At 64.3% G+C, this 57,671-nt stretch carries 50 protein-coding genes (2 of these 50 only partly in view); 26 read left to right on the plus strand and 24 right to left on the minus strand.

The features are described 5' to 3' along the window. The 3 genes from groES to XH90_RS30080 all read left to right on the plus strand — a co-directional run. Positions 1-263: the 3' portion of a co-chaperone GroES gene (gene groES / locus XH90_RS30070; RefSeq protein WP_014491914.1), read on the plus strand. The gene continues 34 nt to the left of window position 1, outside the view; 263 of the gene's 297 nt are visible here — the last part of the coding sequence; its start codon lies beyond the left edge, outside the window; its stop codon occupies positions 261-263. Positions 264-379: 116 nt separating this feature from the next. Then, positions 380-2,011, plus strand: coding sequence for a chaperonin GroEL (gene groL / locus XH90_RS30075; RefSeq protein WP_194477878.1), 1,632 nt, complete (start codon positions 380-382; stop codon positions 2,009-2,011). Between the two features lie 142 nt (positions 2,012-2,153). Then, positions 2,154-3,365 (plus strand): hypothetical protein, encoded by a 1,212-nt coding sequence (locus tag XH90_RS30080; protein ID WP_194477879.1) that lies wholly within the window; start codon positions 2,154-2,156, stop codon positions 3,363-3,365. 139 nt (positions 3,366-3,504) lie between these two features. Here the strand turns inward: XH90_RS30080 and XH90_RS30085 are convergent, their stop codons facing one another. Together XH90_RS30085 and XH90_RS30090 are read right to left on the minus strand one after the other, a co-directional pair. Continuing rightward, positions 3,505-3,903 (minus strand): META domain-containing protein, encoded by a 399-nt coding sequence (locus tag XH90_RS30085; RefSeq protein WP_194477880.1) that lies wholly within the window; start codon positions 3,901-3,903, stop codon positions 3,505-3,507. Between the two features lie 134 nt (positions 3,904-4,037). After that, positions 4,038-5,702: an L-lactate permease gene (locus XH90_RS30090; RefSeq protein ID WP_194477881.1), complete on the minus strand. Its 1,665-nt coding sequence runs from the start codon at positions 5,700-5,702 to the stop codon at positions 4,038-4,040. A gap of 314 nt (positions 5,703-6,016) precedes the next feature. On the opposite strand from XH90_RS30090, the gene XH90_RS30095 reads away from it, so the two are divergent. Continuing rightward, on the plus strand, positions 6,017-7,780 hold the full coding sequence (locus tag XH90_RS30095; RefSeq protein ID WP_194477882.1) for an ABC transporter ATP-binding protein/permease: 1,764 nt from the start codon (positions 6,017-6,019) through the stop codon (positions 7,778-7,780). 228 nt (positions 7,781-8,008) lie between these two features. On the opposite strand, the gene XH90_RS30100 is transcribed toward XH90_RS30095, so the two are convergent. The 5 genes from XH90_RS30100 to XH90_RS30120 all read right to left on the minus strand — a co-directional run bounded on the left by XH90_RS30100 (position 8,009) and on the right by XH90_RS30120 (position 14,025). Further along, positions 8,009-9,013: a TorF family putative porin gene (locus XH90_RS30100; RefSeq protein ID WP_194477883.1), complete on the minus strand. Its 1,005-nt coding sequence runs from the start codon at positions 9,011-9,013 to the stop codon at positions 8,009-8,011. 452 nt (positions 9,014-9,465) lie between these two features. Continuing rightward, a complete protein-coding gene (locus tag XH90_RS30105; protein ID WP_194477884.1) occupies positions 9,466-9,831 on the minus strand; it encodes a histone in 366 nt (121 codons plus the stop codon). Between the two features lie 70 nt (positions 9,832-9,901). After that, positions 9,902-11,224 carry a glycolate oxidase subunit GlcF gene (gene glcF / locus XH90_RS30110; protein WP_194477885.1) on the minus strand — a complete coding sequence of 441 codons (1,323 nt, stop codon included), beginning with the start codon at positions 11,222-11,224 and terminating at the stop codon, positions 9,902-9,904. Then, a complete protein-coding gene (locus tag XH90_RS30115; protein ID WP_194477886.1) occupies positions 11,221-12,459 on the minus strand; it encodes an FAD-binding protein in 1,239 nt (412 codons plus the stop codon). Before XH90_RS30115 ends, glcF begins: the two co-directional genes overlap by 4 nt. 72 nt (positions 12,460-12,531) lie before the next feature. Next, positions 12,532-14,025, minus strand: coding sequence for an FAD-linked oxidase C-terminal domain-containing protein (locus tag XH90_RS30120; RefSeq protein WP_194477887.1), 1,494 nt, complete (start codon positions 14,023-14,025; stop codon positions 12,532-12,534). Positions 14,026-14,251: 226 nt separating this feature from the next. Here XH90_RS30120 and cycA point away from each other — a divergent pair, with 226 nt between their 5' ends. Further along, the gene (gene cycA, locus XH90_RS30125) at positions 14,252-14,647 is read left to right on the plus strand and encodes a cytochrome c-550 CycA (protein ID WP_194477888.1); all 396 of its coding nucleotides are present in this window, start codon (positions 14,252-14,254) and stop codon (positions 14,645-14,647) included. Positions 14,648-14,665: 18 nt separating this feature from the next. Here cycA and XH90_RS30130 read toward each other — a convergent pair whose 3' ends face one another. After that, positions 14,666-15,622 (minus strand): alpha/beta fold hydrolase, encoded by a 957-nt coding sequence (locus tag XH90_RS30130; protein WP_194477889.1) that lies wholly within the window; start codon positions 15,620-15,622, stop codon positions 14,666-14,668. A gap of 330 nt (positions 15,623-15,952) precedes the next feature. Here XH90_RS30130 and XH90_RS30135 point away from each other — a divergent pair, with 330 nt between their 5' ends. Then, positions 15,953-16,135 (plus strand): hypothetical protein, encoded by a 183-nt coding sequence (locus tag XH90_RS30135; protein ID WP_194477890.1) that lies wholly within the window; start codon positions 15,953-15,955, stop codon positions 16,133-16,135. A 9-nt stretch (positions 16,136-16,144) separates the two neighbouring features. On the opposite strand, the gene XH90_RS30140 is transcribed toward XH90_RS30135, so the two are convergent. From XH90_RS30140 to ykgO, 3 genes are all read right to left on the minus strand, one after another. Further along, positions 16,145-16,405, minus strand: a complete 261-nt coding sequence (locus XH90_RS30140) for a hypothetical protein (RefSeq protein WP_194477891.1) — start codon at positions 16,403-16,405, stop codon at positions 16,145-16,147. A 125-nt stretch (positions 16,406-16,530) separates the two neighbouring features. Continuing rightward, a complete protein-coding gene (locus XH90_RS30145) occupies positions 16,531-17,169 on the minus strand; it encodes a tetratricopeptide repeat protein (protein ID WP_194477892.1) in 639 nt (212 codons plus the stop codon). A gap of 121 nt (positions 17,170-17,290) precedes the next feature. After that, entirely contained in the window at positions 17,291-17,416 is a 126-nt protein-coding gene (gene ykgO / locus XH90_RS30150) for a type B 50S ribosomal protein L36 (RefSeq protein WP_006611362.1), read from the minus strand. 310 nt (positions 17,417-17,726) lie between these two features. Here ykgO and XH90_RS30155 point away from each other — a divergent pair, with 310 nt between their 5' ends. After that, entirely contained in the window at positions 17,727-18,611 is an 885-nt protein-coding gene (locus XH90_RS30155; RefSeq protein ID WP_194477893.1) for an amidohydrolase family protein, read from the plus strand. 202 nt (positions 18,612-18,813) lie between these two features. Here the strand turns inward: XH90_RS30155 and XH90_RS30160 are convergent, their stop codons facing one another. From XH90_RS30160 to XH90_RS30170, 3 genes are all read right to left on the minus strand, one after another. Then, a complete protein-coding gene (locus tag XH90_RS30160; protein WP_246755622.1) occupies positions 18,814-20,490 on the minus strand; it encodes a glycosyltransferase family 39 protein in 1,677 nt (558 codons plus the stop codon). A 38-nt stretch (positions 20,491-20,528) separates the two neighbouring features. Beyond that, positions 20,529-21,722, minus strand: a complete 1,194-nt coding sequence (locus tag XH90_RS30165; RefSeq protein ID WP_246755624.1) for an OpgC domain-containing protein — start codon at positions 21,720-21,722, stop codon at positions 20,529-20,531. 241 nt (positions 21,723-21,963) lie between these two features. Then, a complete protein-coding gene (locus XH90_RS30170; protein WP_371748273.1) occupies positions 21,964-23,412 on the minus strand; it encodes a DUF2252 domain-containing protein in 1,449 nt (482 codons plus the stop codon). A gap of 125 nt (positions 23,413-23,537) precedes the next feature. Here XH90_RS30170 and XH90_RS30175 point away from each other — a divergent pair, with 125 nt between their 5' ends. From XH90_RS30175 to XH90_RS30195, 5 genes are all read left to right on the plus strand, one after another. Continuing rightward, entirely contained in the window at positions 23,538-25,235 is a 1,698-nt protein-coding gene (locus tag XH90_RS30175; RefSeq protein ID WP_194482858.1) for a SulP family inorganic anion transporter, read from the plus strand. Positions 25,236-25,259: 24 nt separating this feature from the next. Beyond that, positions 25,260-26,120 carry a carbonic anhydrase gene (locus XH90_RS30180; protein WP_194477896.1) on the plus strand — a complete coding sequence of 287 codons (861 nt, stop codon included), beginning with the start codon at positions 25,260-25,262 and terminating at the stop codon, positions 26,118-26,120. 577 nt (positions 26,121-26,697) lie between these two features. Further along, the gene (locus tag XH90_RS30185) at positions 26,698-27,435 is read left to right on the plus strand and encodes a haloacid dehalogenase type II (RefSeq protein ID WP_194477897.1); all 738 of its coding nucleotides are present in this window, start codon (positions 26,698-26,700) and stop codon (positions 27,433-27,435) included. Positions 27,436-27,481: 46 nt separating this feature from the next. Continuing rightward, entirely contained in the window at positions 27,482-27,949 is a 468-nt protein-coding gene (locus tag XH90_RS30190) for a YbaK/EbsC family protein (RefSeq protein WP_194477898.1), read from the plus strand. Between the two features lie 56 nt (positions 27,950-28,005). Beyond that, positions 28,006-28,839, plus strand: a complete 834-nt coding sequence (locus tag XH90_RS30195) for an adenylate/guanylate cyclase domain-containing protein (RefSeq protein WP_194482859.1) — start codon at positions 28,006-28,008, stop codon at positions 28,837-28,839. Positions 28,840-28,897: 58 nt separating this feature from the next. Here the strand turns inward: XH90_RS30195 and XH90_RS30200 are convergent, their stop codons facing one another. Both XH90_RS30200 and XH90_RS30205 read right to left on the minus strand, forming a co-directional pair. Further along, complete coding sequence (locus XH90_RS30200; protein WP_194477899.1) at positions 28,898-29,257, minus strand: hypothetical protein; 360 nt, start codon at positions 29,255-29,257, stop codon at positions 28,898-28,900. Between the two features lie 120 nt (positions 29,258-29,377). Beyond that, positions 29,378-30,310, minus strand: coding sequence for a LysR family transcriptional regulator (locus XH90_RS30205; RefSeq protein ID WP_194477900.1), 933 nt, complete (start codon positions 30,308-30,310; stop codon positions 29,378-29,380). Between the two features lie 117 nt (positions 30,311-30,427). Here XH90_RS30205 and XH90_RS30210 point away from each other — a divergent pair, with 117 nt between their 5' ends. The 3 genes from XH90_RS30210 to wrbA are packed head-to-tail and all read left to right on the plus strand — an operon-like array spanning position 30,428 to position 32,558. Then, complete coding sequence (locus XH90_RS30210; RefSeq protein WP_194477901.1) at positions 30,428-31,180, plus strand: SDR family NAD(P)-dependent oxidoreductase; 753 nt, start codon at positions 30,428-30,430, stop codon at positions 31,178-31,180. Between the two features lie 36 nt (positions 31,181-31,216). Further along, positions 31,217-31,915: a pirin family protein gene (locus tag XH90_RS30215; protein WP_194477902.1), complete on the plus strand. Its 699-nt coding sequence runs from the start codon at positions 31,217-31,219 to the stop codon at positions 31,913-31,915. A gap of 43 nt (positions 31,916-31,958) precedes the next feature. Beyond that, complete coding sequence (wrbA, locus tag XH90_RS30220) at positions 31,959-32,558, plus strand: NAD(P)H:quinone oxidoreductase (protein ID WP_194477903.1); 600 nt, start codon at positions 31,959-31,961, stop codon at positions 32,556-32,558. Between the two features lie 241 nt (positions 32,559-32,799). On the opposite strand, the gene XH90_RS30225 is transcribed toward wrbA, so the two are convergent. From XH90_RS30225 to XH90_RS30240, 4 genes are all read right to left on the minus strand, one after another. Further along, on the minus strand, positions 32,800-33,684 hold the full coding sequence (locus XH90_RS30225) for a protein-L-isoaspartate O-methyltransferase (RefSeq protein ID WP_194477904.1): 885 nt from the start codon (positions 33,682-33,684) through the stop codon (positions 32,800-32,802). Positions 33,685-33,766: 82 nt separating this feature from the next. Continuing rightward, positions 33,767-34,909, minus strand: a complete 1,143-nt coding sequence (locus XH90_RS30230; protein WP_194477905.1) for a GNAT family N-acetyltransferase — start codon at positions 34,907-34,909, stop codon at positions 33,767-33,769. 154 nt (positions 34,910-35,063) lie between these two features. Further along, positions 35,064-36,416: an O-antigen ligase gene (locus XH90_RS30235; protein ID WP_194477906.1), complete on the minus strand. Its 1,353-nt coding sequence runs from the start codon at positions 36,414-36,416 to the stop codon at positions 35,064-35,066. Between the two features lie 39 nt (positions 36,417-36,455). Further along, positions 36,456-37,523: a glycosyltransferase family 1 protein gene (locus XH90_RS30240; RefSeq protein ID WP_194477907.1), complete on the minus strand. Its 1,068-nt coding sequence runs from the start codon at positions 37,521-37,523 to the stop codon at positions 36,456-36,458. Positions 37,524-37,745: 222 nt separating this feature from the next. Between XH90_RS30240 and XH90_RS30245 the strand changes: the two genes are divergently transcribed. Next, positions 37,746-38,717: a glycosyltransferase gene (locus tag XH90_RS30245; protein ID WP_371748274.1), complete on the plus strand. Its 972-nt coding sequence runs from the start codon at positions 37,746-37,748 to the stop codon at positions 38,715-38,717. Positions 38,718-38,730: 13 nt separating this feature from the next. On the opposite strand, the gene XH90_RS30250 is transcribed toward XH90_RS30245, so the two are convergent. Continuing rightward, the gene (locus tag XH90_RS30250) at positions 38,731-39,759 is read right to left on the minus strand and encodes a glycosyltransferase family 2 protein (protein WP_194477909.1); all 1,029 of its coding nucleotides are present in this window, start codon (positions 39,757-39,759) and stop codon (positions 38,731-38,733) included. A gap of 385 nt (positions 39,760-40,144) precedes the next feature. On the opposite strand from XH90_RS30250, the gene XH90_RS30255 reads away from it, so the two are divergent. The 4 genes from XH90_RS30255 to galE all read left to right on the plus strand — a co-directional run bounded on the left by XH90_RS30255 (position 40,145) and on the right by galE (position 44,716). Beyond that, positions 40,145-40,318, plus strand: a complete 174-nt coding sequence (locus XH90_RS30255) for a hypothetical protein (protein ID WP_246755627.1) — start codon at positions 40,145-40,147, stop codon at positions 40,316-40,318. Positions 40,319-40,615: 297 nt separating this feature from the next. After that, the gene (locus XH90_RS30260; protein WP_194477910.1) at positions 40,616-42,907 is read left to right on the plus strand and encodes an exopolysaccharide transport family protein; all 2,292 of its coding nucleotides are present in this window, start codon (positions 40,616-40,618) and stop codon (positions 42,905-42,907) included. Continuing rightward, on the plus strand, positions 42,900-43,706 hold the full coding sequence (locus XH90_RS30265) for a WecB/TagA/CpsF family glycosyltransferase (RefSeq protein WP_194477911.1): 807 nt from the start codon (positions 42,900-42,902) through the stop codon (positions 43,704-43,706). The genes XH90_RS30260 and XH90_RS30265 overlap by 8 nt, the downstream gene beginning before the upstream one ends. Positions 43,707-43,723: 17 nt before the next feature. After that, positions 43,724-44,716 carry a UDP-glucose 4-epimerase GalE gene (galE, locus tag XH90_RS30270; protein ID WP_194477912.1) on the plus strand — a complete coding sequence of 331 codons (993 nt, stop codon included), beginning with the start codon at positions 43,724-43,726 and terminating at the stop codon, positions 44,714-44,716. Between the two features lie 13 nt (positions 44,717-44,729). Here the strand turns inward: galE and XH90_RS30275 are convergent, their stop codons facing one another. Continuing rightward, complete coding sequence (locus XH90_RS30275; protein WP_194477913.1) at positions 44,730-48,845, minus strand: GAF domain-containing protein; 4,116 nt, start codon at positions 48,843-48,845, stop codon at positions 44,730-44,732. A 296-nt stretch (positions 48,846-49,141) separates the two neighbouring features. Here XH90_RS30275 and XH90_RS30280 point away from each other — a divergent pair, with 296 nt between their 5' ends. From XH90_RS30280 to XH90_RS30290, 3 genes are read left to right on the plus strand one after another with little or no spacing between them, the layout of a single operon-like run. Continuing rightward, positions 49,142-50,194, plus strand: a complete 1,053-nt coding sequence (locus XH90_RS30280; RefSeq protein WP_194477914.1) for an Ldh family oxidoreductase — start codon at positions 49,142-49,144, stop codon at positions 50,192-50,194. A gap of 21 nt (positions 50,195-50,215) precedes the next feature. Beyond that, positions 50,216-51,583 carry an LLM class flavin-dependent oxidoreductase gene (locus XH90_RS30285; RefSeq protein WP_194477915.1) on the plus strand — a complete coding sequence of 456 codons (1,368 nt, stop codon included), beginning with the start codon at positions 50,216-50,218 and terminating at the stop codon, positions 51,581-51,583. 15 nt (positions 51,584-51,598) lie between these two features. Beyond that, on the plus strand, positions 51,599-52,384 hold the full coding sequence (locus XH90_RS30290; RefSeq protein WP_194477916.1) for a fumarylacetoacetate hydrolase family protein: 786 nt from the start codon (positions 51,599-51,601) through the stop codon (positions 52,382-52,384). A gap of 11 nt (positions 52,385-52,395) precedes the next feature. Here the strand turns inward: XH90_RS30290 and XH90_RS30295 are convergent, their stop codons facing one another. Further along, positions 52,396-53,313, minus strand: a complete 918-nt coding sequence (locus XH90_RS30295; RefSeq protein ID WP_194477917.1) for a LysR family transcriptional regulator — start codon at positions 53,311-53,313, stop codon at positions 52,396-52,398. A 143-nt stretch (positions 53,314-53,456) separates the two neighbouring features. On the opposite strand from XH90_RS30295, the gene XH90_RS30300 reads away from it, so the two are divergent. Together XH90_RS30300 and XH90_RS30305 are read left to right on the plus strand one after the other, a co-directional pair. Beyond that, positions 53,457-53,798: a hypothetical protein gene (locus XH90_RS30300; RefSeq protein WP_194477918.1), complete on the plus strand. Its 342-nt coding sequence runs from the start codon at positions 53,457-53,459 to the stop codon at positions 53,796-53,798. 53 nt (positions 53,799-53,851) lie between these two features. Next, a complete protein-coding gene (locus XH90_RS30305) occupies positions 53,852-54,355 on the plus strand; it encodes a hypothetical protein (RefSeq protein ID WP_194477919.1) in 504 nt (167 codons plus the stop codon). Positions 54,356-54,380: 25 nt separating this feature from the next. Here XH90_RS30305 and XH90_RS30310 read toward each other — a convergent pair whose 3' ends face one another. Beyond that, positions 54,381-54,836 (minus strand): Lrp/AsnC family transcriptional regulator, encoded by a 456-nt coding sequence (locus XH90_RS30310; protein ID WP_194477920.1) that lies wholly within the window; start codon positions 54,834-54,836, stop codon positions 54,381-54,383. A gap of 153 nt (positions 54,837-54,989) precedes the next feature. Between XH90_RS30310 and XH90_RS30315 the strand changes: the two genes are divergently transcribed. Next, positions 54,990-57,671, plus strand: partial view of an indolepyruvate ferredoxin oxidoreductase family protein gene (locus XH90_RS30315; RefSeq protein WP_194477921.1) — the 5' portion only. 768 nt of this gene lie beyond the right edge of the window; only the first 2,682 of its 3,450 coding nucleotides appear in the window; it begins with the start codon at positions 54,990-54,992; its stop codon lies off the right edge, out of view.

The following is a 57,671-nucleotide window of genomic DNA, read 5'->3' on the forward strand; positions in this document are numbered from 1 at the left end:
GTGTCGTGGTCAAACGTATCGACGCCGAGGAAAAGACCAAGGGCGGCATCATCATCCCCGACACCGCCAAGGAAAAGCCGTCCCAGGGCGAAGTCGTCGCCGTCGGCCCCGGCGGCCGCGACGAGGCTGGCAAGCTGATCCCGATCGACCTCAAGGTCGGCGACCGCGTGCTGTTCGGCAAGTGGTCGGGCACCGAGGTCAAGATCGACAACGAAGAGCTCCTCATCATGAAGGAGTCGGACATCATGGGCGTGATGGCCTAGGGCCATCAGCCTGAACGGCCGCTGAATGCCATGCCCGGATGACAGGTCCGGGCATCCATCATTCCGCCGCACACCACCAGACACGACACATCACGATACATCAGGGATTGCAGACAATGGCTGCCAAGGACGTCAAGTTTTCCGGAGACGCGCGCGATCGCATGCTGCGCGGCGTCGACATTCTCGCCAACGCCGTCAAGGTGACGCTCGGTCCGAAGGGCCGCAACGTCGTCATCGAGAAGAGCTTCGGCGCGCCCCGCATCACCAAGGACGGCGTCACCGTCGCCAAGGAGATCGAGCTCGAGGACAAGTTCGAGAACATGGGCGCGCAGATGGTGCGTGAGGTCGCCTCCAAGACCAACGACCTCGCCGGCGACGGCACCACCACCGCGACCGTGCTGGCCCAGGCCATCGTGCGCGAGGGCGCCAAGGCGGTTGCCGCCGGCATGAACCCGATGGACCTCAAGCGCGGCATCGACACCGCGGTCCAGGCCGTCATCAAGGACATCGAGAAGCGCGCCAAGCCGGTCGCCGCCTCTTCCGAGGTCGCCCAGGTCGGCACCATCTCGGCCAACGGCGATGCCGCCATCGGCAAGATGATCGCGCAGGCGATGCAGAAGGTCGGCAACGAGGGTGTCATCACCGTCGAGGAGAACAAGTCGCTCGACACCGAGGTCGACATCGTCGAGGGCATGAAGTTCGACCGCGGCTATCTCAGCCCCTACTTCGTCACCAACCCCGAGAAGATGACCGCCGAGCTCGAGGACGCCTACATCCTCCTGCACGAGAAGAAGCTCTCCGGCCTGCAGGCGATGCTGCCGGTGCTGGAAGCCGTGGTGCAGTCGGGCAAGCCGCTCGTCATCATCGCCGAGGACGTCGAGGGCGAGGCTCTCGCCACCCTGGTCGTCAACCGTCTGCGTGGCGGCCTCAAGGTTGCCGCCGTCAAGGCGCCGGGCTTCGGCGATCGCCGCAAGGCCATGTTGGAAGACCTCGCGATCCTGACCGGTGGCCAGCTGATCTCCGAAGACCTCGGCATGAAGCTCGAGAACGTCACGGTGAAGATGCTGGGTCGCGCTGGCAAAGTGGTGATCGACAAGGAGAACACCACGATCGTCAAGGGCGCCGGCAAGAAGCCCGACATCGAGGCCCGCGTCGGCCAGATCAAGGCCCAGATCGAGGAGACCACGTCGGACTACGACCGTGAGAAGCTCCAGGAGCGCCTGGCCAAGCTCGCCGGCGGCGTCGCGGTGATCCGCGTCGGCGGCGCGACCGAGATCGAGGTCAAGGAGAAGAAGGACCGCGTCGAGGACGCGCTCAACGCCACCCGCGCCGCGGTGCAGGAAGGTATCGTCCCCGGCGGCGGCGTCACGTTGCTGCGCGCCAAGAAAGCGGTCGGCCGTCTCACCAACGCCAATGCCGACGTCCAGGCCGGCATCAACATCGTGCTGAAAGCGCTGGAAGCTCCGATCCGCCAGATCTCGGAGAATGCCGGCGTCGAGGGCTCGATCGTGGTCGGCAAGATCCTGGAGAACAAGTCCGAGACCTTCGGCTTCGACGCCCAGACCGAGGACTATGTCGACATGATCGAGAAGGGCATCATCGATCCCGCCAAGGTGGTGCGCACCGCGCTCCAGGACGCCTCCTCCGTGGCCGGCCTGCTGGTGACCACCGAGGCGATGGTCGCCGAGATGCCGAAGAAGGAAGCTGCGGCCGCCATGCCGGCCGGCGGCGGCATGGGCGGCTTCTGAGCCCATCCTCACCCGACAGTGTCATGAAGGCCGCCTCCGGGCGGCCTTCTTTTTTGCCGATCATGCTTATCGCTTTCCGATTCAACCGGCGGCCAAAACCCACTACGGTGGCGCCCGATTCTTTCGTTCGAGGATTTCGTCAATGCGCGCGCTTCTGTTTTGCCCGACGGCTCTCTTGGCGGCCCTGTTCGTGATCTCGCCCGGGCTGGTATCTGCCCAGATGAAGCTGTCGCCGAAGGCCACGGCGCCCGGCGGCACCGAGACGCGCTATTTCACCTCGATCGACGGGCTGATGGACGGCAATGCCGACGTGATCCTGAAGGAGACGCGGCAGGGCAAGACCGTCACCGCGGCCGTGCTCGACGTCTGCTATCCCGTGTCGAAGAATTCCGACCGCAAGGACCGCTTCGTCGTCAATCTCCAGATCTCCGGCCAGACGATGAGCGGCACGACCACGAGCATCGGCGCCAAGGCGCCTGTCACGGTCAAGCTGACGCGCAAGCCGACCGGCGACACTTTCGAGTTCCGCGGCCAGATCGGCATCGGCCAGGCCGTGACCGAGGTGACCTCGCCCGACAATGGCGATCTCAGCGAGAAGGAATTCTTGGACAACCAGACCAGCGACGACGGCATTACGCCCCAGCCGAAGGACTTCACCGAGGTCTCGCCGGAGGCGATCGCGGTCAAGGTGAAGCTGGATAACGCGACCGACTTCCTGAAGAGCCTGAAGGGCCAGGACGTCGAGGTGACGCTGGCAAGTCTCTCGGTCGGCTGCGACGCGCTGCGCGCCGGTGAGCAGACCATCAACATGTCGGTCGACCCGGAGCGCGCGGCCGCGCTGCTGGCGAAATTCAAGGCGATGCCTGGCGTCACGGCCGCCGGCTGGACCGCAGGGATCGCGGAGATGGACCGCACCATCCGCATCGGAGCCGCCGACTGGCGCGACGGCGACAAGATCAACCGCGACAAGCTCGCCAGCGCGATCGCTGGCGTGCTGAGCAGGACACTCGCGGCCAAGCCGGTGTCGCAGGGCTTCAACCCCGCGACCGGCAAGCTCAAGCTCGTCTTCAAGCGACCGAACCAGGATTTCCCGGCGCTCGAACTCACCGACACGATCGAGGTCTATGGCCTCGTCTCCGCCGACAAGCCGGGGACATCGGACAAGCTGATGGTCTGGATCGGCAGCCCTTCGACCACGACCGCCGACGAGAGCAGCGGCGCCAAGCTCACCGTCTCCGATGATGCGACGGCCGATGAGGAAGGCGACCAGCCCGACGACAACGGCTCGATCGAGGCGCTCGCCAAGGAGCTGAAGGGCCAGCGCTGGGACGCCGACAAGTCGGTGTGGAAGTGACGTGACGCGAGTATCAACTCTCAGTCGTCGCCCGGCTTGACCGGGCGACCCAGTACTCCGAGACGAACGTTGTTGAATCGATAGGACGAGGCGCACCCCGGGTGCCCCGGTCAAGCCGGGGCACGACAGGGAGAGTTCCTCAATTCCCGTTCTCGCGGAAGCGCAGCGTCTTCGGGCCGATCAGCGTGAGCGCGTCGCCCTGACGCTTCCAGGTCTCGACCGCAGCGAGGGCCGCGACGAGATCGTCATCGGCCTGGGCCTTGGCCGGCGGACAGGAACGATCCTGGATTTGGCCGGGAACGAAGATCACCGTGCTGCCGGCCACCGAGAACTGGCCCTTGCCGCCCTTGCACCAGAGCTCGAGCACAACCTCGCCATTGTCGCCGATCTCGATGTTCGGGATTCGCTTCGAGCCGGGCTGCGGCGCGGCCTCCAGCGTCATCTCGGTGCCGAAGGGAAAGCCCTCTTGCGCGCGTGCAACGGCCGACATCACGAGCAACGCAGCTGCGGCACACACCATCTGCTTCAACGACACCATGAAACCTCTCGACCGACCCGGGTTTGCCGGGTCTTCTATAAGACGGCAAAGCCTTTGAGAAGGTTCGTCGGTTCGAGGCACAAAAATCCCCGCGGACGATCCCGCGGGGGTCTTTGCGTCGCAGCCGTGCCTCGCTACTTCAGCACGAGCTCCGTGAACGGATAGACATAGGCTTGCAGCGTCACGAACACACCGACGAGGCAGGCCAGCACGATCGAGTGCCGGAACACGAAGCGCAGGATGGTGCCTTCGTGGCCGTACCAATTGGTCGCGGTGGAGGCGACGACGATCGATTGCGCGTCGATCATCTTGCCCATCACGCCGCCGGACGAGTTCGCCGCCGCCATCAGGATCGGCGACAGGCCAAGCTGCTGCGAGGTGATCTTCTGGAGGTTGCCGAACAGGATGTTCGACGACGTGTCCGATCCGGTCAGCGCCACGCCCAACCAGCCGAGCAGCGTGCCGAAGAAGGGATAGAGCACGCCGGTTGCGGCGAAGGCGAGACCCAGCGTCGCATCGACGCCGGAGAGGCGTGTCAGCGTGCCGATCGCGAGCATCGCCGAGATCGTGATCAGCGAGATCGCGCAGAGCCGGATGGTGCGGCCGTATTCAACCATCAGCCGGCCCGGACCGACGCCCATCAGGACGCCGGAGATGATCGCCGCGATCAGCATGCCGGTGCCGGTGAAGGACAGATAGGTGAAGCCGAACACCGCCGCCTCCTTGGTCGGCGCCGGCGCCACCGGCGGCATCTTGTTGATCATCTGATGCAGCTCGGGAACGGCGTAGTTCCAGACGAAGATCCCGTTCGCCCAGGTCTTGAAGGCACCGTTGCCCCAGATCAGCATCACGACGCAGACGATGATCCACGGCAGCAGCGCGCTAAAGAGCTCACCCTGCGTCAGCGGCGTCTTGTCGAGCGGCTTGGCCGTGGCCATGGTCGCCGCCGATTCATCATGTCCGCGCAGCGCCGGCGACAGCCAGAGCTGCCTCGGCTGCCAGACCTTGAGAAACAGGATCAACGCGCCCATCGAGATCAGCGACGCACCGATGTCGACGATCCACGGATTGACGTAGTTCGAGATCACGAATTGCGGGACGGCGAACGACACGCCGGTGACGAGGATCGCCGGCCAGATGTCCTTCATGCCCTTCCAGCCCGCGAACGCCCACACCACCCAGAACGGCACGATCAGCGAGAACAGCGGCAGCTGCCGTCCGACCATCGCGCCGAGGATGTAGGGATCGAGCCCGGTGACCGAGGCGAGGCCCTGGATCGGCGTGCCCAGCGCGCCGTAGGCGACCGGCGCGGTGTTGGCGATCAGCGACAGGCCTGAGGCCGCAAGCGGCGAGAAGCCGAGGCCGATCAGCACGGCGCCGGTGATCGCCACCGGCGTGCCGAAGCCGGAGGCACCCTCGAAGAACGCGCCGAACGAAAACGCGATCAGCAGCAATTGCAGCCGCCGGTCCTCGGTGACGCCGCCGACCGCGCGCTTCAACAATTCGAACCGTCCGGTGGTCACCGTCACCTGGTAGAGAAAGATGACATTGAGGACGATCCAGCCGATCGGAAAGAAGCCGGTCACGATGCCGAGGATCGAGGCGCGGATCGACATGTTCGCCGGCATCGTGAACACGAAAATCGTGATCAGGTTGGTCACGATCACGGCGACGACGGCCGCGATGTGAGCCTGAACGCGCCCGCTCGCGATCAGGACCAGCAGCGTGACGACGGGGATCGCCGCCGCGATTGTCGACAGCACGGGACTGTGCAGCGGATCATAGATTTGGTTCCACATGGTCTTCCTCCCCCACGCGTCTCTATGGCAGGCCGGCCCGCGTGGACGGCGGACCTGCTTGACGTTGGAAGCGATAACCCCCGAGTTGGACGCGAATTCCTCGCGAAAGCCGCGGTTCCGATCTGCTCACAAGCTCGCGAAAATCCGGAGGCCCCCGCCCCACGCCGCTATGCCCATGCTAGGGTTGCAAGCCATGGCTAGCCAACGCAAATTGCAGAACTTGCGACTTTAGTCTAAGCGCGCCCTTTTTCTGCTATCGCCTCAGCCACTTGGCTTCGGGGCTGCTGTGAATATCCGTCAGGAGATCCCCCTCTGTGAACAACATCCGCGCCACGCTCGCGACCGTCTGGCGAATCGCCGGTCCCTATTTCCGATCGGAAGACAAATGGGCGGGCCGCGGCCTGCTCGCTGTCGTCGTGGCCATGGAGCTGACGCTGGTCGCGATCAACGTGCTGCTCAATCAGTGGCAGAACCGGTTCTACAGCGCACTCCAGGCCTACGACCTGAATGAGTTCGTCATGCAGGTCTGGATCTTCCTCGGCCTCGCCTTCACCTACGTCGCGCTGGCCGTTTACAAGCTTTACCTGAACCAGTGGCTCCAGATCCGCTGGCGGCGGTGGATGACGCAACACTATCTCGGCGAATGGCTCGACGGCGCCACGCATTATCGCATGCAGCTGAAGGGCGACGCCGCCGACAACCCGGACCAGCGTCTCACCGAGGACGTCACCAATTTCGTCGAGCAAACGCTCGTTCTCGGTCTCGGCCTGCTGTCGTCCGTCGTGACGCTGGCGTCGTTCATCGTCATCCTCTGGGGTCTGTCCAACAAGGCGCCTCTGCACATCTACGGCACCGACATCGTCATCCCGGGTTTCCTGGTCTGGTGTGCGCTGGCCTACGCGGTCCTGGGTACGGGACTGACCCACTGGATCGGCAGGCCGCTCATCAATCTCTATTTCGAGAAGCAACGCTACGAAGCCGACTTCCGCTTCAACCTGATCCGCGTGCGCGAGAATTCCGAGCAGATTGCGCTCTTGAAGGGAGAGAACGCCGAGCGAGGTCATCTGCTCCATCGCTTCGGCCACGTCATCGGCAACTGGTATGCGATCATGAGGCGGACCAAGCGGCTGACCGCCTTCACGGCCAGCTACGGCCAGGCCGCAACGATCTTTCCCTATGTGGTGGTCGCGCCCGCCTACTTCGCCAAGAGCATCCAGCTCGGTGACATGATGCAGACCGGTTCGGCCTTTGGCCAGGTGCAGGATGCCCTGTCCTTCTTCGTCACGGCCTATCGATCGATCGCGGAATGGCGCGCGATCGTCGCCCGTCTCGACGGCTTCGAGATGTCGGTCGCGACCGCGGCAAACCTGCCGGCGCATGAGGCCACGATCGAGCTCAAGGCAGCGGGCGGCGGCCGCAATATCGACCTCCAGAAGCTCTGCGTGAACCTGCCCAACGGCACGCCGCTGGTCGCGGCCGACGGCTTCGCCATCCAGGCACCGGAGCGCGTGCTCGTCAGCGGACCGTCAGGCGCCGGCAAATCGACGCTGTTCCGCGCCATCGCCGGCATCTGGCCGTTCGGCACCGGCACCATCGCCGTCCCCGCCAAGGCAAAGCTGATGATGCTGCCGCAACGTCCCTATTTCCCGATCGGCGCGCTGGGCGATGCCGTGATCTATCCCGCCGCGCCCGGCACATTCCAGGCAACCCAGATCCGGGACGCGGTGATATCGGTCGGCCTGCCCGACCTCGCCGAACGGCTGAGCGAGGATGGCCACTGGAACCGGATGCTCTCGCTGGGCGAGCAGCAGCGCCTTGGGCTCGCCCGCGCCCTGCTGCATATGCCGGACTACCTGTTCCTGGATGAGGCCACCGCCTCGCTCGACGAACCGTCCGAAGCGCGGCTCTACCGCCTGCTGACGGAGAAGCTGCCGCAGGCCACCATCGTCTCGATCGGTCATCGCTCGACGCTCGATGCTTTCCACACCCGCAAGGTGACGGTGGTGGACGACGGCGCGATCCATGTGCTGGGCCAGAACGACGCGCCGGCCGAGCCGGAGCCCAGCGCGGCGCGCTGAGACACTGAACCATCCGCACCGTGATGCCCGGGCTTGTTCGGGCATGCACGTCTCTTGTGTCTCGGGAGATACGCGTGGATGGCCGGGACAAGCCAGGACAGGCCCGGCCATGATGACACGGCAGCACTGCTACCCACACGACGTGTCGCGTTGAAGCCAAGCCCTCCCCCAAAACGAAAGGGCGGCAGATTGCTCTGCCGCCCTTGTTAGTCGTCTCGGAAAGTAAACTTACTTCAGGTTGGTCATCGCCGTCAGGTCGAAGGACAGCTTGGCGATACCCGCCGCGCCGCACCAGTTGGAGCCAGCGCCGCCCGGGTTGATCGGGGTGACGTTGGTGGTGCCAGTGGCGTTGAAGGCGCTGGTGAACGCGTTGCAATCACCCTTGTTCAGATCGGTGTCGGAGTAGCGCAGATCGAGCGTGAACACCTTGTAGGTGAAGCCGACGCCGATGTTCCAGGTGTTGTAGTCCTTATAGGGAATGCCGTTGGCGAAGACGGTACCAACACCGGTTCCATAGAAAGCGTCCGACGTACCGAACCACTGCCGGCCAAATTCACCCGACACGTACATGCCGACGCCCGAGGCACCGAACACCGTGCTGGGCGCCGTGTACTTCGCGGTCAACGACGCGTAGTTGCCCCATGCACCCGAGTTCAGGAAGTTCGGCGAGTAGAACTCGGTCGCGCCGACCGTAAAGCTGTCGTTGATGGTGTAGTTCACCTTGCCGTACACTTCGAAGAAGCTGACGTCCTTCTTCATGACGTTGCCGTCGCCGAGGAAGATGGTCGTGGTGCTGACGGGGCAAACATTGCCGCCGGGAATGCCGCCGGTCGTGACGTTATCCGCGCAGCTTCCGCCCGGATACAGATAGCCCCACACACCGACATCGAACGCCCAGGCGCCGAAGGTCGGGCGGATACCGCCGTAGATGTCGACTTCGGCGGCGGCGCGATTGGCGAAGGAGATGCTTTCAGCGGACACGCCGGCGTAGAGCTGGAGGTCCTTGGTGACATTGTAGCGCGGCTCGAAATAGGCGGCGACCGACGGCTGGTGGTTTGACTGAGTCACGCCGCGGAAGACGTAGTCGCTCATGACCGCGCCGCCGAAGGCGACATCCCAGGGATCGAACGCGGGCGCCGGAGGAGCCTTCAGAGCCTTCAAGGGCATATCCGCCGCGAAAGCCGAACCCGTCACCATTGCCAGCGCCGTTGCCAACAAAGCCACTTTCTTCATTTCGATCCCCATCACCAAGTTCTAGACCCCGGTCGAGCTCCGGAAGCCCCCCGGGGCACCCGACCTGATTGAAAATTTCGTAACTGCGGCAATCTGGCTGGAGGGACGAAAAGCGAGAAGCAAAAAACACGAGCATTTGCCGCCTTTTTGGGCGTTCTGACGATTCCAAGAAAGGTTGTCCGTCGGTGTTGCTTCTTGATCACATTATTTTCACGCCAAAGTGCACAGCGGGGTCCGGGTTACTACGTGGGCCGGCGGTGCCGTGGCGCGCGTGCTACGAATCAACTGACTCAGAAAAGGGCAGCCTCCGGTAAGCAGTGACGGCGATGCAAAAAGGCCGCAGCGTTCAACGCTGCGGCCTTCCTGCTGTCACAGGGTCGGGGTGGACCCAGCCTCGAGACCCGAGCTTGGGCCTAGCCTTGCGCTCTGGTCTTGCCCTCTAGCCTTGCCCTTTAGCCTTGCCCTTCGGCCGGCGTCGGTTCCGCAGAAGACGAAGGCATCGCCCAGCTCGTCTCGGCGGCAGGCTCGGGAGCCGGCGCGGCTACTGGGGCCGCCGGCTTCGGCGCGGGAGCTGCCTTCGCCTTCTTCGGAGCCGCTTTCTTCGCAGCCTTCTTGGCGGCTTTCTTCGGCGCGGCCTTCTTCGCCGCAGCTTTCTTGGCCTTCTTGGCGGCCTTCTTCGGCGCAGCCTTCTTGGCGGATCTCTTCGCTGACTTCTTTGCTGACTTCTTGGCCGACTTCTTCTTCGTCGCCTTCTTCGCGCTCACGACCTTCTTGGCCTTTTTGGCCTTCTTGCTTTTTTTCTTACTCGCTTTCGCCATCGTGGTCCTCCTGTTGCCGCCGAACAATGGTCGATCGGGCGCCTTTCAGCTGTCACCTCCGGACGAAAGCTCAGCGCGACACATTCAACTCCGGCCGCGATCCGCCCGTAGCCCAATCGAGAAGCTCAATCGTGTGTACGACCGGAACTGACGTGCCACTGGCAATCTGCACCATGCAGCCGATATTGCCCGCGGCAATCATGTCCGGCTTGACGCTCGCGATGTTGGCGACCTTGCGATCGCGCAACCGGCCCGCAAGCTCGGGCTGGAGAATGTTGTAGGTCCCCGCCGAACCGCAACACAAATGACTCTCGGGCACATCTTTCACCACGAATCCATTCTTGGAAAGCAATTCTTTCGGAAGACCCGTGATTTTCTGCCCGTGCTGCAACGAACATGCGGAGTGATAGGCGACGACGATGTTGTCCTGCCGCGCAGACGGTTCGAGTCCGAGACCGGCGACATATTCGGTGATGTCCTTCGCAAGCGCGGACACCTTCGCCGCATCGGCTGCGAACGCAGCGTCCTCGCGCAGCAGATAGCCGTAGTCCTTGATCACCGTGCCGCATCCGGACGCCGTCACCAGGATGGCGTCGAGCCCCTCGCCGGCGGCCTCTTTCTGCCACGCCGTCACGTTGGCGCGGGCCCGCGACAACGCGTCATCGTCGTGACCAAGGTGATGGGTAAGCGCGCCGCAGCATCGCTCGTCCTTGACCAGGACGACCTCGATGCCATGGCGGGTGAGCAGGCTGATCGCGGCCTGGTTGATGCGGGGCGCCAGCACCTGCTGGGCACAGCCCTGGAGCAGCGCCACCCGGCCGCGCTTCTTGCCGAGTGCAGCGAACACGCTGCCAGGAAGTGCGCCCGGCGTCGGCAACCGGTTCGGCGCCAGCGCCAGCATCGCCTTGAGGCGCTGGATCAGTCCTGGCGTGGCCGCGGGCCGAGGGGTCGGCAGGAAGACGGCGAGAGGCCGGGCCAGCTGTGCCAGCCGCATGCTGATGCGAAACCATTGCGGGTCCGGCAGGACGAAGGCGAGCACCCGGCGCAGCAGCCGCTCGGCGATCGGGCGCTGATAGCGCTGCTCGATGCTGACACGGGCCTGGTCGACGAGGTGCATGTAGTTCACCCCGGACGGGCAGGTCGTCATGCAGGCGAGGCACGACAGGCAGCGGTCGACATGCTTGACCACCTCCGATGTCGGCGCCTGGTCCTTCTCCAGCATCTCCTTGATCAGGTAGATCCGGCCGCGCGGACTATCGAGTTCGTCGCCGAGCAGCACATAGGTCGGACAGGTCGCGGTGCAGAAGCCGCAATGGACGCAGGCGCGCAGGATCTTGTCGGCTTGCGCGATGTCGGGGTCGGCGAGCTGCGCGAGTGAGAATTCGGTCTTCATGCCGTAGCGCCCCGCCTCAAGCGTCCCCGATTCAGAATGGACTTCGGATCGAAACTGGCGCGGACCCGTTCGCTCAGGGCGGCGATCCCGGGCGCTTGCGGATGGAACACATCGACGCCGTGCCTGACGTCTTCGGCCGCCCGGATCAGCGTCGCGTGCCCGCCAACCGCATCGGTCCGCTGGCGCACGGCCGGGGCATGTGCGTCGGCCTTCGGCGGCACCGCCGCCCAGATCAGCCCGCCGCCCCAATCGTAAATGACATCGCCCCCGGTCTCGCGCGCCAATTGAGTGCCGAGCGCCGCGCCCGATGCCGGCGGGCAGACGATCCGCCACACCGGCCAGGCGCCGAGCGCGCCGCCGGCCGCGAACGGCAGCACGTCGCGGACGGTGGCCCACAGCGTGGCGGAGGCGGCGTCCTCGATCAGGGTCGCAGTTCCGAACGGCGCAAGCATCTCGCGCAGCGAGCCGGCGCGATGGGCGGCGGAGGCTGTGATGCCCTCGAGCCGCAGCACGGTCAGCGCCTCGCCTTCGCCGGCGACGTCGCCGAGCCCGTCGGCCTTGGCCCGGAATGCCGATTTCGGCAGATGCGCGGCGGCGGAGACGTCGTAGGGCGAGCCGAGCGCCGCGGTCATCGCCTTGTTGGCGACCGCATCATCCAGCCCGCGCAACAGCAGCGTCCGCTCGGCTTCGGGCTTGGGCATCACCTTCAGCGTCACCTCGGTCATGACAGACAGCGTGCCCCAGGAGCCCGCCAGCAGTTTGCAGAGGTCGTAGCCGGTGACGTTCTTCACCACCTTGCCGCCCGTCTTGAAGCTGTCGCCGAAGCCGGAGACGGCATGCGCCCCCAGCAGATGATCGCGCGCCCCGCCCGCCTTGATCCGGCGCGGGCCGGCGAGCCCGGCCGCGATCATGCCTCCGATGGTGCCCAACGCGGGCGTGCCGAGCAGCGGCGCGGTGTTGACAGGCTCGAAGGCGAATTGCTGGTTCTTGGCGTCGATCAGCGACAGCACGTCGGCCAGCGGCGCGCCGGCCTGGAGCGTCACGATCAGTTCATTGGGTTCGTAGGAGGTGACCGAATTCAGCGCCGAGACGTCGAGCACGGCGTTGGTTGCCATGGCGTGCCCGATGCTGCGCTTGCTGCCATGACCGATGATCTCGAGCGGCTGCTCATTGGCAATCGCCGCGCGCACCACCTCTTCGACGTCTCTGGCGTCTCTGACCTTGAGCGTATCCACGACTGAGCCGGTATCCAAGTTTAGAGCGGAAAGCAAATATGCAGCATTGCAACGAGGCCGATGCAATTGCCCCTAGAACCGCGGGATGTCCGGAAACGCCAGCTTGCCGGCGTGGACATGCATGCGGCCCAGCTCGGCGCAGCGGTGCAGGGTCGGAAACACCTTTCCGGGATTGAGCAGGCCTTGCGCATCGAAGGCGCATTTCAGCCGCTGCTGCTGGTTGAGGTCGATCTCGGTGAACATGTCGGGCATCAGGTCGCGCTTCTCGATGCCGACGCCGTGCTCGCCGGTGAGCACGCCGCCGAACTCGACGCAGGCGCGCAGGATGTCGGCGCCGAAGGCTTCGGCGCGCTCGATCTCGCCGGGCTTGTTGGCGTCATAGAGGATCAGCGGATGCAGATTGCCGTCGCCGGCGTGGAACACGTTGGCGCAGCCGAGCCGGTATTTCTCCGAAAGCTCGCGAATGCGCGCCAGTGCCTTCGGCAGCGCGCCGCGCGGAATGGTGCCGTCCATGCAGAGATAGTCGGGCGAGATGCGCCCCACCGCGGGAAAAGCCGCCTTGCGCCCGGCCCAGAACAAATTACGTTCGGCCTCCGAATTGGAGATCTGCAGCGTCACCGAGCCGCAGCCTCTTGCGATGGTCTCGACGCGCGCGATCAGCTCGTCGACCTCGATCTTGGGGCCGTCGAGCTCGATGATCAGCAGCGCTTCGACGTCGAGCGGGTAGCCGGCATGGACGAAGGCTTCGGCGGCGTGGATCGCCGGCTTGTCCATCATCTCCATGCCGCCAGGAATGATGCCGGCGCCGATGATGCGCGCCACGCATTCGCCGGCAGCCTCGACCTCCGCAAAGCCGACCATCAGCGCCCGCGCCGTCTCCGGCTTTTGCAGGATGCGCACCGTGATCTCGGTGATGACGCCGAGCAGCCCTTCCGAGCCGGTTATGACGCCCATCAGATCGTAGCCGGGGTTTTCCGCCGACTTGCCACCGATGCGCAGTATCTCGCCGCTCATCAGGACAATCTCGCAACCGAGCACGTTGTTGGTGGTCATGCCGTATTTGAGACAGTGCACGCCGCCGGAATTCTCCGCGACATTGCCGCCGATCGAGCAGGCGATCTGCGAGGACGGATCGGGCGCATAGTAGAAGCCGGCATGCGCGACTGCCTGGCTGATGGCGAGGTTGGTGACGCCTGGCTCCGTGACGACGACACGGTTGTCGAAATCGATCTCGCGGATGCGCTTGAACTTGCCGAGGCCCAGCAGCACGCCGTCCTCCAGCGGCAGCGCGCCGCCCGACAGCGACGTGCCGGAGCCGCGCGGCACCACCTTGATGCCCTGCGCGGCACAATATTTCAGGACCAGCGAAACTTGTTCGGTGGTGTCGGGCAGCACCACGACCATCGGCGGCTGCCGGTAGGCGGTCAGCCCGTCCGATTCATAGGCCCGCATCTCGGCCGCGCTGTCGATTACGCCCTCGCCGGGCACGATGGCGCGCAAGGCTGCAACGATCTCGGCGCGGCGCGCAAGCACGGCCTGGTCGCTCGCGGGCATCATGATGGCCATGTTACGAAACCTTCGTCCGGCATTGGAATTTGTTCCGGCAAATCAATCATGTCTGCCCGCGTTTGGGTAGGGTCCTCCGAAGGTCGCATTGCTTTGTTGCAGCGCAAGTTCTCTCTGAGGCAAGTCTGCGATCAGGAAACCTGTCAGGGTTTGGCGGCTTGTCCATGTGCACCGGACCTGCCAAAACCACGACCCACCCTCTGACCCCGGGAAGAGACGAACAGCTATGACAAAATTGACTTTCGGCGCGCTGGTTGCCTTCGCCACGATTGCCTCAGCGTCCACCGCGATGGCGCAGGACGCCGCGGCCGGCAAGACGTCGTTCAACAAGTGCCTGGCCTGCCATGCGATCGGCGAAGGCGCCAAGAACAAGGTCGGCCCCGAGCTCAACGGGCTCGACGGCCGTCATTCCGGCACCGCGCCCGACTACAACTATTCCGACGCGAACAAGAATTCCGGCATCACCTGGAACGAGGCGCAGTTCAAGGAATACATCAAGGACCCGAAGGCCAAGATCCCCGGCACCAAGATGGCGTTCGCCGGCATCAAGAACGAGACCGAGATCAACAATCTGTGGACCTACGTCTCCCAGTTCGACAAGGACGGGAAGATCAAGCACTAAGCGATCAAAAGGCGGCCGCTAATCGGCGGTCGCCTGCGCCGGGGCAATCTCTCCGATCATCGTCTCGATCTCCGTCTCGACGAGACCCGGCACCGCGGTCTGCACCATGTGGCCGAGATCGGGCAGCACGATCAGCTTTGCATTCGGCACGGTCGCGGCGAACGGCCTGGCGTGGATATCGGTCTTCACCGTCGTGTCGGGCGCACCGGCAATGATCGTGACGGGCACCCTGATCTCGCCGTAGCGCGGAGCCTGCGCGGCCACCGACGCCTTCAGCGTGACGAGATCATAGGCATTGGCGATGAATTCGCGCGGGCGCAGCAACAGCGGCGTCGCGGACTCCTTCACGAATCCATCAGGCATCGTCTGCGGCAGGAACACATTGCGTGCTCCTGCTTCGGTGACGAAATAGCCCAGCGGCAGTGTGATGGTGTAGGCCAGCAGCGGGCCGATGACCGGCGTTGCGACGATCTCGTTGTAGCGGCCGACGCCGCCGCGCCAGGGATGGGTTACCGGGGCCAGCATTACGAGGCCGGCGACGCGGCTCGCATGATCGAGCGCGAGCCGCGCGCCGAGCGCGCCGCTCCAGGAATGCACGACGAAGACCGCGCGATCGACCCCGAGCTTGTCCAGCGCTTCGTCGATCATCCGCGCTTGGATCTCCGGCGTCGAATCCTGCCGCCGTGCGCGGGTGCTCCAGCCGTGACCGGGACGGTCGATCAGAATGACGCGATGACTGCTGGCGAGCCCATCGCCGAGCGGACGCCGCATCACCTCGAGGTTCGAGCTCGCGCCGTGCAGCATCACGATCGGCAGGCCCGCCTCGCGCGGGCCGATATCGACGACGTGGAGCGTCGCGCCGTCGACCTCGATCATCCGGCCCTGCGGCGGAAAGGCACGCTGCACGGCGACAATTCCGGCCTGCGTGACCAGCGCCAGCAGCACCAGCGCCGTCACGGCTGACATCACGATCATGAGGAGCGTCCGGGCAATCCAGGGCACATTTGGAGTTACGATTTAGGCTCGCGGCAGTTTCGCGCAAGCAGGCTCGGCGCTTCACAGGAATCGCCGCCCTGTGGATATGTGCATAATTCGAAGGCTGGAAAATTCAATGGAATCAACGGCCATGTCCAGCCATTCACAAGCCTCGGACCAGCTTCATGCGGCCGTCATCGCGGCTTCCTTATAATCGCCACGGTCGGTTCCGCCATCTAGACGCGGATGGGCGCCGATCGCTCCTCGCAACTTCAGGGGATTGCGGGAAAGACCGGCAGGATTGTCCTGGTTTGAACCGGAGGATTTTCGATGAGCTTCAGATCGAATGACACCGCAATCGACGAGATCATCGCGAGCTGCAACGGCGATTTGCGCGGCGCCGTGCGGGCGCTGCTCCTGATCAACGAGCATCTCGAGACGGAACTCGCAAAGGCCTATGCCGCCGCCGCCGATCGCGGCCTCGCCGAGCGCGGCACCAGCGTCCTGCACTAGGCTGCAAGGCTAGCCCGCGCTGTCCTCGGCCTTTTCCTCGTCCGGCGTGAGCGCGGGACAGGCTCCGATGGTCGAGCGCGCCAGCTTGGCATCGGCCTTGGATTTATAGGGGCCGTCGCCGAACCAGATGTCGCCGTTGATGACCGGATTGCTGGTCACGATGTTGCATTTGCCGGTGGCGCGATTGCCGACCACCCAGAACATCCCGTCGGCGAGGCTCATCGTCCCCGACGCCAACAGCAAGCTGCAAGCAAAGATCAGACGCTTCATGGCTTTTGCTCCTGCCATGCAGGTAGACCTGCGGCGGCGCCGACAACAGTCCTCGCGACATCGCGCCTCGGATCGTGGTTAATCGGCGCGCGCCGCAACCGCTCCAGAAATGATCAACTTATCGGCTAGATGTCTCGGCCTTCGACCTTCTCGGTCAAGGCCTTCACCTGCTCGGGGATCTTTTCGAGGTGCGGATTGACGGCGAGCGCCTTGCGGTAGGCCTCGAGCGCGCGCTTCTCGTCGCCAACGTCCTGCATGATCATGCCGAGACCTGCGAGCGCGCCGAAATGACGGGGCTCTCGGATCAAGACCTCGCGGATGTCGGCGAGCGAACGGGCATAGTCGTTCTGCATGTAATAAAGCGTGGCGCGCCGGTTCCAGGCTTCGACGTAGTCGGGCCGGAGCTTGATGACGGAATCGAGCAGCTTGATCGCGACGTCGATCTTCTGCGCATCGACGGCCGCCTTGGCGCGCGCCATCAGCAGCGCGGCAGTGTCGCTCGGGGTCTGCAGCCAGATCGCCCAGATCCGCGCCTCGACGTGTCTGGCGCTGGCATCGTCGGGGGCGGCTTTCAGCGCACCGAACAGGAAATCGAGATTCTTGGTGCGATCGGCCTTGGGCAGCTTGGCCGGCGCCTCCGGCAGCTTCTTCTGCTGCTTCGCCGGCGGGGCCGGATCATTCTGCGCCAGCGCCGGCGCAAGGCCGGCGGTGCAGAGGACCAAGGCCAAGCACAGCATGCGCGGATGAAAGAATCTCACGGTCATGGTGAAAGTCTAAACGCGCAAAGCCGCCCTTGCAAAGCAAAGGCGGCGTCGAACTCGTGTGAAACCGTGGTCTTGCGGGGCGCGCGAAGGCGACCGCGAGGGCAATCAGCCTTTTGGCAGATCAGCCCTGGCGAGCCTTGAAGCGGCGCTGCACCTTGTTGATCACATAGACCCGGCCCTTGCGACGGACCAGGCGGTTGGCGCGATGGCGACCGCGCAGCGACTTCAGCGAGTTACGGACCTTCATGGCAGAATCCTGAACGTTCGAAAGGCCGTGTTCGGCACTACCGTTTCGGCACGCGCGAATGTGGCAAAATGAGATCTTTCCCGCTGGCGGACCGGCCGCCCGGGACGGGGCGGTTCTTAAGGCATGGCGGGAGGGCATGTCAATGTTAACTGGCCGGTTCCCCTCGGCCAAATCGCGAAAACAACCCCATGCACAGTAGAAACGGCCGGATCGGTCTAATTCCGACCGGTCTCACGGTTTAGGCCCAGCAACGCCTTGCCAAATTCGTTATATCATATAATCAATTTGGCAACCCGTCGGGAGGAAACCAATGCCCAAGCTGAAGCTGCCTGATATCGACAAGGTCGTCGCGATCGACATCCACACCCATGCCGAGGAGCCCTGCGGCTGCCATCCCGACGACGGCTATGACGACTTCCAGGCGCAGATGGCGGAATACTTCAAGTCGCCGAACAAGCATCCGCCGACCGTGCCGGAGACCGCGGCCTACTACCGCTCCAAGAACATCGCCGCCGTGATCTTCCCGGTCGACGCCGAACGCGAGACCGGCTTCCGCCGCTACAACAATTACGAGATGATCGAGGCCGCCTCCGACCATCTCGACGTCCTCATCCCCTTCGTCTCGATCGATCCGCACAAGGGCAAGCTGGGCGCCCGCGAGGCGCGCAAGCTGATCGAGGAATACGGCGTGCGCGGCTTCAAATTCCATCCGACCATGCAGGGCTTCTACGCCAACGACCGCATGGCCTATCCGCTCTACGAAGAGATCAACAATGGCGGCGCGATCGCGCTGTTCCACACCGGCCAGACCGGCGTCGGCTCCGGCATGCCCGGCGGCATGGGCATGCGGTTGAAATATTCCAACCCGATGTACATGGACGACGTCGCGGCCGACTTCCCCGACCTCAAGATCATCCTCGCGCACCCCTCCTTCCCCTGGCAGGAGGAAGCGCTGTCGGTCGCGACCCACAAGCCGAACGTCTATATCGACCTCTCCGGCTGGTCGCCGAAATATTTCCCGCCGATCCTGGTGCGCTACATCAACTCGATCCTGCAGGACAAGATGCTGTTCGGCTCGGACTGGCCCGTCATCACGCCGGACCGCTGGCTGTCGGACTTCGCCAAGATCGACATCCGCGACGAGATCCGGCCGAAGGTGCTGAAGGCCAACGCGCGCAAGATTCTGGGAATCTAGCTGCGGTCTCTCAACGCATCGCGGGCTTCGATCGCATGGATCGAAGCCCTCACGTCAAGCGCTCGAGACTTCAGACCTGCGTCAAAGGGTCGACTGCCAGCCGTTGCCGCCGTCATTGCGAGGATCAGCGCCTTGGAGCCCAAGCGGCAAAGCATGCCAGCCTCCGTTCAGCGACCGAACGGGCCGACACGGGCGCAATCGTTCAATTGACGGGGACGCTGCGCGATTCGGCCGCTTGGGTCGGAGCATTCTGCACCATTGATCGCCGGTCCTTCACATAGGCGAGAGGCACTCCGAACCTCTCCACCGTAGCGACAATCTTGCCATCAAGATCCTGATCGCAGTTCATGTGGGTCGGTGCGATGAAAAATTCGGACTGATTCCACTCAGGCTTGAAGTCCCAGTGCAGTTGCGGGAGCGTGACGGTGCGTTCGAAAGACTTGCGATCGCCGCACGTGGCCACCGAATAGACCTTCGCCGACTCGAGCCCCTTGGGTGTCGTTGTCCTGACATAGGCCTCGAGCCGGTGGATGGCCTCGGGCATGCTGTTGAACCAGTAGTCGAGGTCATAGCGGCGGAAGGCGCCGGCCAGACCGCCAACCAGCGAATTGTAGTAGAGGTTCTCGTAAGGATGCAGGCGATACAGGACGCTGGCGTCCCATGTGAGGCCTGTGCCGATCACCGCGGCGCAACATGCGGCCATGACGCGGCTCCGAGAACCGGTCATCGCAAGCACCTTGTTGAGCCCGACGCCGGCCAACACCGCCAGCGGCGGAATGACAAACAAGAAGTGGCGCATTCCGGTAAAGGCCGGTCCTCGGAATACGACCTGACAAGCGACCGGGAAGGCGATCGCCAACGACAGAACCGCGACATCCTTCTGTTGCTCGAGCAATTTGCCGCGCAGATTCGCCATTGCCGCAGCAACGGCCAGCGTCGCTCCGGCGAGTGTCAGGGGAGACGTTCGGATCAGGATATAGACCGGGACATATGCGCGTGGCACGTCGCCCATCTCGTAGACCTGGCCGGCAAAGAGGGTGCGAATTGGGTAGTCGAAGTCCGAAAACGCGAGCAGGCCGCGGATGGGATTCATCGGCGACAGCGCGGACCAGGGCCAGGCCACGATCATGACGAGATAGGCGAGCCCAAGCGCCGGCAGCAGGCGTGCCGCTGCCGCCGCCGAATGGCGCCTTGCGCCCTCGGACCACGGCAAGTACAGGGCCATGGCGAAGCCGACCTGAACGAGGATCAGCAGTCCGAGAACTCGCAGGCCAAGAGCCGCTCCTGTCAGCAGGCCCAGTGCCAGGATGTCGGAACGAGAGGGCGACGACATCCGCCGGCCCATGCGGATCAAGACCAGCGTCGCGCCGATCATGGCCACGGCAAAGGGAATGTCCTTCGTGTGGTTGAACATGGCCCCATACCACGGACCGCACAGCGCAAGGCTCAGCGCCGCCAACAAGCCCGCACGCGGGCCGGCCACGAGGCGCGCCGTCGCCGCCGTTGCGGCGATCCCGCCGACCCCGATCAGCGCACACAGGATGTGCCGCAGGTCAAAAACATCGATCGGAAGCAGCCGCCCCAGCGCCACCGCAACGACGTCGAACAACCCACCATAGAGGTAGAGGTTGTCCAGGTTGAACACGTCGCGATCTCTCAGACCGCTCAGATAGTAATCCAGGATCAGTTGACCGTACCGATGTTGGACGACTTCGTCGTTGGAGACCGCGTAATCCCTGAACGTATAGAGGACCGCGACGGCCAGCGCCGCGACGAGCGCGAGCGTGGCCCGGTCGAAGGCATCCGTCGGCAGCCATCTGCCGGATGCGTGGAGTCGACCACCGGATGGCACCGCCGCGTTCGGTGGACGATCGTCCACTCCACGCGGTCCAAACGACATCGAGCGGCGCGCAGTCGTCATGCGGAGCGCACCGGAAGCGGCTTGTGCCGGCGCGCCGCTGCGCTCAGGGCGCGCCTGTACCAGGTGAAGAGCAGCGCCACGCCGCACATGATCAGGATGCCGATCACGCCGACCGCGATATGGGCGACGAAACCCGCGGATGTTTCGGTCAGCGCGGCGTAGCCGATGAAGGACAAGGCGACACCGAGCGAAAAGATCTGCAGCGAATATTGACCGCACAGGATCAGTGGCTGCGCCCAGGGCGATTCCAGTCCACGCCATCCGTTCGGCACGAATCGCAACGCCACCACGGCCAGCGCGAGAAAGTGGCCGAAGCGCAGGATGTCGAGATCGGTCTTGTCGATCGGGTAGATGAGCCAGACGAGCCATGCCGGCATGATTCCGGCAACGGACGGGAAATACCAGGTCAGCGTCACGAGGAAGCAGGCCACGATGTAGCCCACGGCGATCCAGAACACCACGGGCGAATCGATCAGCGGCGAGATCCTCCTGCCTCCGCCGAGCGCACACCAGGCGCCGAACACGAACAGGAGCTGCCAGGCGAAAGGATTGAACGACCAGAAGCCGGCGGGATAGCTCGACAAATGCAGGTCGTAGCGAATGGTGATCGTGTAGAGCGCGATCGAGACGGCGAGCGGAAAATCGGCCCGCCATTTCGCCAGCAAGAGCACCAGGGGTAACGCGCTCATCAGCACCACATAGAGCGGCAGGACGTCCATATTCAGCGGACGATATCGCAGCAGCAGCGCCTGAATCATCGCCGGGCCCGGGTCCCTGAAGAACTCCGTGACTTCCGTCTCCTGCATGTAGAACCCGTTCCCGGTGAGGCCGGTGACCACGGCAACTGCGGCAATCAGCACCGAGAACAGCAGGATATGGGCGCAATAGATCTGCCAGACACGTCGCAGGATGCGTGCGCTTCCGATCACGAAGCCGGCTTCGAACAGCGTCCGTCCATAGACGAAGGCGGCCGTGAACCCCGAGAGGAAGATGAAGATTTCGGCGGCATCGCTGAAGCCGTAGCTGCGGATCGTGAACCACGCGAGGACGTCGGGAGAAACGTGATCGATGAAGATCAGCCACAAAGAGAGCCCGCGGAACAGGTCTATTCGCAGCTCCCTCTCCCCGCTGATCGTCGGCAGGGTCGCGGCCGGCGCCGCTGCCAGCAACGGCCAGATGCCGCGTGTCACGGCGGTTGGAGCGTCAAGGGAAGGCGTTGGGGTACCCTCGTCAGTACCCGACAGCTGCATTGGAAATCCTCGCCACCTAACGCTGCCGCACCGAGCTGAATGAATGGGAACCCTAGAGATTCCATTCCCGGCCGCTATTGATCTGCGTCAAGACTGCGGTTGTCGCGAGCGATCACCGCTTCCGGTTCGGGGCAGGTGCGTCAAGACCGTAGACGCGGCCAACTGCCGCGACAAAGCGAGCTCATTCTTCCAGATAGGCTTTGACCTTGCCTTTCCTCACCGCGGCCTTCAGGACGGCATGGTCCCGCTCGGCCTGATCAGCATAGTCGACCGCAAAGCGGCTCACCGCCCGATCGAACTCGTCACTGGATGATCCGAGATAGCCGCTGATCGTTGCCGATATCTCGCTGACCTTGGCATGCGCGCGTGCCAGAACCCAGCCGCAGGCCGTCGAATAGACCTCCAGAAGGTTCGCGTCGAACGTTTCGATCAAGGGCTTTATCTTGGCGTCGCGGAGCTGTCGCACATAGAACTGGCGGTCGTGCGAACCGGTGAGCCACCCGAGGAATATGTCCGACGCAGGCTGCATGAGGCGCTGCCCCATGACCACACGCTGTCCGTGGTGACGATAGGCACTCCGTCCCGCATACGGTTCCAGCACGGACTGCGCCGCTTCCTTGACCTGTAGAAACAGCGGGCTGTCGGCTTCCGACATCATGAGGACGATCCAGCATCGCCGGCCCACACTTCCGACGCCGACGACCTTGATGGCCGCGTCGACCAGCCGGTAGCGATCGAACAGCTGACGCCGGTCATCGGACAGGGACTCCCGATAGGTGCCCAGGATCGATTCGAGAGACGAAAGGACATCGGGGGCGCGCGCCGTTTCCGGATGAAAGATGAGAGGAGGCTGTTCCGTGATGCGGATTTGCCCGCCGACGCTGCCGGCGAGCTTCGGAAAATCGAGCTCCGATCCCCTGTCTTTGGCGGCGTGATCGATCCGCCGCTGCAGCTGCTTCCTCGCGTTTTTCGGCGCGATCTTCATCACGTCCGCGGTGCCGACGTTCGTGTACCAGACCGCGAGCGGATCCATTCTGGAAAATTCGCGCATGCGCTCGCGATAGCTGCGCGCAGCAGCCGCAGCGCAATCGCGACCCTTGGCGTCGGACAGTCCGATCGATCGCGCGGCGAGCACGACCGAGGCGGCGAGACGCTTGACATCCCATTCCCATGGCGCCGGCGACGTCTCGTCGAAATCGTTGATGTCGAAGATGATGTGGCGTTCGGGAGTGGCAAAGCCCCCGAAATTCAAGAGGTGGCAGTCGCCGCAGGCCTGCACGTTCAGTCCGGTACTGGGCGTCCGCGCCAGGTCGGCGGCCATGATGCCCGCGGAGCCACGATAGAATGCGAAAGGCGATTGCAGCATCCGACCATAGCGGATCGGCACCAGTTCCTGCACCCGACCGGCATCCGACTTGTGCAGAATTTCGAGGGGGTTCGGCCGGCCCTTGAACGATTTCCAGCGGCCATGTTGCTCGCGCGGGACCTTGTCGCGAAGAGCCTTGCCGGCGGCGGAGCGATCGTCCGGGGAAATGATGTGCGCCGCCGTGCCTCCGGTCGGCTTCGTCTTCGCTTCAAATCTGTTGCTGGCACGATCCATCATGAGGCGGGGATTTATGAACGGGCTCATCGTTAATGTTTCCTCACGGAATCCCGGGAGCATTGACCTGGATCAAGCGATCGGCAGTCCGGCTGCATCAGCCTTGCCACTCATCAGCCGAGCGGGCGGACAGCATGACCGATGCGACAAACGCAATGGACAAGGTCGAGGGACGGGCGACACGGCTGTCGTGGTTGCCGCCCGTTCGTTGGCTCGCGAATTATTCTGCGGCCTGGCTGCCTTCCGACGTCATTGCCGGGATCACGCTCGCAGCCTATGCAATCCCGGTGTCGCTTGCCTATGCCGCGCTGGCCGGTCTGCCTCCGCAGGTCGGGATCTACGGCTACCTGTTGGGCGGGATCGGCTACGCGCTATTCGGATCTTCACGTCAGCTCGCGATCGGCCCCACTTCAGCCATATCGCTGATGATCGCCGGCACGGTGGGCGCGATGGCTGCCGGCGATGCCCTCCGCTACGCGCAGATCGCAAGCCTTGCAGCGTTTACCGTGGCCGCGCTCAGTTTGCTTGCATGGCTGCTGCGATTGAGTGCCCTGGTCAAGTTGATCAGTGACAGCATCCTCGTTGGATTCAAGGCCGGCGCCGGGCTGACCATCGCAATGACGCAGTTGCCGAGCTTGTTCGGCGTCAGCGGAGGCGGTCACAACTTCTTCGAACGAGTTTATCTGTTTGTCTCGCAACTTGGTCAGACCCAGCTGCCGGTTCTTCTCGTCGGGCTCGTGGCCCTCGTCCTGCTGGTCGCCGGTGAACGTCTGCTGCCGGGACGCCCTGTCGCACTCGGCGTCGTCGTGCTGGCCATCGTCGCGGCGACCCTGCTTGGCCTGCCGGCACTCGGCGTTCCCGTGACAGGTAAGATTCCATCTGGTCTGCCGAGCCTTGCTGCGCCGGCCCTGCGGATACGAGACGTCGAAGGCATCGTGCCGCTCGCGGGAGGATGTCTGTTGCTGGCCTACATCGAGGGCGTTTCCGCCGCACGAACCCTCGCGGCCAAGCATGGCTACGCCATCGATGCACGCCAGGAGCTTCTTGGCATCGGGGCCGCCAACCTTGCCGCAGCCATTGGACAAGGCTACCCCGTCGCGGGTGGACTCTCGCAGTCGGCCGTCAATGACAAGGCCGGCGCCCGCTCCGCGCTGGCGCTCGTCTTCGCCTCGATCACGCTGGCCTTATGCCTGCTTTTTCTGACGGGATCGCTCGAGAACCTCCCGAAGGCGGTTCTCGCCGCGATCGTCCTCACGGCAGTCTATGGCCTGTTGGACTTCCCGGCGATGCTCCGCATGTGGCACGTCAGCCGGCTGGACTTCCTGGCGGCGACGATCGCGCTCCTGGCCGTGCTCTGGCTTGGAATTCTGCACGGCATCCTGCTGGCGGCCCTGGCTTCGATTCTGTTGCTGCTCGCACGTGCGTCGCAGCCCCACGTCGCCTTCCTCGGAAGAATTCCGGGAACTGAGCAATTTTCCGACATGGAGCGTCATCCTGACAACGAGCCCGTGCCCGGCGTGATCGTGTTTCGGCCGGAGGCCTCGCTGATCTATCCCAACGCCGACGCCGTGCTGGAAGCGGTCCTGACCCGTGTTCAATCCACCCCCGGCCCGATCCGACTGGTGGTCTGCGACCTGTCGGCCTCGCCCTTCATCGATCTCGCCGGCTCGCGGATGTTGCGCGACCTGGAAGCTGAACTTTCCGGCCGCAGCATCACACTGCGGATCGTAGGCGCCCACGGAAGAGTGCGCGATCTCCTGCGCGCCGATGGCCTCGAGGACAAGGTCGGAGGCATCGACCGAACCGCCACGGTCGAGAAGGTGCTCCTGGTATCGTTGAGACAGACAGGCTGATCTTCTCCGCCAAAGGAGGCCGATGTGAAGACTGTCGACGTCATCTATCGATATCAGGCAGATGCGCCCGCGCGATCCCGGCCGTCCGGCAGCAGCGAAGCGCGGCTTCGTCTCGATGAAGGCAATCGGGCATTCGCGGCGCTGCTCGATCAGGTCAAGGATGAATTCGGGCGGACGGAGAGGATCGTGCCGGTCGACGCACGTGACCTCGGCTTGATCTCCCGCGAGGCCGGGCTGCCGACCCAGCATCCCTTCGCCGCCGTGCTCGGCTGCTCGGACGCCAGAGTGCCGATCGAGCTCATTTTCAACGAAGGTCCGAACGACCTCTTCGTCGTCAGGGTGGCAGGCAATGTGCTGGGCCCGGATGTGCTGGGCAGTTTGAAGTTTGCTGTCGAGCATCTGGGTGGCAGTCTGAGGCTCATCGTGGTCCTGGGACATAGCGGATGCGGCGCCGTGACCAGCGCCGTCGATCTGTTCCTGAATCCGCGAGACTACGTGTCGCTCGCAACGAAGCATTCGCTGCGCAACATTCTGGATCGTCTGCTGGTCGTCATTCAGACCTGCGCAAGGAAGTTGGCCACGACCTTCGGACCGGACGTCGTTCAGCGACCGCAATACCGGGAGGCCCTGATCGAGGCATCGGTCGTCACGAATGCTGCGCTCGCGGCCTACTCGATCCAGGAAGCGGTGGGGGCGACGAACGACGCAGAAGGCCTGCGAGCGGTCTATGGTGTCTATCTGCTCGAGAACCGGGAGGTCTGGGCGCCACGCCCGGGAGGAGCGGAGACCGTTGGTCTTGCGGCAGCCCCGCATGACCTTGCCGGATTTGTCGATCTGGGAGACGCCATTGTCAGGTCCGAGCGGATTGCCCACCTCCTCAGATGAGCAATTGCGTCGCTCGGACGGCCGCATCTTGATCATATCGACCGGGAGCTCGATGGCGTTCGGACAATCACTTACCGGACGCAGCATCGATCTGCCCGGCCGCACTCCGCGCAGGCGGGCGCAATTCGCCGTTCAGCCATCCCTTTACGATTGCCGATTTGAGCGGATCGAGCGCCCATCCGCCTGACGCGCAATCGGTCGTCCCAAGGGGAACGCGCAATTCGATGCGAACGCGCTTGCGACTACCTTGGTAGCGCTTCAATCGTTGCGACCATGTTTGGATGCGCATTGGCTGGCCCGTGCGACAGTGCAGCGCCCGTTTTCGATCGTGGGAGGTTGCCCCTGACAATGAGCTAGTTTCGATCCGGAGACGTGGCTCGCGCCATTGTCCCAAAGGGAAGCCGCACCGCTCACGAAATTTGCGCTGGATCAAGGACGCCTTAGCGGCGTACTTCGCGTCATTCGCGACGGTCACAGTTGCAATGGCGGACTTCCTCTGTGTCCCGGTAAGATGATAGTCATGCTCACGCCCTCAAGCGGGGTTGTTGTGACCGCAAACGGCCAGGAAGGACAGCCGATGCCCATCAAAGCCGTCGTCTTCGACGCTTACGGGACGCTCTACGACATCCAATCCGTCGCAGAGATCACCGAGGACGCGTTTCCGGGCTATGGCGAGATCATCACGCAGGTCTGGCGGATCAAGCAGCTCGAATACACCTGGTTGCGCTCGCTGATGCGGCGCTACCAGGATTTTGCCGCCGTCACGCGCGACTCGCTGGCCTATACGCTGCGCATTCTCGGGCTCGCCTATGAGAGCGAGACCTTCGATCGCGTCATCGAGAAATATCTGCATCTCGATCTCTATCCGGACGCGACGAACGCGCTCGCCGCGCTGAAACCGCGCAAGCTGGCGATCCTCTCCAATGGCAGCCCTGACATGCTGGACGCGCTGGTGCGCAACTCCGGCCTCGACCGCCTGCTCGACGCCACCATCAGCGTCGACGCCAGGAAGATCTTCAAACCGAGTCCGCAAGCCTATGAGCTGATCGGCGAGGTGCTCGGCACCGCGCCTGAAGAGGTGCTGTTCGTCTCCTCCAATCCCTGGGATGTCGCCGGCGCGAAATCATTCGGGCTGAACGTCGCCTGGATCGAACGGGTGACGCCGGAGGCGATGGCGCTGGCTTGCGTCGAGAACGAACTCGTGGCACCGCTGACCATGTTCAAGGCGATCCGCACCCAAATGGACGAACTCGGCTTTGCGCCGGATCATCGTGTTCGTTCACTCTCGGAACTGGCCGGGATCATCAAGGGATGACCCGGACATCGCCGCCCGCCCGTAAGTCTGGAATGAGCTGACTGGAATGAGCCTGGAATCCGTTCGCGCCTTCTTCGCCGAGAAAGCCCCCGACATCTCCGTCATCGAATCCCCGATCAGTTCGGCGACCGTGACGCTGGCCGCCGAAGCCTACGGCGTCGAGCCCGGAATGATCGCCAAGACGCTGAGCTTGCGCGTCGGCGAACGCGTGATCCTGATCGTCGCGGCCGGCACCTCGCGCATGGACAACAAGAAGGTCAAGGCGCAGTTCGGCGGCAAGCCGAAGATGCTGGGTTTGGAAGAGGTCGCCGAGATCACCGGCCACGAGGTCGGCGGCGTCTGCCCGTTCGGGCTCAAATCGCCGCTGCCCGTCTATTGCGACGTGTCGCTGAGGGCATTCGACATCGTGGTGCCGGCCGCGGGCTCGACCCACAGCGCCGTGCGTATCACGCCGGATCGCTTGGCCGAGTTGACCGCGGCCGAATGGGTCGATGTCTGCGAGCACAAGCCGTAAGGCGCGACGCGGGATGCCTGATGCATTTGCCGGCCAGGGAGGCTAGCATGGCGACCATGACCGACGACAAGATGAAACGACGATTGACCACCGTGCTGTGCGCCGACGTGTACGGCTATTCGCGTCTCATGGAAGCAGACGAGACCGGAACGCTGGAGACGCTGCGCCGCTACCGCACGGCCATCGCGCGACTGGTCGAGCGTCACGACGGCCGCATCGTCAATACCTGGGGCGATGCCGTGATCGCCGAGTTCGCCAGCGTCGTCGAGGCCGTGCAATGCGCGGTCGAGATTCAGCAGGAGATCTCCAGTTCGGATTCGGACGCGCCCCAGGCGAGCCCGATGCGGTTTCGCATCGGCATCAACCTCGGCGACGTGATGGTTGATGGCACCGACATCTATGGCGACGGCGTCAACATCGCATCGCGCCTGCAAGAGCTCGCCGATCCCGGCGGCGTCGTGATCTCGAGCTCCGTCTACGACCAGGTGCACAACAAATTATCCGTTGGCTTCGACTGTCTCGGCCAGCGCCCGATGAAGAACATTGCCCCCCTGACCAGTTACCGGCTGACCCTGGGCGGCCAAGCCGCCGGGTCAGCGAGCTTCCCGGGCGAGGAAACCGCAACGCCCACAGCGCAAGCGCGCGCTCCGCGGATGGAGGACAGGCGCGAGCCATCGTCGTCGAGCAACGTCGTCTCGAATTGGCTCGGAAAGCTGCCCCGGCCGGTTGCAGCGGCGCTCACGGTGTCTGCCTTCCTGATTCTGATCAATCTGTTCACGGGCGCGCATAAGATCTGGTTCCATTGGCCCGTCGCAGCCATTCTCTTCGGTGTCGCCTTGCGGACGGTGCTTGGACATCGACCCGAATCGGACAGCAAGGGCGAGCGCTGAAGGAGGCGGCCCGGCCGCATCGCCGCGCCCAGCGCTGCGTGCCGAACGCTGGACATCGCTAATCGTCGTCATCGTCATAAGGCCGCGGCTGCAGCTGCTGAGGTGGCGGCGGCAGCGCATTGTCATAGCGCGGCGGCGGTGCAGCGCGATTGCGCGGGACCTGCTGTTGCGGCGACATCTGGTTGTTGGACTGGAACACGGCGCGACAGCCGCTGGAGAGTTGCGGCGTGTTCTCTCGCAGACACGCGGTGATGCGGCCCACATCCGGAATCTGGTCGCTGCACAGGCGCCAGACATCGGGCGTGCAGGCCATCTGCTGCTCCATGGTTCCGCGATATTCTTCGGCGAATGCTGCGCTCTGCGCGACGATGCCGCCGATCGCAAGCGCCATACCCAGCGCAATAGGCTCTGTCCGCATGGTCCTGATCCTTCCCGATTGTCCCCGGATGCTCATCAATCAATGAGGCGGGAGCCGGTTCTGGACCAACAACTAAATGTGAAAGGGCCGCTGGAACCTATTCCCATGCCCACCACAGATTCACGCCTTTGCCTTTCCGCGCGGCTTCCGCTTGCAGGTGCCCGGCAGCTTGGCCGCAAGGAAATCGCCGAGGGCTTCGACGCGCGCGGGGCGCGGACCGCCGGGCGGGGTTACGAGATGCACGGCGCCTTCGGCTTGCTTCCAGTCTTTCAGGATCACTTCGACTTCGCCGGAGGAGATGGCTTCACCGACGATGAACTCGGGCAGTTCGGCGATGCCGAGGCCTGCGATCAGCGAGGGCATCACCGCTTCGCCGTTGTTGACGCGAAGCAGCCCGCCCGGACGCACGCTGGCCTGCTCGCCGGCGGAATTGGTGTAGTGCCAGATGTTGGGCGTCGAGAGATAGGCGTAAGCGAAGCATTTGTGCTCGGCCAGATGCATCGGATGCGTCGGCCGGCCGTGCTTCTTCAGGTACGATGGCGCTGCGACCGTGAAGCGGGGCATGGTGAAGAGCCTGCGCGCGATCAGCGAGGAGTCCGGCAGCCGCGCGATCCGCACCGCCATGTCGAAACCCTCGCCGATGAGATCGACGGTCGCATCGCTCAAATGCAGGTCGACCGAAACCTCCGGATAGGTCTCGAAGAACTCCGGCAGCAGCGGCGCCACCGCCTTGATACCGAAGGTCATGGGCACGGCGAGCCGCACCAGGCCGCGCGGCGCGACCGACTGCGCCAGCGCCTCGTTCTCGGCCGCCTCGCCGTCGGCGAGCAGGCGCGTGGCGCGGTCGGCGAGCTTGTGGCCGGCATCGGTCAGCGCGAGGCGACGCGAGGTGCGGTTGAACAGGCGGGCCCCTAGCCGCTCCTCCAGGCGGGTGACCGCCTTGGACACCGTGGCCTTGGACATCGCGAGCTCGCTCGCGGCACCCGCAAACGACCGTAACTCCACGACTTTTGCGAAAATCGCGAGCGCCTCGAAATCGGGGAGTTTTGCCATGGGGCCAATCCATACGGTCTATTTATTGAAACAATGCGTTTCAACAGTTTCTATTTCTATACCACAGACGGAGGCTTATCCAAGGGCCATCAGACATTCAGGAATGGAGAAATCCAAATGACCAGGAAGCTCTCAGGCAAGGTTGCCCTCGTCACCGGCGGTTCGCGCGGCATCGGCGCGGCATCGGCCCGCGCTCTCGCCGATCAAGGCGCGGACGTCGCCATCAGCTATGTCGCCTCGCCGGAAAAGGCGGAAGCCGTCGTCACCGAATTGAAGGCCCGCGGCGTCAAGGCCCGCGCCTACAAGGCCGACCAGGCCTCCGCCAAGGACGTGACCAAGCTGGTCAACGATGTCGCCAAGGAGTTCGGCCATCTCGACATCCTCGTCAACAATGCCGGTGTCGCCAATGGCGGGGCGATCGACGATGCCAACGCCGATACGGCCGCGCTGGAGCGGCAGGACCAGGTCAACGTGCATGGCGTGATCGCGGCGATCCGCGCCGCCTCGCAGTTGATGGGTGAAGGCGGCCGCATCGTCACGGTCGGCTCGATGCTCGCCGACCGCGCCTCGATCCCCGGCCTTGCCGACTACGTCGCCACCAAGGCGGCCGTGGTCGGTTACACCAAGGGCGCGGCACGCGACCTCGGCCCGCGCGGCATCACCGTGAACGTGGTGCAGCCCGGCTCGATCGACACCGACATGAACCCGAAGGACGGCGGCGAGTTCGCCGAGACCCAGCGCAAGCAGCACGCGCTGCAGCGCTTCGGCCGTCCCGAAGAGGTCGCAGCCGGCGTCGTGTTCCTCGCAAGCCCCGAAGCCTCCTTCGTCACCGGCACCGTGCTCAATGTCGACGGCGGGTTCGGCGCCTGATCAGGCGCCACCACAGTCCAACAAGGAATTACGCAAATGATCGAACTCAGGCCTTTCAACAAACTCGGCGGCGCCGATCACGGCTGGCTGAAGGCCAAGCATCATTTCTCCTTCGCAAGCCACTATGACCCGAACAACATGGGCCATGGCGCCTTGCGGGTGTGGAACGACGACGAGATCGCGCCGAACACCGGCTTTCCCGCCCATCCCCACGCCAACATGGAAATCATCACCTATGTGCGCGAAGGCGCGATCACCCATCAGGACAGCCTCGGCAACGAGGGCCGCACCGAAGCCGGCGACGTGCAGGTGATGAGTGCCGGCAGCGGCATCCGCCACTCCGAGTACAATCTGGAGCCGACCAGGACGCGGATCTTCCAGATCTGGATCGAGCCGACGCTGCGCGGCGGTCAGCCGACCTGGGGCTCGAAGCCGTTTCCGAAGGCTGACCGATCCGGCAAGCTCGTCACCATCGCCAGCGGCATCGACGGCGACACCGACGCACTGCCGATCCGTGCCGACGCACGGGTGCTTGCCACCACGCTGAAGGCCGGCGAGAGCGCGGAGTACGAAGCGCAGGAGGCGCGGCATCTTTATCTCGTGCCCGCGGCAGGCGCGGTCGAGATCAACGGCGTCCGCGTCAACGCCCGCGACGGCGCCGCGATCCGCGACGAGAGCAAGTTGACAATCACCGCGCTCGAAGACTCCGAGCTCGTGCTGGTCGACGCCGCGTAACGCTCAACAACCAGCCATCACATCCAATCCAACGGAGACCACCATGACAAAAGTTCTCGTCCTCTATTATTCCGCCTACGGCCACATCGAAGCGATGGCCAACGCCGTCGCTGAAGGCGCGCGCGAAGCCGGCGCGACCGTCGACATCAAGCGCGTGCCCGAACTGGTGCCAGCCGAAGTCGCCAAGGCCTCGTATTACAAGGTCGACCAGGCTGCCCCGATCGCCAAGGTCGAAGACCTCGCGAACTACGACGCGATCATCGTCGGCACCGGCACCCGCTTCGGCCGCATGGCCTCGCAGATGGCGAATTTCCTCGACCAGGCCGGCGGGCTCTGGGCCAAGGGCGCGCTGCACGGCAAGGTCGGCGGCGCGTTCACGTCGACCGCGACCCAGCACGGCGGTCAGGAGACGACGCTGTTCTCTGTTATCACCAACCTCCTGCATTTCGGCATGGTGATCGTCGGCATGAACTACGGCTTTGCCGGCCAGATGAAGCTCGACGAGATCACGGGCGGTGCGCCCTATGGCGCCACAACGATCACCGGCGGCGACGGCAGCCGCCAGCCCAGCGCCAATGAGCTCGCCGGCGCGCGCTATCAGGGGCGCCAGATCGCGGAGACCGCGAAAAAGCTGCACGGCTGAGCTTAGGCTGCAAGCAACCGCATGGCAGGTACGTCGCGGGCGGCATTCTCCGAAGGGAATGCCGCCCCATCTATTTGAGCAAACGATAGGGCTTACGACACGAATGGCTTTCGAACTTCTCCTGATCGCGCAGATGATCCGCAGGCCGGCACAGGCCGTTGCGCGCCGGTGGTATTGCCGCAGCCTGTTTCGTGCCTCGCGCGGGCGATTTCACTGCGCCGATTGCACGGGATCCTGACCGTCACGCCTGCGTGATGTCGCCGTGTGCCGGAATGCCGACCGCCAGCACGGACGCGGGCGCGGTTGAAAGCCACCAGCCGTCGCCGGCAAACCAGCAGGTGTCGTCGGGCGCGTCGCCTCGCCGCAACGACTGCACGCTCTCCCATCCCTTTGCGAACGCATCGGCCAATCGCTTGCCTGCCTCCGCATCCTGAAGTCCCGCGCAGCCGATGAACTGGGCCCGGCTCAGGAATTTCGCCGGCCATGCCGTCGCCTCCTCCGGGCGCGTGATCATCAACATGCCGCCGAGCATGCCCTCCGGCGCCAGCGGAAACACCAGCCGGCCGCCTGGGCGCAAGGCTTCCAGCCATGCCGCAGCCGGCTGCGCCGCGCCGGCGCAGACATAGATCACGTCGACCTCAGGCAGATCGGCAGCAATACCCGAGCGCTCGCGCAGCTCGACCGTGGCGATGTCCTTCAGATTCTCTCGCGCGAGCGCCGACAGGCGTTCGTCGATCTCATAGGCATAGACGCGGCCGTTGGGCCCGGCGAGCTCGGCCAGAATGGCGGTGTAATAGCCGGTGCCCGCGCCGATCTGGAGCACGGTCTCGCCTTCCTTGACGCCGCAGCCGCTGAGCCAATAGGCGTGCGCGCCGGGCATGCCGATGTTGATGCCACGCGCCGGATCCAGCGCCAGCAGCACGTTCTGATAGAGGAAGGCGGGATCGTCATCGGGCGTGACGACATAGGGATGGCCGCCGAGCGAGATCCACCACGGCCCGGGCCCGGCGAAGGGCTCCCGCCTCACCTTGCGAAAGGCCTGTTCGAGGCGCGGATCCGTGGCCTTGGCCGCAGCGCAGATCAACTGCGCGTAGAACGCGCGATATTTCTCCGAACGATCCTTCATGTCGCCTCCTGGCCGAGGCGGTCACGATAGCACAATTGATGCGATCTTCGCGTGACCGCTGCAACCGGAAACGTCATACGTTTCAGCGGGTCTTGCCGATGGCGCGCGCGACAACGGCCGCAAGCTTCGGAAAGCGGCGCAGGCCCTGCGCGGCATGGTCGCGCAGCATGTAAGGCAGCCCGCGCCAGGACAGCGCGACGCTGACATCGGTCAGCGGCACCGGTTCGGCGCCGAAGCGGCGCTTGTAGTCGTGATTGCCGATGCTGAGATCGAAACGCCGCACGCCCTGCGCATGCAGCGCCGCCATGGTGCGCTCGGTGACGAGCAGCCCAGGCGAGCAGTTCGCCCATGGCTTTCCGGCATGGCCGATGCGCAGCAAATAATAGGTCGCGCCGTATCTGACGCCGAACGTGGTCGCGACAATGCCCTCGTCGCAGACGAGCGCCGACACCACGGCGTAACCCTCCGCGACGCCCTGCCGAGCGACATCACGGTAGAAGCGGCCATGGGCCTCGTCGTTGAGGACGAAGCGCGAGCCGAGCTGCTGCATCCGCTCCTGCTGCTGCATGTCCATGACGTCGAGCAGCTCTTGGGCGCGCGACATGTCGGTCGCGATCTCGAACCGCGCGCCGTCGTGACGGCTGAAGACGCGCCAGCAGCGCGGCATCTGCATGCGCTTGATCGAGGCCTGGTAGTCCGCGTAGTCGTCGCCGGTGAGCACGAGATTGCCGTTGAGCGAGCACGAGCCGAGCCGGCCGAGCGACACCAGCGGGTTCGGCTTGGCGCCGACATAGGCCGGCAGCTTCTTCAGGCGCAGCAGGTCGAAGCGATCAGGCAAGGCTCGCAAGCCGTCGACCAGCGCCATGCTAATCGCCTGTGCGCCGGCCGCATCGAAGCTTGGATCGCAGGCCAGGATCGGAGCGTTGTTGTCGGAGACGCCGAGATCGGCAAACTCGACGATGCGGATGCCGCGCCTGATGTGACTGAACATCGGCACCATCGCGATGTCCTTGCCGGTCACCGCGTCGGTGATGACGGCGATCAGCGGCGCGACGCCGTGAAAGGCTTCGTACCAGGCACCCAGCCAGTAACCATGCTGAAACGCGGTGCGATGGCCGGCGCTCAGGCGCAAAGCAGCCCGTCGCCAGTCACGCAAGAAATCGACTGAGATTCCCGACGTGCTGGACACCCGACCGTCTAGTTGCTCGACGCTGAGAAACGCCATTTGCGGGGCATACAGTTACAGAACATTTCCAGATAGATTATGTTTTGCCGCAGACCACAAGTTACGTCGCTGCTTATCGTTAAATAGATACCGTCGCTGTACGTGCGCGGCGTCTCCCGTGTGCCGATATGAAACGCGAGGCTGCGACAAATTGTCAGCGCTCGGGTTCCGTTCGTTCGACGCACTGGAACCTGGCCAGGAAGTGCAATCCGGCGACCGCAAGCGCGAACATGAACCAGACCGGATTCTGCCGTTCGATCAGGAAGGTTTCCGTCGTTCCGAAATACAGGCCGAACAACCAGATGGTCAGGAACAGCTTGCCCAGCGCGTTGCTGCGGTTGTGGGCCTGGGCCTGTTGAAAATTGCGCAGCGGCGCAAGCACGAAGATGAGAATGACGAGCAGCAGCCCGGGCAGGCCGATAGTGACGGCGAGATCGAGATAGCTGTTATGGCTGTGCGCCGCCGTCACCGCCCATTCCGAGCCCCGGACGGTCCGTCCCTCGGCGGCGCCGTCCCAGAACGCCGCATAGCCATGACCCGTGATCGGCTTTTCCGCCACGGCTCCAAGGGCAAACTCCCAGACCTCGGCACGGCCGGTGAAGGTTGGATCGACCGGAAGCGCCCGCGTGATGCTGCCGAGCAGCGGGCTCACGACGCTGCCGACCGTCAGCAGGTTCATCACGATCAGGGGCACGAAGCAGATGATCCGCTTCAGCCACAAGCTCCTGACGGTGTAGACCAGCGATGCCAGCGCGTAGATCGCAAGGCACAGCACCGACGACGTCTTGCCGCCGGTGAAGATCAGGAAGATGCCCGCAAGCAGTGTGATCGCGGGTCCCATCACGAAGGAGCCCACGGCCGAAAGGTAAATTCCGACATAGACAAGGATGGACATCACCGGCGAGGCGATATTCTTGTGGCCAAAGCTGCCGCGCCAGTCGCCCGCAAGCTGCGGCTCGGTGATGTCGAGCGCGCTGTGAATCGAATATTGCGGGGCAAAGAGGACGCCGAGAAAGCACACCACCAGCAGCGCCAGCGCGGCGCCGCCAAGGCACAGATTGAAGCTGCGCGGCGTCGACGGCAACAGCGGCAGCAGGATGGCAAGCGTGGTTGCGCTCGCCGCCAGCACGAAGCGCTGGATCGAGATCTCGCGGCTCTCGGAAAATGCGATGTTGATCAGCATCCAGCCGATCAGGCACAGATGCAGCGGCGTGACCAGGCTTCTGAGCGAGAGCGCGTCGGTGGTGAGGGTGAGCAGCACGGCGACCGCCGCCAGCAATCCGAACGAAATGTAGGTCGTCGCCAAGCGACCGCTGACGACTGTGGCGATGTCGGGGTTGCGCAAGTCCGGGAACGGATCGAGCGTGATCAGGACCAGAAGCAGGGCCGCGACGGCGACAAGACAACGCGCCGCGTGCACGACGTCGAGCCTCGCCAGCAGGCCGCGCAGCGCCTGGCCGAGCGAGTGGGCCTCGACGTCAGTCATGTCTGCGGCGCTGCGATCCATGCCTCGAGACCTGACGGGACGATGGGGGACCTGCGAGGTTTAGCCCATCCCCGTTAACCATCCGTCAACCAGCACGTCGGGAGCGATTGGAACTCGGCTCTGCCGGGCGATGCTGCGGGCGATCTCGTAATATTGCAGCGCGCGCTGCTCCAGCGTCAAATTGTCCAGGATGTAGCCGCGCGGATCGAACTTGCCCGCGGCGCAGCCGGCCCAGAAATCGGTCCAGCGGTTCTCGAAGCCGGCGCGGTCGGCGAATTTGAGACCGCAGCGATCGTCCCAATAGGGCACCGACGACACCGGCCCGAACTGCACACGGTGCGGATAATAGTCGGGATCCCGCCATGGGCCGCCGGGATCCCAGGCAAGCACGGGCACGCCACAGGACAGCGCCTGCTGATAGGCGATGCCCTGGCTTTCGTTCTGGCAAAGGAAGATCATCGCACGCGAGCGCGCCAGTGCGGCTTGATAGTCTTCCTCCTTGTAGCTGCCGTAGCGCAGCTCGGTGAACGTTCGACCTTCGCTCTCGAGCCGGGCGCGGACCGGCTCGACCAGTTCCGGAACGTGGCGCTCGCGGTTCAAACTGACCTTGTCGTAGAGGAGAATGTCGACGGTCTTGCCGCGCGGAGGCGACGGCGCCCACAAATCGGTGTCGATGCCGACGGGCCAGGCTTCCGTGTCCGGCCAATGCGGCCGATACATGTCGGCATACCACGGACCGGGTACCAGGAATTTCCTGACTGGAAGCCGCTTGAACAGATCAGGATCGTCCAACGGATGATTAAACGCACAAACTCCGAGCAGGATCGGATTCTTCCACGCGAATTTGTCCAGCAGGAAGGCACGACCGATGATGCAGGCGACTTCCTCCGGGTGCTGTGCGATGTAGCTGTAATCGTTGACACGGTAGCGGATACCGAGACGGTCGAGGCCGGCGCAGAGATTGAGGAACACGCGCAGCTGTCCACTCATGCGCGGCTCGCCGAACAACATCTTGCGCGCCATGCGCCGCAGATGGCGGTCGCCGGGAAACCAGCGATCGTCCTTGTCCTCGTAGAACAGGTTGAGGATCATGTCGTCGGGATCGTAATCGAACGTCTTTGCAGGCACTGGATCCATCCGCGGCATCGCGGCCTCGCATTCTCGCATGAGACCGGCTGTCGAACCTTTCGAAAGCTGGCATAGACTTAACGCCTCAGGTTTAACGCTAATCTACGAAACCGAAACTACGCGGAGCTTCGCAACAACGATTTGATCGTTATGTGGGTATCATCCGCGGCGGCCGCGCCAAGCGGCCTGGTTAACGGATCCTTAAACACGAGGAGTCATCGATTGACCCTTGCCGACGCCACGCACGATGCACCGACCGCCGCACCCGCGGCGACGGATGCGCGCGCGGCGACGCCAGTGGTTTCCGTCGTGATCCCCGCCAAGAATGCCGCGGCCTATATCGGCGAGACCATCGCAAGCGCGCTGGCGCAAGACGGCGTTGTCGAGGTGATCGTCGTCGACGACGGCTCGACCGATGACACCGTGGCCATCGTCGACGCAATCCGCGATCCGCGGCTGCACCTGGTGCGGAACGAGGCCAGCGGCGTGTCGGCCGCACGGAACTTCGGCGCACGCGATGCGCACGGCGACTGGCTGATGTTTCTCGATGCGGACGATCGCTTGCGGCCCGATGCTGTGGCGACCCTGCTGACGGCAGCAAAAGCCGCCCCGCACGCGGTTCTGGTCTATGGCGATTACAACACGATCGACAGCGCGGGACGGACGATCGGCCGCCGCGAGCTCTTGAAGGGACGACTCAAGCCGTCCGGTAACGTGCTGGAACGCCTCGCCGGCGGCAATTTCATCGTCAATGGCGGCATCATGTTGATCCGCCTTGCCGCCTTCCGCGCAACCGGCGGCTTCGACGCCTCGCTGCGCTATTGCGAGGACTGGCATTGCTGGTGCCGTCTCGCCGCAACAGGCGAGTTCGCCTATGTTCCGAAGCTCCTGCTCGACTATCGCCTGCACACGGCCAACACCATGAATGCCGCGCTGCGGACGCCGCACGATTTCTTCCCGGCGGTCGCGCGCGTGTTCGCCGACGATTTGATCCTGCGCAAGCTGCCATCTGGCGCAGCGCCCCGGCTGCGCCAGGCCGCCGAAATCCATCTCGTGACCTATGCCGCGACGCAGGCAGTCCGCTTCGGGCGATATCGCGAGGCGCTCGTCTATCTCGGCATGGTCGGACAGCGTTCGCTCAAGGCAATGCCAAGGTCCGCGGTCAAGATCGCGCTGTCCTATTTCGGCATCTAGCGACGCAAAGGCGTCAGGAAACGATCTTCGAAGCCTCATAGGGCTTCGGGTCGTAACCGAAAGCCGCGAGCGCAGAACCGACGGCCATCAGCACGGGGTGCATCGCGACCACCGCTTTCGACGACGTCAGCAGGCGGGCCGAGCGCACCAGCGACAGCGGCAACCGTACCAGCGCCTGCGCAAACAAACGCGCTCGCGCTGCCGCACCCCGCGCAGCCTTGACCTGCACACGATAGTTGATCACTCCGATGCGCAGACTGCGCTTTGCGATCCAACCCAAGGCGGTTCGATTCTGGGGCACAGTCTCGGTGATGACCGCTTCCGCGGTCCAGTGGAAGACCATGCCGGCATCGCGGCCACGATTGAAAAAATCGCAATCGCCGCCACCGAGAAAATTGAACTGCAGGTCGAAGGCTGGGCTGCCGAGCCGCTCGAAAGCGGCGCGCGTGACCAGGCAATTGCCGCAACCGTAGATCAGCGGCACGGCACCGGTGTAATCATAGGCCGGACAGAAGGCGGGATGACGCGCGAGCCAGGGCTGGCTGTCATCGTCGAACACCGGCAGCACCGGTCCGCCGACCACGTCGGCACCGGTCGCCTCCGCGGTGCGAACCATCAACTCGAGCCAATCGGGCGAAGCGATCTCGTCGTCGTCGATCATCAGGAAGCGGGTCGCGGCGGGAAACACCGCCTGCGCCGTCTCGAACGCGGCGTTGATCGCCTGACAATTGCCCTGTCGCTTCTCGACCAGGCATATCCCCTGGAGTTTGCCGGCGGCGAGATATTCCGCAGCAACGGGCGCACTGGCGCGCCCTGCCGCATCGTTCTCCACCATCACCACCGCGAAAGAGCGCGGGGTGCGCTGACTGACCAGCGAATCCAGCGTCAGCCGCAGATGATCGGGACGGCGGAAGCAGGGAATGCAGACGACGATGCCGACCGAGAGGTCGATGACGCGCGAACTCGCCGCGATCTCCCGGTTGGGATCGCGCAACGTTTCCAGGATCCGGCTGGCGGATAAATCTGTCGGGATCAGCGTCATCGCGTTCTCAATGCCTGAGATATGTTGAAAAAGCCCTGCGTGCATTGTGCCATGTCGGCACGCCCGCACGGGACAGATGCGTCCCGGAACGAGCGTACCGCAGGAGCGCTCAAACTGCACCGCGACCCCGATCTCCCGACGCTGGGACGCTTCGTCATACGTTTAACCGCTTTCGCGTGTTTTCCCTGCGAATTCCTTCGCGCGTGATACTGCAATTCGCAGTCCATCACGCGTCAACAGCGCAACATGAACGATGCCGTAGTTAACGTGGTGTCCGATTAACCCGGTCGTAAGCACCGTGATCGGGATATCCGGCGGCATCAGATTTGCTCTTCGAGATCGCGGGATTTTTCCTGTAATTTGTAGAGAACAAGCCGGTCGGAAAATGAACAAGTCAGCCACGATCGATCTCGCGACCGAAGCGCCGACCCACACCCAAGCTCTGCTCGATCTTGTCGGCGGCGAGGCCCGCGACAGCCTGCTCGGGATCCACAAGGTGCTGCCGCGCGGCACCGACGTCCGCCGCGGCGATCATCACGTCATCCCGCGAAGGATCTGACGGCCATGCGTGCGCAACCCGGCCTTCACGTCGCGAAGCCGCACGCGCGCGCGCCGCTGGGCACGCCTGGTAACGAACCGTTAATCATCGCGGGAGCGCCGCCGCCGAAGCGGCACAACGACGCGGCAAATGGCGGCCTGCGCTTAAACGCTTTGTTTGCCATTTCGGTGAATAGTCCCTCAATGAGTATGGTTAATTTTCCCTGTTGCGTTGATTGCGCACCCATATCCCCGGTGCGAGGCGTAAAGCGAAGAGTAACCCCTCAGCCCGCGGCCGTTGGAATGAAAGCTGGGGACTATGCTTGACTATAACCATCCGATTGATCGGGCCAAAAATCCGACCGTATCGGAAGCCCCGCAGCGCAGACCCGAGGCCAGCTTCAACGTGCTGGAGCTCGTCAGCCTGCTGTGGCGGCGCAAGATCGCGATTGCCTCCGCGGCACTGATCGGCGCGTGCCTCGCCGTCACCGTCGGCAAGAGCCTGACACCCCGCTACACCGCGACCGCCCAGCTCTATGTCGACCCGCGCGAGCTTCAGCTCGTCGACCGCGAGCTCACGCCGCGCGCGCAGGACGTTTCCGGCATGTCCATGGTGGTGGAGAGCCAGGCCCGCCTCATCACCTCCAACAGCGTGCTGTTGCGGGTGATCCAGCAAGCGGGTCTGGACAAGGATCCGGAATTCGGCGGTGGCGACGGCAGAACCTTGACATCGTCCCTGCTCGGCCTGATCGGCCTCCATGTCCGCGCGCCCTCCGCTGCGGAGACCAGGGAGGTGCAGCTCGCGGCCCTCGACGCGCTGAACAAGCACATCACGATCCGCAAGACCGACAAGAGCTTCATCGTCGACATCGAGGTCTGGTCGATCGATCCGGCGAAGGCGGCGATGCTCGCCAACACCCTGACCAACACTTATCTCACGGAGTCCCGCAACTCCCAGGCTCTGGCGGCGCGGCGCGCCACCAGCGAATTGTCGGGCCGGCTGAAGGAGCTGCGCGAGCGGCTGCGCAACGCCGAGACCGCGCTCGCCACCTACAAGGCCCAGAACAATTTCGTCGGCACCCAGGACTCGCTGATCTCTGATCAGCAGCTTTCCTCCAGTAACCAGCGGCTGTCCGCGGCCCGCGCGGCCACGATGGACGCACAGGCGCGGCTGGACCAGATCGAGGCGAACAAGCGGACCGCCGCGGATGCAGGCGCGATCCCCGAAGCGCTGCAGTCGCCGACCATCGCCAATTTGCGGGCGCAATATGCCGACGCCCGCAAGAAATATGCGGAGCAGACCGCCGAACTCGGCCCGCGTCATCCCGCGCTGCGCCAGACCGAAAAGCAGGTCGAGGATCTCAAGCGCACCATCAACGAGGAGATCGAGCGCTTTGCTCTTTCAGCCAAGAACGATCTGACGCGCGCCCGCGACTACGAGGCGTCGCTCAACCGGGCGCTGGAAGTCCAGAAGCGGCAGAGCGTGCAGCTCAGCCAGGCCGCCGTGCGCCTGCGCGAGCTCGAGCGCGAGGCCGATGCCAGCCGCGACGTCTACCAATCCTTCCTCAAGCGCTCGCGCGAGACCGAGGAGCAGGAGACCCTGAACACTTCGGCGGCCCGCGTCATCGGCGAAGCCACGGTGCCGCAGCGCCGCTCGTTCCCGCCGGGAATGAGCCTCTTCGCGATGATCGGATTCATCTTCGGCGCGCTCGCAGCCGCCTGCTGGTTCGTCGCGGCCGAGCATCTGTTCAACGGCGCGTCCGCCCCCGAGCCGGGGCGCCGCGAGCGCACGCCTACGCATGACGTCATGCGGCCCCAGTCCGAAGCCGCCGCGCCCTCACCTGCGCTTGCGCTGGTCGAGAAGCCGCTGATCGCCCGCCTCCAGGAAGCGGACGTGATCCGCACGCTCGCCGCCATTCTCGCCACAGGCGGCGGTGTTGACCTGACCCGGGTCGGCTGGCCGACGCTGCGCCCGGGATTCCCGCTGACGACCCTTCTCAACGCCCTGCGCGACATGCGCGCCGCGATGGCGCGCCGCGCCGGCGGCAAGACCATGCCGGTGATGGCGCTGGTCGGCGCCGGCGACACCACCGGACGCAGCGTGACGGCATTGAATTTCGCGCTCGCCGCCGCGCGCGACGGCAGCCGTGTCTTGATGATCGATGCCGACCATCAGGCACAAACACTCTCGCGCAAGATCAATCGGCCCGGCAAGAGCGAACCCAGCAAGCTTGGCTGGCTCTCGATCGGCAACAAGACGGTGCGCGAGATCAGGACCGTCAACGGCATCTCGGTGCTGCCGGCGACCGAGAGCGACGCCGGCAGGGCTGCTGACGCCATCCGCAAGGCGATCGCGCAGGCGCGCTCGGCCGGCGGCTACGACCTCGTCATTCTCGACGGCCCCGCGATGCCGTTCTCCACGGCAGGCCGCAAGCTGCTCGACGGCACCGATGCGCTGGTCGCGGTGCTGCCGACCAGCCTCGACATCAACGACAGCATGGAAGACATCCTGTCCGCGCTCGGCACCGCCCAGCGCAAGCTCGTCGGCGTCGTGCTCGACGAGCTCACCCCTGCAACCCAAGCGCGCCAGCGAGGCAAACAATATGCTTGAGCGCCGCATCAATTTCGAAGGCCGGGCCGCAACATCCGAGGTGCCGCGGATCACCGTCGGCGGCCTTCGCATGGCCGCACTCGATCTCGAAGCGACTGCCGACTTCATGATCGAGGCAACCGATCGGGCTCACCGCATCGGGCGGCCACTGTACCTGACTTCGGCCAATGGCGAGGTGCTGGCGCGCTGCTCGACAGAGCCCCAGACCGAGCGCCTGTTCCGCGCGGCCGATCTGATCAATGCCGACGGTCAGCCACTGGTGGCGGCCTCGCGGCTTCAATCCTGGTTTCCGCTGCCGGAGCGCGTCGCCACCACGGATCTGTTCCATGTCGTCGCGCGCAAGGCGGAAGCCGCCGGCCGCACCTTCTACATGTTCGGCGCCAGCGAGGAAGAGAACGCCGCCGCCGTCAAACGCGTTCAGAACATGTATCCGCAGCTCAAGATCGTCGGGCAGAGCCATGGCTATCTTCGTGACGAGGCGTTGCGCGCCAAGGTCGAGGAGATCAATGCTCTCGCACCTGACTTCCTGTGGGTCGCGCTCGGCGTGCCCAGCGAGCAGGCTTTCGTCGAGGAATACACACCGCTGCTGACCAATGTCGGCGTCATCAAGACGTCGGGCGGCCTGTTCAACTTCCTGTCGGGCAGCCGCGCACGCGCACCGCAATGGATGCAGAAACTCGGGCTCGAATGGGCCTGGCGCACCTGGCTCGAGCCTCGCCGCCTGTTCTGGCGCTATTTGACCACCAACCCCCGCGCGATCTATCTTCTCTTCAGCCGCAACCGGCCCGTCAATCGCTGAAAGAGTAGAAGATCCACATGACCGATCGACCGACAGTCCTCGTCACAGGGGGCGCGGGCTATATTGGCTCGCATGCCTGCCGCGCCCTGGCCGCTGCCGGATATCGGCCCGTCGTTTATGACAATCTTTCGACAGGTCATCGCAATTTTGTGTCGGGGGAACTGGTCACGGGCGATCTGCTCGATGGTGCAGCACTGGCGCGCACCTTTGCCGAGCACAAAGTGACGGCCGTGATGCATTTCGCGGCAGCGAGCCTCGTCGGCGAGTCCATGACCGACCCGCAGAAATATTACGTCAACAACGTCCAGGGCACGCTGTCGCTGCTGCAGGCGATGCGCAACGCAGGTTGTCATCGCATCGTGTTCTCTTCCACCGGCGCCGTCTATGGCAACGCCGATTCCAAGGAACTGCCGGAAGATTTTCCCTGCGCACCGATCAATCCCTACGGGGCGTCGAAGTGGATGATCGAGCGCATGCTCGCCGACTACCGCGCAGCTTACGGCTTCGGCGCGTTCTGCCTGCGCTACTTCAATGCCAGCGGCGCCGATCCGGCCGGCGGCATCGGCGAATTGCGCGACAACGAGACCCATCTCATTCCGCGCGCCATGATGGCGCTGCAGGGCCATGTCGATTTCGCCGTGTTCGGCGATGACTACGATACGCCCGACGGCACCGCGATCCGCGACTACATCCACGTCACCGACCTCGCCGCGGCGCATGTCGCGGCGTTGAAGCTGCTGGAGGCGGGACATGCCGGCGGCAGCTTCAATCTCGGCACCGGGTCAGGCTTTTCGGTACGCGAGATTCTCGACGCCATCAGGCTGGAGACCGGGCGCGAGGTGCCGCACACCGTCAAGCCGCGCCGTGCCGGCGACCCCACCTATCTCGTCGCCGACGCCGCTGCCGCACGCAAGGTTCTCGATTTCGTGCCGCGCCATTCCGACTTGCCGACCGTGATCCGCACCGCCTGGGCCTGGCACCAGAAGGCGCATCCGTTGAGGGCGCGTTAAGCGACGGCGGTGGTCAGATAGCAGCACGTTTCGGCCGTAGCGCCGCGGCTTCGTCCACGGCCGTATCCGTCTCCGGCTGGAGCGGCGGTGCGACGGCAAGCTCCATCGGTCGCAGCAACTCGGCCATCTGCTTCGCCGGCAGCGGCTTGGAGATCAGGAAGCCCTGCATCTCGTCGCAGCCATGGGTGCGCAGGAAGACCTCCTGCTCGGCATTTTCGACGCCCTCGGCGACCACGGTCATGCCGAGCGCCTTGCCCATGCTGATGATGGCCTGTGCGATCGCCTGATCCTCCGAATCCTGCGGCAGGTCGCGCACGAAGGAGCGGTCGATCTTGATCGTGTCGATCGGGAAATGCTTCATCAGCGACATCGACGAGTAACCGGTACCGAAATCGTCGATGGCAAGGCGGATGCCGCGGCTCTGGATGGCGTCGAGCACCTTCAGCGCGCGACCGACATTGCGCATCATCATGCTCTCGGTGACCTCGAGCTGGAGCAGCACCGGCGACATGCCGGAGGCTGCCAGCGCCTCGTCGACGTCCTGCAACAGATGCTCGTCGGCAAATTGCCGCGGCGACAGGTTGACCGCCATCGACACGGGCAGCAGGCCGCGGCGCTGCCAGGCCATGGCCTGCGCGCAGGCCTCGTTCAGCACCCAGCGGCCGATCGGCACGATCAGGCCGGTCTCCTCCGCAAGCGGAATGAATTGCGCCGGCGAGACGTTGCCGAGATCGGGATGATTCCAGCGCAGCAGCGCTTCCACTCCGGTGATCTGGCCGGATTCCATGTCGACCTTGGGCTGGTAGTTCAGCGAGAACTGCTCGCGCTCCAGCGCGCGGCGCAGCGCGCTTTCGAGCGACAGCCGCTCGATCGACTGCGTCTTCACTTCCTTGGAGAAGAAACGATAGCCGTTCTTGCCGTCCTCCTTGGCGAGATACATCGCCATGTCGGCGTTCTTGGTCAGGGTCTGCGCGTCGGCACCGTTGGCCGGGTACATCGCGATGCCGATCGAGGCCGTGGTGTGACACTCGTGGCCGGCGAGCTCCATGGGCTCGGCGAGCGCCGCGAGCAGGCCGGTGGCGATGCGCTGGACGTCGTCGATCTCGCCGCACTGGTCGAGGATCACCACGAACTCGTCGCCGCCGAGGCGTGCGACCACGTCGCTTGCCCGCAGCGCGCCGCGCAGGCGGCTCGCGACCTGGAGCAAGAGCAGATCGCCGGCCTCGTGGCCCAGCGAGTCGTTGATGACCTTGAAGCGATCGAGGTCGATGAACAGCACGGCAAAGCGGTGATCGCGGCGCTCAGCCGTTTCGATCGCCTCGCGCAGCAGCCCGTTGAAGGTCTCGCGGTTCGGCAGATCGGTCAGGCTGTCATGCGAGGCGAGATATTCGATCCGCTCGTCAGCCTTGTTCTTCTCGTCGGCGCGGTCGAAATTCTCCATCGCGAAGGCGACGTTGTCGGCAAGACGCTGCAGCAGCTCGACGAACTCGCGGGTGAACGTATCCTGCTCGATAGACATGTAGATCATGACGCCGACCGCCCTGTCGTGCGTGATCAGCGGGAACGCCGCGCCTGAGCGCGCGCCGTCGCCCTGGAGGACGGCATGGAATGCGCTCACGCGGTTGTCGTTGACATAGTCGTTGCTGATGCAGGGCTGCCTGGTGCGGAATGCCGTGCCGCTCATGCCGCGGCCTTCGGGCCGGCCGGAATCGATGGAGAGACGAACGTTCCGCGTGGTCTCGGCGGATGGTCCCGCGGTCGCAACGATCTCGAGCTGATCGGTGTCGGCACTGGCGAGCGCAATGGTCGTCGAGGTGAACTTGCCGCCGGTCGACGCGGCTTGACACACCAGCTCGAACAGCTCGGTGCGGGACTTGGCGCGCACGATCGCTTCATTGGTGTCGCTCAGCGCTGCGAACATGCGCGTCAGGCGCTCCTTCTGCGCCTCGGCCCGCGCGCGCTCGTCGGCCCGGTCGAAATTGTCGAGCGCAAAGGAGACGTTCTCCGCGAGGCGTCCCAGCAGCTGGATGAGATCTGGCGTGAAGGTGCCTTCGTCCGGCGAGAGGAACAGCAGGACGCCGATGGCATCGGTGCCGTTGCTCAGCAGGGGAAAGCAGCCGCCGGATTTCGTGCCCTGATCGTGCGCGATCTGGTGCCAATGCGTGGTGCGGATGTCGGTGAGGATCTCGTTGGCGACGCAGGGCGCCTTGGTGCGGAAAGAGGTTCCGGCCAGCCCCCGCCCCAGCGGCTCGTCGGCCGAGGTCGCAAATCGCCATTTCTCGACGTGGCTGCGGCATTCGCCCTTGGTGACGGCAATGTCGAGATGGCGCCCCGTCTGGTCGACCAGGGCGATGGTCGCGGAGGAAAAGGTGCCGCCAAGCACCGCTGCTTCGCACACCGCTTCGAACAGTTCGGTGCGGGTCTTCACGCGCATGATGGCTTCGTTGGTCGCGCTCAGCGCCTCCAGCATGCCGCGCAGGCGATTGCGCTGCATCTCGGCTTTCGCCTTCTCGTCGGTGCGATCGAAGTTCTCGAGCGCGAAGGCGACGTTGGCCTGGAGCCGTTGCAGCAGCTCGACGAACTCAGGCGTGAAGGTGCCGCGTTCCGGCGAGTTGAAAAGAAACACGCCCTCGATACGGTCGCCGTTGAACAGCGGCAGCGCTGCGGACGATCCGATACCGTTGCGGCGGGCGTTGGCGTGCCATGGCTTCATCCGGTCGTCAGCCAGCACATCGTTGCTGATGGCAGGCCGGCGCGTGCGGAACGCCGTGCCGGTCAGCCCGCGCCCTTCGGGCACCTGGTCGGAAATCGAGAACTTCGAGCTGCGAACGATATCCGCGTTCGGACCATAGCAGGCGACGACGCGAAGCAGCTCGGCATGGCGGTCGACCAGCGCGATGTTGGCCGAGGTGAATTTGGCGCCCTTCGCGGTTGCTTCGCAGACGAGGTCGAACAGCTCGGCCCGCGAATGCGCACGCAGGATCGCCTCGTTGGTCGCGCTCAGTGCCGCATACATGCGCGCGAGGCGCTCCTCTTCCTCGGCAATCCGCGCCTTCTCGGCCTCACGGTCGAAATTGTCGACCGCAAAGCAGACGTTCTCGGCGATGCGCAGCATCAGCGCGACGACTTCCTCGTCCTTGGCCCAGGACTGGCTAAGGAAGGAGAGGATGACGCCGATGCTTTGGCCGTGCTTGACCAGCGGCGCCGCCACAACTGCGGCGACGCCGGTGTTGAGATTGGGCTGCTCCCAGGGCGTTCCCTTGGTGCGGCGCGCGAGATCGCGCTCGACGACAGGCTTCCGGGTTCGGAACACCTCGCCGGAAATGCCGCGACCGTAGGGATTGTCGGGATCGGCGGAGTAATGGGTCCGCGCAACGATCTCCAGATTCTCACCGGTGCCCGCGACGGGCTTCAGCCAATGCGAGTCCTGCTCCTTCAGCAGCACGAAAGTCGCCAGCGACTTGCCGCCGTGCACGGAGGCGTCGCAGACGAGCTGATAGAGCTCCTGCTCGGTTTTCGCCCGCAGGATGGCTTCATTCGTCGCGCTGAGCGCGCCGAACATGCGGTTGAGCCGCCGCGTCGCCCGCTCGCTGTTCTGCCGCGCCGTCTCGCGCGAGAAATTCTCCAGCGCATAGGAAATGTTGGCCGACATGCGGCCGAACAGCGACACCATCTGCTCGCTCAGCGAGCCGGCCTCGCTGCGGGTCACGAACAGCACGCCGACGCTTTTGCCGTTGCACAGAAGCGGCAGCGCCGCCGCGGCACCGATATTCGCCTTGGCCGCGCCCTCACGCCATGCCAGCGACCGGGGATCGTTCAAATAGTCGTTGCTGATGCAGAGCTTCTGGCTGCGAAACGCCTCGCCACCGACGCCCAAGCCCTCGGGCGCGTCAGCCTGGGTGGTGATCTTGATCGCGCGCAGGCGCGCCACGTCGTCACCGCGCCCGGCGGCAAAGCGCAGATGCTGGCCATCCGGCTCCACCAGGAACACGGCGACGGCCATGAAGTCCCCACTCGAAAACCCGGCGTCGCAGACCATCTGGTACAGCTCGTCCGGCGATTTCGCGTAGAGGATCGCCTCATTGATGGCGCTCAACGCCGCAAAGGTGCGCGCGAGTGTCGTCGGCACGATCTCAACTCCCGGGCATTTCTGCCGATTTCTCCCGGGTGCCTTGTGAACCGACATCGCCTAAGTGGTCGTTATTGCGGCAAGGAAACCGCCAATCACAGTGAACGAGAGGCGAATGACTGTCGGGAAACGTCCGGGAATACCGTCTCGCGGGAGGAATCTTCGACGAAAGGCGTGCTCTCTTTACGAATTTGCAGCCCTGTATTGGTTTACGGGAGATTGATATCGCAGCTCCGCTTTGAGACCATGGCGTCCAACAAGCAGCCCCTTAAGGGCATGAAAGCCGAGGGAACGCCATGCCGATCGTTAGGGCCGACCGCCTCACACGCGTCAGCGCCGCGTTGCTCCGTGCCGCCGGCGCCTCCGAGAACGAAGCCGACGCGGTCGCCGTCGGCTGCGTCAACGCCAATCTCGCCGGCCATGATTCACACGGCGTGATCGCGATTCCCACCTATATCGACCGCATCAAGGCCGGGCACATCGCCCCAGGCGCCACCTGGACCATCGTGCAGGAATCGCCGACCACGACCGTGATCGACGGTCATTGGGGTTTCGGCTTTCACGTCAACGCCAAAGCGATGGCGCTGACGATCGAAAAGGCGAAGACGGCGAACGTCGCTGCCTGCACCGTGTTCCGGCAGAGCCATGTCGGCCGCCTCGCCGCCTATCCGCTGATGGCGATGCGCGAGGGCATGATCGGGATTGCGACGGCCGACTCCGGCCGTTCGCCGAAGCACGTCGCGCCGTTCGGCGGCAAGGAGGCGCGGCTTGGCACCAACCCGATCTCGATCGCGGTGCCGTCCGACCTCGATGCGCCATTCTACCTTGACATGGCGACGTCGGCAGTTGCCGCCGGCAAGATCCAGCTCGCGGTCGCGCGCGGCGAGGAGATCCCCACGGGGTGGATCATCGATGCCGAGGGACGGCACACCACCGATCCCACGCAATATCGCAAGGGCGGCGCGCTGCTGCCGCTCGGCGGGACCGAAGGCTACAAGGGCAGCGGACTTGCCGCGATGGTCGAGGTGCTCTGTGGCCTGCTGACCGGTCTCGGCTTCGGGGTCGAGCCGACGGGACGTCACAATGACGGATGCTTCATGGCGGTGTTCAACGTCGCCGCGTTTCGCCCGCTGAAGGAGTTCAAGCGCGAGGTTGCGGAGTTTGCGCGCTATCTGAAGTCGACGCCGCCCTCCGAGGGCAGCAGGGGCGTCTATTATCCCGGCGAGATCGAGGGCTTGCGCGAGCAGCAGCGCTTGCGCGACGGCATCGAGGTCGAGGATGCAACCTGGGAGAGGCTGCGCGCGCTCGCACGCGAATACCGGCTCGACACCGTCCTCGATCTGTCCTGACACCATTCGGAGAACAGCAGCATGAATCGGCAGATGGTCCTGGTCGGATTCCTACAGGCGCAGAACTGCACGAACTTGCCGAGTTCGTGGCGGCATCCGGACTCCCGCTCGGATTCGATGTCCGCGGATTATTACCAGGAGATCGCGCGGATTCTGGAGGCCGGAAAGTTTCACATGGCCTTCTTCGACGATCGCCTGGCCATGCCGGACCGCTACGGCAACGACCACGCCCACACCGTCGAGTACGGCATTCGCTGCGTGAAGATGGACCCGCTGATCGTGCTGACCACGATGGGCATGGTCACCGACAAGCTCGGCTTGGGGGCGACCTGCTCCACCACTTATTACGAGCCGTTCGACGTCGCGCGCCGCTTTGCCACGCTCGATCTGATGTCGGGCGGGCGGGCGGGCTGGAACGTCGTCACGTCGCTCAACGACGGCGAAGCGCTCAACATGGGGCGGGATTCGCATCCCGAACACGATTCCCGCTACGACAAGGCCGACGAGTTCATGGAGGTCGTGCTCGGCCATTGGGACACCTGGGAAGACGGCGCCCTCATCATGGACAAGAAGAGCGGCCGCTTTGCCGATCCGAGCAAGGTGAAGCGGCTCGACCACAAGGGCGCAAACTTCAAGTCGCGCGGGCCGTTCACCGTGCCGCGCTCGGACCAGGGCCACCCCGTCATCATCCAGGCTGGCGCATCCGGGCGCGGCCAGCGCTTTGCCGGACGATGGGGCGAAGTGATCTTCACCGCCGCGCGCAATCTTCAAGGCGCCAAGGACGGCTATGCCGCCGTGCGCAACGAGGCCGCCAAGGCCGGCCGCGATCCTGATCAGATGTTCCTCTGCAATCTGACGACGCCGGTCTGCGCGGCAACCAAGGCGGAAGCCGAGGACAAGATGGCGCTGATCAACAAGCTGCCTCTCGAGATAGACGCGCTGTCGCTGCTCGCCGAAGCGCTCAATTACGATTTCTCCTCCAAGGATCTCGACGAGCCGCTCACCACGGACGAGCTCAAGAGCATGCAAGGCATTCTCGGCATCCGCGACGGCGTACTGAAGACTTCAGGCAAGAGCAATCCCAGCGCGCGCGACTTCGTCACCTTCTCCGGCCGCGGCCAGGTACATGACGTCATGGTCGGCGGCCCCAAGGAAATCGCGGACAAGCTGGAAGAGATGTTCGTCGAGCGCGGCTGCGATGGCTTCGTCATCGCCGCCACTTACGTGCCCGGCTCCTATGCAGACTTCGTGCAGCACGTCGTGCCGGAATTGCAGCGCCGCGGATTGTTCCAGAAGGAATACCGCGGCAAGACGCTGCGGGAGAATCTCGGGTTGAAGCGCCCGGCCGCTGGCGCGTGGAAAGTACAGCCGCGCGATGCTGCAGAATAGCGACGAGGACAGATCATGCGCTGGCTGAAATTCACCGCCTCCGGCAAAACCTCCTGGGGGATCATTGAAAGCGACCAGGTGATCGCCGTTGACGGCGATCCCTTCGGCGAATGGCAGCGCACCTCGCGCAGGCATTCGCTGGCGCAAGTGAAGTTCGAGCTGCCGTTGATCCCGCGCACCTTCTATTGCGTCGGCCTGAATTACCTCAAGCATCTGAAGGAAGCCGCCGACAAGGCCGGGACCGTGCCGGCCGTGCCTGATCGCCCCGAGATCGGCTACCGCGCCCAGAACGCGCTGATCGCACATGGCGAGGACGTCGTGATCCCGTCGTTCGCGACGGAGAAGATCCATTACGAGGGCGAGCTCGTCGTCGTCATCGGCAAGAAGGTGAAGCACCTGACCGAAGCGAACGCGATGGATTGCGTGTTCGGCTACACCATTGGCAACGACGTCAGCGAGCGCACCTGGCAGAAGGCCGACCGCGGCCTGTGGCGCTCCAAGAACGCCGACACGTTCAAGCCGATGGGACCGTGGATCGAGACCGAGGCCGATCTCGCCAAGATGGAGACGGTCGTCCGCGTCAACGGCAAGGAAACCAACCGCTTCCACACGAACGACATGATCTTTGGCGTGGTGCCGTTTCTGGTCGAGCTGACCAAATATTTTACGCTGTGGCCCGGCGACGTGATCTGGATGGGCACCGATGGCGCTTCGCCCGACATCAAGCACGGCGACGTCGTGGAAATCGACATCACCGGCGTGGGCACGCTTCGGAACCGGTTTGTGCGGGAGCGGCAGTAGACACTGCCGGATCAGCGCGCTGCCGAGCGGATCTTCACATGGTCGATAAAGGCGCGCAGCTTTGGCATGATTTGCCGATGGCTCGGATAATACAGGAATACACCCGGCGTCATCGGCGCGAATTTCTCCAGCACGCGGACCAGCTTTCCCGTCGCGATGGCGCCAGTGGCCAGCGGCGCGGGCACTTGCGCCAGCCCCACACCTTCGACCGCGGCTCCGAGCATCGTCGGGAAGTCGTAAGCTATGAAGGGTCCCGACACCGCGATCTCGACCGAACGGCCGCGGTCGTTGAGCGACCATGATGCGAGAGCACCGTTTGATCGCCGCAATCGCAAGCAGGCGTGCGCGCGGAGATCGTCTGGGCGCTCGGGCCGGCCTTGGCGGGCAAGGTAGGCGGGGCTGCCCACAACGATGAGGGGCAGCGGCTTCGTCAGCCGCACCGCAATCATGTCGGGCGTGATGAACTGACCCATCCTGATGCCGGCATCGAAACCGCCGGCCGCAAGGTCGACCAGCTCTTCGCTTGCGGCAAGCTCCACCTCGATCTCCGGAAACGCCTGGCAGAATGAAGCGATCAGCGGCTCAAGCAGAATCGGCACGACCGAACGTGGCACGGTTAATCGCAACAGCCCGGCCGGCCGCTGTCCGAGCTCGCGGGCTGCCCCGCTTGCCGCGACCAGCTCCTCGAAGGCCGGTCGTGCGCGCGCAAAGAAACGCTCGCCGGCTTCCGTCAGGCCGACGCTGCGGGTCGTCCGGATGAAGAGCGCGGCGCCCACGCGCGCCTCGAGCGTCCGGACCGCCTGACTGATGGCAGACGGTGTGACCCCAAGTTCGGCGGCCGCCCGACGAAAGCTGCGGTGCTGGGCCACACTGAGGAAGGCCTCGACGCCGTCGAGCGCCCCCTGCCTGACTGTGAAGTTCTGCTTCATGGCCCGTCAACATTATCGCGAATGGTCGCTCACGGAAAGAAGCTCTACATCCAGACTGCAAGTGACCCGCGCACCGGAGCAGCGAAACCGATGAAGGCAACGCCGCGCTGGCGCTCAGCCTCACACTGACAGGTGTTATCGCCATGACCGATCCATCCCTTGCCCAGACACAAGCGCCGTCACCCGCGACCACGGGCGTGTTGGTCATCCTGACCGTGAAAGCGGGCATCACACGCGATCAGGTGATGGCCGTCATGCCTGATGAGGTCAGGCAGACGGTGCAGCTCTATCTCAATGGGAAAATCCGCGAATGGTACTCGCGGTCCGATGGGCGCGGCGCGGTCTTCCTGCTCGACGCCAGTGACGTCGCCGAGGCGCACGCCACCATGGATGCCCTGCCACTCTCCAAACAAGAGCTCATCGACCACGAATACATCGCGGTCGGCCCGCTGATGCCGTTGCGCCTGCTCATGAGCAAGCCCTGAGTGCTCGCCGACGATCAACCGGCTTCGAACCTCCACACGAAGGACATCCGAACGTGCCCGCGAACTTCAACCTCCCGTTCGTCCTCAGTGTCGCCGGCGCCTTGCTCGCAAGCGCGGTGGTCGCTGTCCTCTACGTCTGGCCTTTTGTCCGCGCGATGCCTCGTCATGAGGCCCTGCGTCTTCTCGCGGCGTTCCATGCGTTCCGCTTCCTGGGAATGAATTTCATGGTTGCCGGCTTCGTGTCTGCGGAATTGAGGCCGGATTTCGCCGGCGAAGTCGGGTGGGGAGATCTCATCGCTGCCACCCTCGCGCTCGCTTCGATGGCGGCGCTAACCTGGCGATGGACGATCGCCGTTCCAACGGTCTGGATCTTCAACGTGTGGGGTACGCTCGATCTCTTGAATGCGTACTACGTGGGCGCGACAAGGATTCAGAACCCCGGTCTGTTTGGAGCCGGCATATATATCCCGGCCCTCTACGTACCGCTGCTGCTGGTCGGTCACGTGCTCATCTTCATGCTTCTGCTGAAACCCGGCTCGGAAGAACATGCGTCGTGATGCTCGGCACGCGAATGAGGCCGGCTCAAAACGGCAAAGCCACGCTGGTCTTGATCTCCTTCAGCACCACGTTGCTGCGGACATAGCGGATGCCGGGGATGCGGAACATGAACTCGTCGAGGAAGCGGTTGTAGGCGGCCATGTCCTGCACGACGACGCGCAGGTGATAGTCCGCATCACCGGTCGTGGCAAAACACTCCAGCACCTCGCGGCGCGTGGTGACGCGCGAGACGAACTCGTCGACGAATTTGGCATCGTGCCGCTCCAGCGACACATGGAGGATAGCCGACATCGTGAAGCCCGCCTGCTCGCGCGCGACGAGGGCGGCATAGCCGCGGATGACGCCGCTGTCCTCGAGCGCACGCACCCGGCGCCAGCAGGCAGAGGTCGACATGCCGACCTCATCGGCGAGCTGCTGGTTGGTGGCGCGGCCATCCTTCTGGAGATGCGCGAGAATCCGCGTGTCCTGATCTTCAATCATGGAGAGCCCTCAATTCGATCCAATCTACCAAAATTCAATCAATTACGCAAAATTCTACCGATTAAGCGCGAAGATCGGGATAAATAGGTAAGACCTACCAGCTTACCGGGTCTACCTTTCGCCCATTCGGCAGGATGCCGCGCGAGGTCCGCCATGGACGCCATTCCGTCACTCGACACCTACGAGCTTTCCGACCGCTACGAGCGCGAGGAGGGCCGCGTCTTTCTCACAGGCACGCAGGCGATCGTCCGCATCGCGCTAGATCAAGTGCGGCGCGATCGTGCCGCGGGTCTCAACACCGCCGGTTTCATCTCCGGCTATCGCGGCTCGCCGCTCGGCGGCATCGATCTCGAACTCTGGCGCATCCAGGAACGATTGAAGCGGGACCGCATCGAATTCCTTCCTGCGGTGAACGAGGACCTCGCGGCAACCGCTGTGCTCGGCTCGCAGCAGGTCGAAACCCAAGCCGAGCGCGAGGTCGATGGCGTGTTCGGGCTGTGGTACGGCAAGGGCCCCGGCGTCGATCGTTCCGGCGATGCGCTCAAGCATGGCAACGCCTATGGTTCCTCGCCGCACGGGGGCGTGCTGGTCGTCGCCGGCGACGACCATGGCTGCGTCTCGTCCTCGATGCCGCACCAGTCCGACGTCGCCTTCATGAGCTGGTTCATGCCGACGCTGCATCCCGCCAGTGTCGATGAATATCTCGAGTTCGGCGAATATGGCTATGCGCTCAGCCGCTTCTCCGGCATGTGGGTCGGCTTCAAGGCGATCTCGGAGATCGTGGAATCGGGCGCCTCCGTCGCGCTGCGATCGCCACGCCTCTTCCGCGCGCCCGACTTCACACCGCCGCCGGGCGGCCTGCACTATCGCTGGCCCGATCTGCCGGGTCCGCAGATCGAGGAGCGGCTCGAGGCGAAAAAGCACGCGGTCTACGCCTTCGCCAAAGCCAATCCGATCGATCGCCACATCTACGACATCCCGCACGCCACCTACGGCATCGTCACCACGGGCAAGGCACATCTCGATCTGATGGAAGCATTGCGGCTGATGGGCCTAGACGAGGCCGCCTGCCGCCGCATCGGCATCGACATCTACAAGGTCGGCATGGTCTGGCCGCTAGCCTTGCACGACGCGATGGATTTCGTGAAAGGCAAGCGCGAAATCCTCGTGGTCGAGGAGAAGCGCGGCATCATCGAGAGCCAGTTCAAGGAGTATTTTTACGACTATCCCGGCACCAAGCCCGAGCGAATGGTCGGAAAGCACGACGAGCGAGGAGCACGGCTCATCTCGTGGATCGGCGAATTGTCGCCACGCGCGCTGGCGTCCGTGCTCGCGCGCCGGCTCGATCCGATGTTTCCGGGCCTCAATCTTGCCGCGCGCGCAGCCGCGCTGTTGCCGGAAGCCGAGCGCACCATCAACGTCGCGGGCGCGACGCGTACGCCCTATTTCTGCTCGGGCTGCCCGCACAACACCTCGACCAAGGTGCCGGAGGGATCGAAGGCGCTGGCCGGCATCGGCTGCCACTTCATGGCGAGCTGGATGGATCGCGAGACATCCTCCTTGATTCAGATGGGCGGCGAGGGCGTGAACTGGGCGGCCTCGTCGCGGTTCACCGGCCACAAGCACGTCTTCCAGAATCTCGGCGAAGGCACCTACTATCACTCCGGCTCGATGGCGATCCGTCAGGCGATCGCGGCGAAAGCCAACATCACCTACAAGATCCTGTTCAACGACGCCGTCGCCATGACCGGCGGCCAGCCGGTCGACGGCCCCGTCAGCGTCCATGCCATCGCGCACAGCGTGAGGGCCGAAGGCGTAGTGCGCATCGCGCTGGTGTCGGACGATCCCACGCAATTTCTGCCTGCGGACCTGCCCAGCGGCGTCACGATCCATCCGCGCGAGGAGATGGATGCCGTTCAGCGCGAGCTGCGCGAGATCTCCGGCGTCTCCGTGCTGATCTATCAGCAGACCTGCGCCACCGAGAAACGGCGCCGGCGCAAGCGCGGGCAGATGGCCGACCCAAAACGCTTTGCCTACATCAACGACCTCGTCTGCGAAGGCTGCGGTGACTGCTCGGTCGAGTCCAACTGCCTCAGCGTCGAACCGAAGGAGACGCCGTTCGGCCGCAAGCGACAGATCAATCTGTCGGCCTGCAACAAGGATTTTTCCTGCCTCAACGGTTTTTGCCCGAGCTTTGTCACCGTCGAAGGCGCGACGCGCCGAAAGAAGAGCACCAGCCAGATCGACGCGACCGGCCGCGCCGCCACGCTTCCACTGCCCCCGCCCGCTGCGCTCGATCGTCCCTTCGATCTGCTCGTAACCGGCGTCGGCGGCACCGGCGTCATCACGGTCGGCGCCCTGATCGGCATGGCCGCGCATCTGGAGCGCCGTGGCGTCTCGGTGCTGGACTTCACCGGCTTTGCGCAGAAGTTCGGACCCGTCCTGAGCTACATCCGACTGGCGGCGAGCCCTGATGCGCTGCATCAGGTCCGCATCGACCAGGGCGCGGCAGACGCGCTGATCGGCTGCGACCTCGTCGTCAGTTCCTCGCCGAAGGCATCCGGCACCTATCGCCGCGGCACGCGCGCCGCGATCAATACCGCGGAGATGCCGACCGGGGACGTCGTTCGCTTCCGCGACGCCGATCTGGCCTCCCCTGCTCGCCTGCGTGCGATCCGCCAGGTCATCGGCGGCGACAATCTCGACACGATCAACGCCAATGCACTGGCCGAACGGCTGCTCGGTGATGCCGTCTATGCCAACATCATCATGCTCGGCTTTGCCTGGCAGCGGGGACTGGTGCCGGTCTCGCTGCCGGCGCTGCTGCGCGCGATC

It is taken from the genome of Bradyrhizobium sp. CCBAU 53338, from assembly GCF_015291665.1.
Taxonomy (GTDB): domain Bacteria; phylum Pseudomonadota; class Alphaproteobacteria; order Rhizobiales; family Xanthobacteraceae; genus Bradyrhizobium.

Bases quoted from the DNA above. Each gene is read 5' to 3' on its own strand.
- XH90_RS30120 (WP_194477887.1), bottom strand. From the start codon at position 14,025: ATGGCCATCATGATGCCCGCGAGCGACCAGGCCGTGCTTGCGCGCCGC.
- XH90_RS30200 (WP_194477899.1), bottom strand. From the start codon at position 29,257: ATGCGGACAGAGCCTATTGCGCTGGGTATGGCGCTTGCGATCGGCGGC.
- XH90_RS30280 (WP_194477914.1), top strand. From the start codon at position 49,142: ATGCCGATCGTTAGGGCCGACCGCCTCACACGCGTCAGCGCCGCGTTG.
- XH90_RS30140 (WP_194477891.1), bottom strand. From the start codon at position 16,405: ATGAAGCGTCTGATCTTTGCTTGCAGCTTGCTGTTGGCGTCGGGGACG.
- XH90_RS30170 (WP_371748273.1), bottom strand. From the start codon at position 23,412: ATGAGCCCGTTCATAAATCCCCGCCTCATGATGGATCGTGCCAGCAAC.
- XH90_RS30090 (WP_194477881.1), bottom strand. From the start codon at position 5,702: ATGTGGAACCAAATCTATGATCCGCTGCACAGTCCCGTGCTGTCGACA.
- cycA (WP_194477888.1), top strand. From the start codon at position 14,252: ATGACAAAATTGACTTTCGGCGCGCTGGTTGCCTTCGCCACGATTGCC.
- XH90_RS30225 (WP_194477904.1), bottom strand. From the start codon at position 33,684: ATGAAGGATCGTTCGGAGAAATATCGCGCGTTCTACGCGCAGTTGATC.
- XH90_RS30205 (WP_194477900.1), bottom strand. From the start codon at position 30,310: ATGGCAAAACTCCCCGATTTCGAGGCGCTCGCGATTTTCGCAAAAGTC.
- XH90_RS30230 (WP_194477905.1), bottom strand. From the start codon at position 34,909: ATGGCGTTTCTCAGCGTCGAGCAACTAGACGGTCGGGTGTCCAGCACG.
- glcF (WP_194477885.1), bottom strand. From the start codon at position 11,224: ATGAAGACCGAATTCTCACTCGCGCAGCTCGCCGACCCCGACATCGCG.
- XH90_RS30310 (WP_194477920.1), bottom strand. From the start codon at position 54,836: ATGATTGAAGATCAGGACACGCGGATTCTCGCGCATCTCCAGAAGGAT.
- XH90_RS30250 (WP_194477909.1), bottom strand. From the start codon at position 39,759: ATGACGCTGATCCCGACAGATTTATCCGCCAGCCGGATCCTGGAAACG.
- XH90_RS30285 (WP_194477915.1), top strand. From the start codon at position 50,216: ATGAATCGGCAGATGGTCCTGGTCGGATTCCTACAGGCGCAGAACTGC.
- XH90_RS30145 (WP_194477892.1), bottom strand. From the start codon at position 17,169: ATGACCGTGAGATTCTTTCATCCGCGCATGCTGTGCTTGGCCTTGGTC.
- XH90_RS30155 (WP_194477893.1), top strand. From the start codon at position 17,727: ATGCCCAAGCTGAAGCTGCCTGATATCGACAAGGTCGTCGCGATCGAC.
- wrbA (WP_194477903.1), top strand. From the start codon at position 31,959: ATGACAAAAGTTCTCGTCCTCTATTATTCCGCCTACGGCCACATCGAA.
- XH90_RS30135 (WP_194477890.1), top strand. From the start codon at position 15,953: ATGAGCTTCAGATCGAATGACACCGCAATCGACGAGATCATCGCGAGC.
- XH90_RS30175 (WP_194482858.1), top strand. From the start codon at position 23,538: ATGGACAAGGTCGAGGGACGGGCGACACGGCTGTCGTGGTTGCCGCCC.
- XH90_RS30265 (WP_194477911.1), top strand. From the start codon at position 42,900: ATGCTTGAGCGCCGCATCAATTTCGAAGGCCGGGCCGCAACATCCGAG.
- XH90_RS30255 (WP_246755627.1), top strand. From the start codon at position 40,145: ATGAACAAGTCAGCCACGATCGATCTCGCGACCGAAGCGCCGACCCAC.
- XH90_RS30210 (WP_194477901.1), top strand. From the start codon at position 30,428: ATGACCAGGAAGCTCTCAGGCAAGGTTGCCCTCGTCACCGGCGGTTCG.
- XH90_RS30105 (WP_194477884.1), bottom strand. From the start codon at position 9,831: ATGGCGAAAGCGAGTAAGAAAAAAAGCAAGAAGGCCAAAAAGGCCAAG.
- XH90_RS30185 (WP_194477897.1), top strand. From the start codon at position 26,698: ATGCCCATCAAAGCCGTCGTCTTCGACGCTTACGGGACGCTCTACGAC.
- XH90_RS30195 (WP_194482859.1), top strand. From the start codon at position 28,006: ATGACCGACGACAAGATGAAACGACGATTGACCACCGTGCTGTGCGCC.
- XH90_RS30100 (WP_194477883.1), bottom strand. From the start codon at position 9,013: ATGAAGAAAGTGGCTTTGTTGGCAACGGCGCTGGCAATGGTGACGGGT.
- XH90_RS30290 (WP_194477916.1), top strand. From the start codon at position 51,599: ATGCGCTGGCTGAAATTCACCGCCTCCGGCAAAACCTCCTGGGGGATC.
- XH90_RS30085 (WP_194477880.1), bottom strand. From the start codon at position 3,903: ATGGTGTCGTTGAAGCAGATGGTGTGTGCCGCAGCTGCGTTGCTCGTG.
- groL (WP_194477878.1), top strand. From the start codon at position 380: ATGGCTGCCAAGGACGTCAAGTTTTCCGGAGACGCGCGCGATCGCATG.
- XH90_RS30080 (WP_194477879.1), top strand. From the start codon at position 2,154: ATGCGCGCGCTTCTGTTTTGCCCGACGGCTCTCTTGGCGGCCCTGTTC.
- XH90_RS30215 (WP_194477902.1), top strand. From the start codon at position 31,217: ATGATCGAACTCAGGCCTTTCAACAAACTCGGCGGCGCCGATCACGGC.
- ykgO (WP_006611362.1), bottom strand. From the start codon at position 17,416: ATGAAGGTCCGTAACTCGCTGAAGTCGCTGCGCGGTCGCCATCGCGCC.
- XH90_RS30190 (WP_194477898.1), top strand. From the start codon at position 27,482: ATGAGCCTGGAATCCGTTCGCGCCTTCTTCGCCGAGAAAGCCCCCGAC.
- galE (WP_194477912.1), top strand. From the start codon at position 43,724: ATGACCGATCGACCGACAGTCCTCGTCACAGGGGGCGCGGGCTATATT.
- XH90_RS30235 (WP_194477906.1), bottom strand. From the start codon at position 36,416: ATGGATCGCAGCGCCGCAGACATGACTGACGTCGAGGCCCACTCGCTC.
- XH90_RS30295 (WP_194477917.1), bottom strand. From the start codon at position 53,313: ATGAAGCAGAACTTCACAGTCAGGCAGGGGGCGCTCGACGGCGTCGAG.
- XH90_RS30130 (WP_194477889.1), bottom strand. From the start codon at position 15,622: ATGATCGTGATGTCAGCCGTGACGGCGCTGGTGCTGCTGGCGCTGGTC.
- XH90_RS30260 (WP_194477910.1), top strand. From the start codon at position 40,616: ATGCTTGACTATAACCATCCGATTGATCGGGCCAAAAATCCGACCGTA.
- XH90_RS30300 (WP_194477918.1), top strand. From the start codon at position 53,457: ATGACCGATCCATCCCTTGCCCAGACACAAGCGCCGTCACCCGCGACC.